This window comes from Oceanispirochaeta sp. M1 (assembly GCF_003346715.1).
In the GTDB taxonomy this organism is placed as follows: Bacteria; Spirochaetota; Spirochaetia; order DSM-2461; family DSM-2461; genus Oceanispirochaeta.
Genome location: NZ_QQPQ01000018.1, coordinates 57,672 through 115,342, shown reverse-complemented (window position 1 = coordinate 115,342; position 57,671 = coordinate 57,672). Strand labels below are relative to the sequence as shown.

Below are 57,671 nucleotides of genomic sequence, written 5' to 3'. Positions count from 1 at the left end.
ATTTTTCCTTCCCGAAGAACATAGACTCTGGTACAGAGTCCAATGATTTCTTCAAGTTCGGAAGAGATGACTATCAGAGAGAATCCCTGTTCAGTCAGCTGATTGATGAACTGGTAAATTTCACTTTTAGCGTTGATGTCTATACCGCGGGTCGGTTCATCCAGAATCAGAATCTCCGGTTCCGTGTCCATCCATTTGGATAGATACACCTTCTGCTGATTTCCTCCGCTCAAATACTGTAGTTCTGTTTTAAGGGAGGCTGTTTTCGTCTTGAATAACTCGACATACTTACTGGCGGTATCCTGTATTTTCTTTTTATCCAGCAGGATATTTGTATACTGTTTGAGGGATATAAGAGTTGTGTTGGCCAGCAAGTCAAAGCTTGTATGTATGCCTCTTCCCTGTCTATCTTCACTGATGTAGCCAAGTTTGTTTTCAATAGCCTTACGGGGGGACGTTATCTCCACTTCCTGACCCTTTATGCTTATGGTTCCACTCTTCTTTGAGCGCAGACCCATTACAGCTTCGGCGAACTCAGTTCTTCCTGCACCTACCAATCCGGCAAGTCCCAGGATTTCACCTTTTTTCAAAGATAAGTTGATGTTAGAGAGCTTATTTTCAACATCGAGTCCCCGGACAGACAGTACTTCTTCATCCATATCCGGAGTACTTTTCGGGGGGAATATTGTTGAAAGTTCTCTTCCCACCATCTTCTGTGCCATCTGATGCTCGTCGATGAGGTCAATTTCACTGACACTGACCAGAACACCATCTCTAAGAACGGCAACCCTGTCACAGATGGTTTTAACCTCTTTCAGTTTATGCGAAACAAATATCATGGTGACCCCATCGTCTCTGAGTCTGTTCATCAGATCAAAAAGGATATTGATTTCATGATGAGTCAAAGTTGTGGTGGGTTCATCAAAGATAAGAATCTTTGCATCATGGACCAGGGCTTTTGAGACCTCCACCATCTGTTTTTCTGCAACGCTGAGGGAGGATATCATTGATTCCACAGAGATCTCTGTTTCCAGACGGCTCAGGAGAGATCTGGATACGGTACGCATCTCTGTTTTATTCAGAAGTCCATTCTTTTTCCGGAGTTCACTGCCAAGAAAAATGTTCTCAAAGACATTCAGGCTGTCCACAAGGTTGAATTCCTGTGGAACCATGGCTATTCCATGGCGTTTGGCAGCCTGGGCATCCTTGATCTGAATTGTTTCACCATTCAGACTCAGGGAGCCGCCCGAAGGGGTGTAGATCCCGTTGATAATCTTGATCAGTGTTGATTTTCCGGCACCGTTCTCACCGATAAGACCGAGTATCTCTCCCCGTCTTAAAGGCAGATTGATACCGTCAAGAACAGTTACTCCGGAGAATTCTTTGGATATGGATTGAATCTCAAGAATTGGTTTGTCCGACATCAGTTCTCCATTGCACCGTCAAAATTGACTGTGGAAGGTGAAAAATTCATCTTCCTGACGTATTCAAGAGATTCAGCAGCACCGAATTCTCTATCCATTCCGTTATCTTCCCATTCCACAGAGAGGGGACCTGTATAGTCCATATCATTCAGTTCACGGATGATTGCATCAAAATCAACCTGTCCGTGACCGATAGATCTGAAGTTCCATCCTCTGCGGCTGTCTCCGAAGGCCAGATGAGAACCTAATATTCCGCTACGGCCATCAAGAGTCACAGAAGCGTCCTTCATATGTACATGGTAAGTTCTATAAGCAAAGTCTCTCAGGAAGAGGTGGGGACTTACTCCCTGCCAAATCAGATGGCTGGGGTCAAAGTTCAATCCCAGGGTGGGGCGGTCTTCAAAGACTTCAAAGAGTTTCTTTGTTGACCAGTAGTCATAGGCTATTTCAGAGGGGTGAACTTCAAGGGCAAACTTGACACCCAGCTTGTCAAACTCATCAAAGATAGGGGTCCAGAGCTCTTTTACTTTCTCATATCCCTCTTCTATCATCTCATCACTGGTCTGGGGGAAAGAGTAGAGGTACTTCCATATGGGAGAGCCCATAAAACCGGTAACAACAGTACAACCCATGGCTGCTGCGGCTCGTCCTGTATGGATCATCTCTTCGACTCCCCATTTGCGGATTTCATCAGGCTTTCCCTGATATTCTGCAGGTGCGAATCCATCAAGTCGGGGGTCGTTATAATCACCCACACATTGTCCTGAGAGGTGGGCTCCCAGAGCAAAGCTCTTTAAACCGTTTTTCTTAAGAGTTTCCAGTTTTTCTTCAACATATGATTTGTCTGAAGAGGCTTTACGGACATCCATATGATCACCCCAGCAGGCAATCTCCAATCCGTCGTATCCAATTTTTTTAATCAGGGGGCAAAGGTCGTTAAAGGGTATGTCTGCCCATTGTCCGGTAAAAATTGTTACAGGTCTTCCCATTTTAAAATCTCCTTATATTTCGAGACTTATCTGCAGTCTCACTCTCTTTTTCTCAGAGCCGAAAGGCCCCGGTTCTATTTTCTTTAATTGATCAGAAATCAATCCAGTTTGAGTTTTTCTCTGAGCTTTCAACACATTTTTCAATGAAATTGACACCATTGGCACCATCAAGGGGAGTGGGGAAATCAAGTTGATCTTCTGTGGGAATTCCACCGCTGTTCTTGACCGAAACAGCATCGATATAGGTTGAATAAATGTTGGCGAAGGCTTCAAGATAGCCCTCTACATGACCTGAGGGGAGCCGGATATATGATGCAGGATGATCATAAAAATCATCACGCCCACGGGATGCCACTTTGACATGTTCACCTTTCTTGGATATTTTCAGATAGTTGGGATCTTCCTGACGCCAGGATATGGAACCTTCAGAACCGTAGATCCTGAAACTAAGGTCATTATCATGACCCCAGGCGATCTGAGAGGACCAGTAAAGACCTTTTGCTCCACCCTTGTAGTTGAGCATTATGACTGCATTGTCATCCAGTTTTCTGCCATCCACCATTTTGTCCAGTCTGGCACTGAGCTGCTCTATCTCCAGTCCTGTAACGTAGGAGATCATGTTTTCAACATGACTTCCTATATCACCTACACAGTTTGAAATTCCTGACTGAGCAGGATCAGTCCGCCAGGCGGCCTGTTTATTAGCAGGGTCGTTTTCAACGGCTTCCGCCAGCCATTCCTGAGGGTATTCAGCGTTTACAAAACGTATATCACCGATTTCTCCCTGTTTTATCATCTCTCTAGCCTGTTTTACGGCGGGGTATCCTGTGTAGGTATAGGTCACCGCAAAGAGAAGGTTTTTGTCTTCTGCCAGTTTTTGAAGCTGAATCGCTTCATCGTAGTTTGTTGTCAGGGGCTTATCACATACAACATTTATGCCGTTTTCCAGAAATGCTCTGGCAATGGTGAAGTGGGAGCTGTTGGGGGTAACGATGGATACAAAATTAATTCCGTCTTCTCTTTCAGATTCCGCTTCGGCCATTTCCATATAGGATTCGTAAAGACGGTCCTTACTGACTCCCAGGGTTTCTCCTGTTTCAAGGGTCAGAGGGAGGGATCGGGAGAAACAGCCTGCTGCCAGGGTTGCTTTTCCATCCAGGCCTATAGCTTTTCTGTGAACTTCACCAATGAAAGATCCGCCTCCTCCGCCGACCATTCCATAAGTGATTTTCCCAGATGCATTGTTACTTTTACTTGCTTCAATCATTTCATGACTCCGTAATGCACGCGTGTGCACTTAATGTGAAAAAAAATCTGATTTCTTCTGGATTTACAATGTAATTCCTCTCATATCTCTGAAATCAGGTCGATAGAGCGTGATTTGATGCACGCGCGTGCATCAAAGATATCACTCCTCTGTTTAGCTGTCAAGATCAAATCGTATCACCTTTTAATAAGAGTGATTTAAGAGAAAAGACAAGATTCGTGATTAACTGGTAGAATGCTGCTATGAACAAATTGTTGACGAAATACATATACTCTCTTCCATCTCAGTGGGGCTGGAGTGATCAGTGGGATTCTCTATTCAGAATTTTTGTTTTAATTCTGATCATCGGGCTCCTTACCTGGCTTGTCCGGATTATTGCAAATCTTATTATTAAAAAACCTCTGACTAGAATTGTTGAGAAATCCCGATTTCATTGGGATGATATAGCACTTAAAACGGGTGTATTCAGAAATACAGTCAATCTGATTCCGGCTCTCTTTCTCTGGAATATGATGTTTATCGCTCTACCTGATGCCAGTGAGAGTCGTCTGGTTGTTCAAAAAGCAGTCAGCCTCTGGATACTGGTTGTGTTTGCACGAATACTGATCTCTGTTATTGATGCTCTTCATGCAATGTATAACAGGCGGTCCAGTGCTGCACAGCATCCTATTAAGGGTGTTCTTCAGGCAGTAAAGATAGTCATTCTGGTTGCCATAGGGCTTATCGGTATTGCTATCATAACCGGAAATCCCATATCGGGTGTTCTAGGCGGACTGGGTGCTCTTTCTGCAGTGATTATGCTCATTTTCAAAGATCCCATCCTGGGTCTTGTATCCGGGTTTCAGCTGGCTGCCAATGATATGGTAAGCATCGGGGACTGGATTGAGGTTCCGGCTTACGGAGCAGATGGAGATGTTATCGATATCGGCCTCCAAACCGTTACCGTACAGAACTGGGACAAAACCTACTCAACCATCCCTGTATCGGCCCTTCTTTCAGGAACTTTTAAAAACTGGAGAGGGATGACACATGCCGGAGGGCGCAGGATAAAGAGATCCATCCCTTTAAACATGAACAGTATCCGTTATTTAACTAATGATGAAATCAGAGAACTTGAAGATATTCATATCCTGAAACCTTATCTGAAGCAGCGGAAGGATGAAATCCTGAAATGGAATAAATTAAACAATATTGATGAGGAAAATGATGCCAGGGTCAATGGACGCCATATGACGAATATCGGCGTGTTCAGAGCCTATGTGGGCTTCTATCTTAAATCACACCCCTCGGTGCGCCAGGATATGACCCTCCTTGTGCGGCAGCTTGAACCGGGACCGAAGGGGCTCCCCCTGGAGATCTATGTCTTTTCCAATGATCTCAACTGGGGTAATTTCGAGAATATTCAATCAGATATATTTGATCATCTCCTGGCATCCCTTTCTCACTTTGGTTTAAAAGTGTTTCAGGAACCCACGGGGCTTGATTTTGCGGAGCTGCGTTAATATGAAATATATAGGTGCCCATGTCAGTGCGGCAGGGGGTGTAAAGAATGCTCCCTTTAATGCAAAGAAGATCGGAGCTACCGCCTTTGCTCTTTTCACAAAGAATCAGAAGCAGTGGAAGGCGAAAGATCTGAGTGATGAGGATGTAAACTCATTCAAGGCGGCCATGGAAGAGAACGGATATACTTCCAGGCAGGTCCTTCCCCATGATTCCTACCTTATAAACCTCGGGAATAAAGATCAGGAGAAGTGGGATAAGAGTGTTAATGCTTTTATAGATGAGCTGCAGCGCGTGGAGCAGTTGGGACTGACCATGCTGAACTTTCACCCCGGGGCACATCTGAAACAGTACTCCGAAGATGACTGTCTTAAAAGGATTGCCCAAGGGATGAATCTTGCAGCATCCAGGACTGAATCTGCTGTAATGGTTATAGAGAATACTGCAGGTCAGGGATCAGCCATAGGCTGGAAATTCGAAGACCTTGCAAGACTCATTGAACTCTGCGAAGACAAATCAAGGGTGGGAGTCTGCCTGGATACCTGTCATATGTTTGCAGCGGGCTATGATATCAGGACAACAGAATCTTTCGAGGCCGTATTTTCAGAATTTGAGAAAACTGTAGGATTTGAGTGGCTTCGGGGAATGCATATAAATGATGCCAAATCCGAACTGGGAAGCCGGGTAGACCGGCATCATAGCCTGGGTCAGGGAAATATCGGCTGGGGAGCCTTTGAGCGAATCGCTGCAGATTCCCGCTTTGACGGTATCCCTCTGGTGCTGGAAACCATTGATGATTCTATCTGGGCCGAAGAGATCAGTCGATTGCAGTCATTCCTTTAATGCTTTCAAAAGTAGGGAAAACTCTTCTGCGCAATCACCGCATATTGCAAGGTGCTGCTCAATTAACTGTACCATTTCAGGAGCATCTCTCCGTTTGAGTATAAAATCTGCATACTCTTCCATATGTTCAAAAACACTCTGACAGTCCAGTTCCTCGGCACAGCTGTTTTTTATCATAGTGAGGAGTACATCTGTATGTCCTGCATGGGTATGCATTTTTTTTCCAGGTTTCATTTTCATTCTGACTTCCTCATCTCTTAGACCTGCTCTCCCTGTCATATCTTACTATCATATCTTACTAACAATCAGCTAATTTCCCATCTCGGCGATATCAATGCTGTTTATACCCCTTGATTCTATGGCTGTTTTTAATTTCATCCTGGCATCATGAAGCAGTTTATAGATTCCATTTCTGGTAGACCCTGTCCGTCTGGCAATTTCATCCAGAGGCATGGCATATTTCATTCTGTAAACCATAGCGGTTCTCTGTTTCTGACTTAGTTCTTCATCAATGAGAGTATTGCATAGTTGGGCCATCTCTTTTCTCAATAATTTTTTTTCAGGCGACATATATATTGGATAACCCTTTGCTGTATTCAGGAAGGATTCATCTTTTTCAAATTTTTCTAAAGACACATTTTGCCAGGATTTATGTCTAATTTCATTTAAAACAGTATTAACCGCAATTTTCATTGCCCAGCTGGTAAAAAGAGCCTCTCCGGAATATGTGTCTATATTTCCCACTATTCTGATCATTGCCTCCTGACAGAGATCTTCCAGATTCTCTTTGTTAAGCTTCTTATGATTTTTGAAGCTATATCCTAATCCATTTAATAGATATTCCCTCAGTTCTTCCAGAGTCCTGTTATATTCAGCATGTTCCTTATTGAGGTAAAGAATCCAATCATTGTTGCTTCTGTTTAAAGATGTCTTCACAGTAGATAAGTTTATTATCTTTTTCGGAGGATTACAAAAAAGATTCCTATTAAATAATATAAAATAAGTAATATAACACCTTGTCATCTTGTCTATAGAATCAGAACAGGAAGTCCTGTCCTTTACTAATTTGTTAAGGAGATTCTATATGAATAAAGTATTTTTACTGATTTTATTTGTCCTATCCTCTTTTACTTCTGTCTTTGCAGAGGGTGCTGCAGAAGAACCAACGAACTATATGGCTTATGAAGGCAGTCATAAAGATGTATGGAAACTGGAAGCCACTGATCCTCTGCTTATTGGTGGATATGGTGATAACTTTGTCTATGATGGAAAAAATGTAGTTCCTTTAGAAGGAAAGGCCACGGTTGAAGTAAATGCCAAAAAAAATACCGGAAAAATGATTGTAGAATTCAAAGGTACAATCAATCCTGAAGCTGGTGTGAGTCATACCGGGGATATCAGGATCGAATATACAGAATTTGATGAAGGATCAGAATTCTGGGAAGGTGGAATTGCAGACTTTGTATATATTCATGGTGACACAGGGCAGGAAGCTCCTGTTATGCCCAAGGTTAAATCTGATCTGGCATCCTGGGGCCCGGCTGATGTGTATGTAAATGATGAACTTGTGTATGAAGCTCTGGTTGGGCATATGATGTATACAGAAGCATCAAGAAACAAGAAAGATTATGCAATATATAATGCTGATAAGAGTGCTTATTATTCTCCCATGAAGCCTGCAGATGGCTCTATCGCTCATCCTGACGAGATGGAACTCCATTTTGTTGCCCATACTGTAGAACCGGATACAGGAAACTTTCCTCCCCATACTGTCTGGATTCATTTGAACTTCATAACAGTAAAAGATATGTGATATTGAGCTTTCAATTTGACTTCGGAACCGGGCCGCATTAGGTTTTCAACAGATGCTGCCCGGTTTTTTAATGAGGAGATTATATATGGCTTACGAGATTCTATGGAGAGTTCATGCCATACTGATGAGTACTTCTTTTATTAGTATGTTATGTGCTGTAGTAATATCAATTGTCTGGAAAAAGAGAAAATGGAGATATAAAGTTCACAGAAGATTGGGTCTGTATGCCGGGATTTCCGGTGTTACAGCTCTTATTACTGCTGTGGTAATGGTTCAGATTAACAGTGGATACCATTTAACATCCCGTCATGCGTTGGGAGGTGCTTTTACTGCCACTCTGCTTATAGCTACTCCTCTGATCGCGCTTGGAATTAAAACATCAAAAAAGAAAAAACTCCTGAAAAGGGTTCATAAAGTTTCTGGTTATCTGACCCTCCTTTTTATGACCGTTAGTATATTCTTCGGTCTGCTCTTTGTGGGCCTGATCAATATCCCAGAAAAGAAAAAGAGCTCTGATATTGCAGAACCAAAGATGTCTTCACTTACTGAACAGACCGTAAATACTGTCACTGTCTCGGGAATAACATTTACATGGGAGATCATAGGAGACTATATGGAAGCTACTCTTGAAGCTGAAACTGAGGGCTGGATCGCCATAGGTCTCAATCCCGAACAGATGATGCAGGGAGCCGATTTTATCATTGGATATGTGAAGGATGATGAAGTATTTATCCAGGATGATTACGGTTCCTGGCTTACATCTCATGTCTCTGATGATTCCATGGGAGGGAGTGACGATATTGAAATCCTCGGCGGAGAAGAAAAGAAGAAGAGAACGACGATCCGCTTCAGAAAAGCTCTGACATCGGCCGATGAGTTTGATCACAATATTGTCAGGGGAGAAACAATCAGCGTACTCTTTGCTCTGGGTACTAAGGACGATTTCACATCCATGCATAAGGGTAGGGGGAAAATAGATATCACCTTTTAGTGTCCGGAAATTGAAATAGGTTCACATTCTCTTTTTTATAACATAAATAAAGCAGGAAGTAATCAAAAGACGCAGAATCATAAAGAAATGGATTAACTATTCTACTCATCTCTTTGGTGGGGTTTGCTGTAGCCCCTCAAACATTTCTTCTCCTGCCTTAACCAGCGTATCCCTGCAAGCACATTGTTTATCATCTTCAGTCAATGTTCTTAGTTCTGTCACTGTACCTCTCATCAGACTCTCAATATCTACATTATTATTGCGGCATTCACTAGGACTGTGCCCCGTAGCTTTCTTAAATATTCGTGAAAAATAATTGGGATCCCGGAAACCGGTTTGCAGGGCAATCTCTCTGATTTTTAATTCAGGATTCAGTAGAAGTTCAGCTGCCCTTTGGAGCCGGTAGACGGTCAAAAAATCACAGAATCCCTGACCCATTTTATTTTTGAAGCATTCTGAAAAGTAATTTGGATTCATTGCCGCCTCTGAAGCTGCCTCATCCAGTGAAATATCTCTGAAATAATTTTTATATATTAAATTGAGAGCTCGCTGTATCCGCTTATCCTGTATGGTAGGGAGTTCGCATGAAGAAGAAAAAATATTCTCCAAGCGCTGTACTTTATTCTGCATTTCGCTAATCTGCTTCTTTTCCGTTTGTATTTCTTTCAGAATTCCGGCAGCCTGAAAAAGAGCTTTACGAACAGATGATTTTTCGATGGGTTTTATAAGGTAATCCAATACTCCGTTTTTCATGGCTCTCCGGGCAAATTCAAATTCTTCATATCCACTAATTATGATTACCTGAGTGTCTGGACTCATTTTTTTTACAGCTTCCAGCAGTTCAAGCCCCCCGAATCCGGGCATTTTGATATCTGTAATCAGTATGTCCGGATTGACTCTTTGACAGAGCTCCAGTCCATCAATGCCGTCCCTTGCTTCTCCCAAAAGAACGAATCCTTCATCTTCTGTGGGGAGGTATGAGCAGACCAGGCTGCGTATCCAATATTCATCATCTACAACTACAACTGTAAATGTCACTCAGTCCTCCTCCATTTCAATCCGATAGGGAAATGTTAATGTGACTTCCGTTCCTCCACCAATACGCGGTTTGATCAAAACCCCCGACGAATATCCGAAATGAAGCTTCAGCCTGGCATCTACATTATACAGACCCATTCCACCGACCTTTTCCACATTCCTTTCAGCAATTCCATTCCTGAATTTTGCATTAATCTCCTCAGCACGTAATGGATCGATATCCGGTCCATTGTTTTCCACTGTCAGAAGAATAAGGTCTTCTACTCTTTTTCCTCTGATGACCAGCAGACCATCCCGTCGACATTCTTCCAGTCCGTATTTAAAAGCATTTTCAACCAGGGGCTGTAAAATAAGTTTCACTGTCCAGCATTCTGAAATCCCTTCCTCAATTTGATACTCCACACGGAAACGATCTCCAAAGCGGAATTCCTGAATTTTAAGATAGTGCTCAATATTTTCCAGTTCCCGGGCGACAGTTACAACCTCTTTCGTCCCGATGCTGAAGCGGAAGACCTTTGCCAGAGATGCCGTGATATCCACAACTTCCTGATTTCCCTGGGCCTGGGATATTCCACGGATGACATCCAGTGTATTGTACAGAAAGTGTGGGTTAATCTGCGCCTGAAGAGCATTCATCTGCGCCCGATTCTTCTCTTCTTCCTTCCGGGCGATATTGGCAACGAGTACCTGTAGATGATCACTCATCCGGTTTATACCTTTTACCAGAGACCTTAGATCATTGTTGGCCACCTCGGGCAGTCTTCGGCTGAAATCTCCGCTTCCCATCTGCTCCATGGCATCAATAACCCTACTGAGAGGTCCTGTAATTCTCCGGGAGACAACAATAGAGAAGAAGACAGAAAGAACAAGGACAGAAAAAACCAAAACCATAAAAATCCAGAGTGTAATGCCCCTTCCTGAAAACAGTTCCTTCGGCCAGAGACGTGCAACCAGAGTCCAGTCAAAATTTTCAAGGGTGAAGGAAAACTCCTGCATCCCCCTGCGGGCCGGCGGGATTATGCCGCCTTTTCCCATAGAGGAACCAAGGACTTGACCATCTCCATCCAGAAGCATGATATAGCCGTTGCTTCCCAGAGGGTATTCCTCCAGAGTTTCGGCAATAAGACGCTCCTCTAGATCAATCTGAATAAGAGTCCCTTCCTCAGGGTTTCCCATACGAGTGACCTTGCGGACAACACTGATGGTCGTAGATACCGGGTCATCTTCTGAAGCCGCAGCATATCCCGCAAGATGAAGGGGGATTATCCGATACCCGTAAGGCTGATTAAAAAGCTCTTCAACCCAGGAGGAAGAAAGCAGTTCTTCTCTGTTAAAATCAAGCAGACTGGAGTAGACCCGCTGATGATTATCAATCAGATAGATTGATTCAATAAATGGATAGACCTGACGGAGAGTATCCAGATAAGAATTGGTGTCCTTTATCTCCCGAATCCGTTCAGACAGAGGGATTTCATTATACTGGAAAAACAGGGGGGATGAGATGGTATGAACAATCAACTGTTTCTGAGCCGTGGCGATATCTTCCGCCAGGTAATCAAGTTTTTGTCCGGCCTGCCGGACCAGTTCCCGGTTATAGCTGACAATCTCTTTATCTAGGAATTTCTTCAGCTGCCAGCCACCGTAAATACCGAGGATTCCGGTGGGCAAAAGTGCAGTACACAGCAATGCGGCAAGTATTTCCTTGCCTATGGTCAGGTTCATAAGTTTCCGGCGCAGCCGGGAGAGGCTCTTTATCATAACAGATCCTGAACTGAGTGCCTTATTCTGTTATTCATCATCACAACCTTTCCCGTTCCGCCGGTAAGCAGACGATTCAGAATGACTCTCAAGATACTCCCCCCCATGGGGGGAGTCAAGAGAGGTTAACTGATGAAACACATCCGCGCTATAGCAGCGCCGATTACCGTATCTGTGGAGTTGAGTGAAAGCTGTTCATGCCACAGTTGTCTATAGTTGAAAAACTCAGCAGCCTTCCGGACAGATTCTTCTGACGCCTGTTTAACAAAATCCCTGGACGATTCTGCATCAAAATGATCCGAATACCCTTTCAGCAGAGCAGAGACAGCATGCTCGGGAAGATCCTTTGAATCATCCAAAAATGCTCCCGGATAAGGATTCAACAGATCATAACTGAAGTTTTCCTGAGGACATTGTTTCCGGTGTTCAGTCAGTTTGGTCTTCATATAAAGAAACCGTCTGATATCCGCCTTCAGTTTTCTGACATTGTCTCCCGCCTGACTGCCCGTCGAATCGGGTGGCAGATGTACAATTCCAATATCTTGGTGAAAATAAAACCGGATGCCTTTCATCAGAGCATTGATCACATAATCATAATCTTCACCTCGGGGAATAAAGGGATCATGACATACCCGAGCGATCGTATCTCTCCGGAAAACCATATTCCCGCCGAAGGCTACAGATCCCGGGGCAGGAGAGCTCTCTCCGGACATGGCTATTTTCAGAGCCTCATTCATGTAATAATTCTTTTTCAGGAAGATATTCTCTTCCTGAAAAAGAGCTTCGGCACCCTTCAGACGAAATTCGCCCTCCCTGTCGTAGTAAGGACCGGCCATACCGCCGATATCATCGTTCTCATTCATTGCGTTTAGCGCTTTTTTCAGATACTCACGGTCTTCAACAATCTCATCATCATCAATACCGATTACAAATTCAGCTCCACTGCAATAGGGAACAAACAGCTGCACATTCCGGATGTTGCCATAGCTATCCATCTTAAGCAGAGGTGTTTTCAATAGACTGTTGATCTGCTCCACCTCTGTGGGAGTCACAAGATACAGCTTTTTTTCAGACCGGAAGGGTTCGAGTATCTGCTCAACCCTTTTTCGAACCTTCTGAAGGTATTCTATATGTGTTACAGCCAGAACGATAAGAAGATTGAAATCTCCCGACAAGCGACAGAGGCTGCCCATTGTCCGGCTCAGGGTTTCTTCTCCATCCGGAGATGTGGGATGATCAAAATCAATACAGGGTGGGTTGTCAGGAGATCCATAATCTCCCCAGTATGTGGGTATGGTTATCCATAGTTTTTCATAATTTATCATTGATGTCTCTTATCCTTTGACCGCACCAGCGGTCATTCCTTCAATAACCTGCTTCTGCAGTATCACATATGCAACCATCAGAGGAACTATGGCTAAAGCCAGTCCGGCGGTCAGCATTCCATAATCAGTCGTGTAGGGGCCGCGGAGAGCCATGATTCCCTGTGTCAGGGTCTTATATTCAGCCTTAGCGATCAAAACCGAGGCGAAGAGGTACTCGTTCCAGTATTGGAGGAACGACAGTATTCCCACGGTGGCAAGTGCCGGTTTAGCCATAGGCAGTATGATTCTGAAAAAGGTAGTTCCCGATCCGCAGCCGTCAATAACAGCCGCCTCCTCCATCTCCACCGGAATAGTCTTAAAGAACCCGGTCAGGACAAAGATTCCAAAGGAGATCCCGCTAACAGCATAGATCAGTATCAGTCCTGCCCGCGTGTTGATCAGTCCCAGATTACGGATAATGATGAAAGAGGGAATAACAATGGCCTGGAGGGGGACCATTATTCCCAGAGTGAAATATGTAAACAGTAGCCTGTTTTTCCATTTTCGAGCCAAAACATAGGCGGCCATAGAAGCAAACAGCAGAGTCAGCGCCAGAGCAATAACTGAGACAATAACACTATTCCTGAAGCAGGTTCCGATAGAGGCCTTTATCCAGGCATTATAATAGTTATTAAAACGAAGACTCGTCGGTAAGGAGAAGGCGGAGGTAAATATTTCATCCGTCGTTTTCAGAGAACTTATAATCACCCAGAAAAAGGGATAGATCATTGTGATGGCCAGCAGGGTGAGAAAGACATGAGTCAGCCGTGTTTTTCCATTGATTTGCATTACAGAATCCTCAATATTCGGCGGTTTCCCGGGGAAACGCCCTTTTTAAAATCGCCGTCAAACCGAGGGCGTAAATCAAAATTGTCATGGTAACAGCACTCCCGTAACCAAAGCGGTGATGGGAGAATGCGGTTTTAAACATATACAGAGACAGATAACTGGACCGCACACCGGGGCCGCCGTCTGTTAATGCCAGAGGCAAGGCAAATGACTTCAGACATCCGGTCACACTGAGGATGAAGCAGATCTGTATTACATGTGTCAGAAGAGGAATGATGATCCGGAAGAAAACTGTTTTCTTCGACGCACCGTCAATAAGAGCACTCTCGTATAAGGAAGAAGGTATTCCCTGTAGGCCGGCATAGAAAATAACGATATAGTAGCCGATATACCTCCATACATCCGGAGCAATCACCGATCCCAGAACCAGATCAGAATCAGAAAGCCAGTTCCTTCGTCCCTCCGGTCCCATCAGTAATTCCAAAAGAGAATTCAAAGGTCCAAGCTCACCGTTATACAGCAGAGCGAATAGAGTTCCGATGGCAATCGGACTGATAACCACTGGAAAGAAATATATTGTCCGGTAAATTTCTGATTTTTTGCCCATACCATGCAGAATGAAACTGACAAGAAAAGCAATGGGCAGCTGAAAAATTAAAGAAGCGGCGATCAGAACAGCCGTATTTTTGAAGGTAATCCAGTAATCGGGATCACTTAACAGTTCCCTGTAATTCTGAAGTCCCACAAAAGTTTTAGCGCCAATGGCATTCCAGGAAAAGAATCCGTATCCTGCGGAAAGAAAAATAGGTAGGATCATCAAAACCGAATACAGAAGGAATGCCGGAGCCAGAAATGCCAGGCAGAAGGGTGTGTCATGGTGTTTCAAGAGAATTGCTCCTTAACTATTCCCAGAGAGGAATGCCGCTCCGGGAATAAATAATTATATTAAAATCCCTACTGCAGTCGATTCAGACCTTTCTGAATTTTTTCTACAAACTCATCAGGAGTAACAGCACCTGCATATAGTTCATCACAAGCACTCTTATATCCATCGAAGGTTACCAGAGTAGGAAAAAAGAATTCGTGAATGCCATAGATATCCTGTTCGGAAGTAAAGTTCTGCACCATGTCAAAAAGAGTATCCTGCCCTTCAGGGAGTTCCAGTATCTTTGCGGGGAATCCTTTTCCGTTGAGAGCCACATCGGTATAGACCTTATCTGAGAGAAGGTAATCTGTCAGAGTGACAACTGCTGCCTGTTTTGCAGGATCATTGAAGGATTTCTTATTGATCAGATTGCTGATTGAGATCCCTCCTACAGTGAATCCGGCAGAGGAATTCTCGGCACCGGGGATGGACGGTACGGGAATCAGAACGGATTCCTCAACAATCTCTGTATTGAAATCACTGATTTTCCAGGGGAAAGAAAAAATCATGGCCGCTTTCCGGCTGTTGTACAAGGCAGTCTGAGGTCCCCATCCGCCGTTTGTTATGGTATCAGAGGGCATAATCTTCCACTCAATCAGGTCAGCGATCGCATCCGCCGCCCTGTGATTGGCATTGGTATCGAAATTAAGAGTACCGGCAAGAGCCTGTGCATCTGCATAACCATCTGCAGCCTGAAAGGCCAGTGAGCTGAAGAACAGGTGACCCGGATCTCCTTTGATACTGCCCATACTTAAAGGAATTATACCGTTTTCTCTAAAAACACCTGCAATCTGCTCCAGATCAGACCATGTTTCAGGTAGATCCAGGCCATAGCTGTCAAAGAGTGCCTTATTCGCCAGAAAGAATCCTTTGAAACTGGAAACAGGAAATCCATAGTTCTGTCCATCCACTTCAGTGGCCGACCAGGCACCGGCGCTAAAACTATCACGGGAAACCTTGTTGGTAACGGCCAGGTAGTCATTTACATTGAGGATGATGTCATTTTCCGCCATATCTCTCAGATTTGTCTCATAGCTCCAGTACTGATAGATATCAGGAGTTTCTCCGGCTGCTATTTCTACCTGGATTTTCTGTTTGTGGTCGAGTCCGGGGGTACATTCTAATTCGAGAATAAATTCATCCTCTACCGCGTCGGCATAGATTTTCATCTGCTCATCAAAATCACCTGTCCATTGATAGGCGTAGCGAATGACGGGTTTTACGGCTCCTGATGAATCTTTCTGACCACTGCAGTACACCGATAGAGTAACAGCCAGGATCAATACTGTAATGAAAAAATTTCGTTTCATAGTTCCTTCCTTTGTTTGATAACGATTTGTTATTCAGGCCAATATATCCTTGCCCAGATGAGCTGTAAAGAAGAGTATATTCAGATTTACTGGAGGATATTCAGTACAGGACTGAAAAAGATTCTTTTCATGTTTTTCTTACGAAGTAAGATCATTACAATCAGGGAGAAACGTCAAGAGTGAAGTTAATTCTCTTCCCTAATATACGACTTCACTTGCCTTTGTTCGATCCGAATAATTACCATTTTTGCTACTGCGGCTAATGTTTATTTCCACCCTTTTGAGTGATTCCTATATACTTCTGAAGTAGTATCTATACTGATAAATCATCTCGGAGGAATAAGATCATATGAAAGAGTTTTACACGGTCGGAGAGGTTTCCAAGCTTTTTAATGTTTCGACGGAGACCCTGCGGTACTACGATAGAATCCAATTGATCAAACCCTGGAAAAAAGGGGGGAACGGCTATCGCTACTATTCCAAAGCCCAGTTTGAAATGATCTCTACAATAATATTTCTACGTACGGCAGGCACATCCATCGAAAAGCTCCAGAGTATTCTGAACCAGGATAGTCCCCATATGATTCAGATGGAGCTTGAGCATCACCGAATAGAGATTCGTCAAAAGATAGAGCATCTGAAATCTCTTGAAACAAGAGTGGATTCTCTTTTTGAGAATATCAGGGATGTCAGTACGGACGGTCTTATGGAAATAAAGAAAATGCCTACGTTCTGGATTATTTCCAAGGAATTTGAAAAAGACCGAGATGAGCTTGAGATCAATGAGATTGTCAGAATCAATAAGGCAACCAGCGATGAGTGGATCTCTTTTGCAAATATTTTTTCAACAATAGAAATGAATGATCTTCTGACCCGCAACTATCACAGATATAAGAGCTACGGCTTCATCTCAGAATATCCCTGTGAGACAAAATCAGCAGATCTTTCCATCGTGGAAAGCCGGCTCTACGCCTGTGCCAATGCCAGGATTCTTCGTATCGATCTGGAAGATATCGATAGGGTTTATGACAATTTGATTAAGTTTATAGACCAGGAGGGTTTTACCATAGACGGAGAGGCCATCGAGAGGAATGTTCTCGATCTGTTTCATGGCAATAACAGAGAGTTTATTCATTATTTTAAAATTTACATACCAGTAAAGAGAGTTTAATCACGATACATGGCAAGGAATACCGCAGTAGACCAGAGATCTGTACTCTAAACTATTGCTAATGATCTCCAAGAGGCATCTAAAGTTATTGTCAGCCCCTGAACCGAGGGGAATTATGCATTTCATTTGAGAAATAAAACCACAAAAAAAAATAGAACCTGGGATTTTTCTTGACCTTTGTGTAACACAAAGGTTCATAATCATCTCAGGGTCGAAAAATCTCAGAAGGAAAACCGCATGATAAACCAAGTTAATCCCCATAAAGAACATATCACGTTGAGAAAGAAAATCATGATCTGTCTCGCTGCTGGAGCCGATGCCATACTCGGCACCGTCGTACACGCCGCCTACATGAAGTACTATACAGACTTTATCGGCCTCGATGCCAAGTTATACGGTCTGATGTATCTTATTTTTGGTATCTGGAACGCTGTGAACGATCCGCTTCTCGGTATTTATTCAGACAAAAAAAAGTATATAGAAGGTAAGGGTAAAGCCGTTTACCTTATGAAAAGAACGGCGCCGCTCATGGTTTTCAGTATGATAGCCATGCTGTATGCCAGTCCATCATGGAATCAGTGGGTTATATTCGGATATCTCCTGGTTGTCATGTTTCTCTACGATACAGCGAGCACCCTCTTCGGAATAAATTATAAAATTTATCTCCTCTATATCGCCACGTCTCCTGAAGAGAGAACCCAGTTCAGTATTATTCAGAAATACGTCAATATGCTGCCTGCCTTTGTGGCCGGACTGATTCCCGTTTGGTTTCTGACGGGAGATTACTCCATGGCTGTCATTAAGATGGTCTTTATCATTTCAGGATTGATCGGTGCGGCACTTTTCAGTTTCACACTCATCTATTTGAAAGATTATCCCGAATTCTACAAGCACCAGGAATTCGCCGATGACTTTGATTTCAAAAAGAATATGAAATTGATCTTCACTTCCAGAAGCTTTCTCACATTTGTCATGTTCGCTTTTCTTATAACAGGTGTGCAGCGATCTTATTACACCCTCTATATCTATTACATGGACAATGTTATGAACGTTTCCGAAACGCTGGCTCTCCTGCCTGATGTTTTTGGAGCAGTTGTTCAACTAGCCATTTATCCCCTTGTCGCCAGGATTGTGAGGAAAGTGGGTTGTCGCGATACGATCAAGCATTTTACCTGGTTCTCCCTTCTGGGATTTGCAGGACTGGTCTTCGTTCCTTCATACTGGATGGTGGTCCTCTGTTACGGTTTTATCATGATTGGATTTGCCGCTTACTGGGCGGTCCTGGATCCTATGTTCGGAACCTTAATCGATGAAAATGAGATTCAGTCGGGCGAGCGGAAAGCGGGATTCTTCATGGGGCTTATGGCCGTCGTGACCATTCCGGCTCAATCATTTATTGTCTTTCTCTTCACAATGTTAATCTCCTACTTCAATTACGACGGCTCTACGAAAATCCAGAGTGCCGAGTCAATGATGGGTATTCGCCTCGGTGTGGGAATGCTGCCGGTTATATTTCTGGCCCTCAGCCTGATACCAATTTATCTCTATCCCATAACCAGGAAGAGAGAATTGGAAATCAAAGAACAAATTGAACAGATACACAGATAGATACAGGACTGAAAATAAAGATGAAGAACATAAGAATCAAAAACAGAAAATTCACAGATAGTTCGGGGAATGAGATTATTCTCCACGGAATCAATCTGGCCCATAAAAACTCGGAAGAACCTCTTCCATGGACCGAAGAAGATTTTGATAATATCCGGAATATGGGACACAACTGCATTCGCTTTGTCATCCTCTGGGAGAATGTGGCACCGGCTCCGGAACTCTATTCTGATGAGTATCTGGATAAGGTGGAAGAGTATGTCCGGATGGCCCAATCCAGAGGAATACAGATCATTCTGGATATGCATCAGGATCTCTATAGTTATAAAGTGACAAACCAGTTTGTTCAGGGGGCCGATCCCGAATGGTTTGCCCTGACAGATGGAATAAAATTTGAAACTGAGGGAGAGGTCTGGTCTGATGCCTATTTAACAAGCGATGTGGTGAAGCGGATGAACGATAACTTCTGGAACAATAAGCCCGTTGCCGGCATGGGACTTCAGGACCACTACGCCCAATGCTGGAAAAAAATTGCAGAGAGATTTTCCGACCATCCCAATGTTATCGGCTATAACATCATGAATGAACCCAATTCCGGTTCTCTGGGTGAAAAGATGATGCTCCCGGTTCTGATAAGAGCGGGTGTTGCCCTCTTCCTGTTTACAGGTAAATTGACAGGTTCAGCCGATGAGATCATAGCTCTCTGGCTCAATAAGAAAAGCCGGATAAAAATTATGAAACTATTCGATCGAGTTCCCATTTTTAAATGGGTTATCGCTGGTGCAGGGAGACAACTTTTTAAGGCTGAAAAAAAATACCTTCAGCCATTCTACCGGGTTGTAAGCGAAGCCATCAGGGTCGTAGACAGTGAAACAATGATTATGACAGAACCTTTCAGCAGTGAGTTTATGGGTAACAGAACTTCTCTGAAGCGAACAGATCCCAATGAAGCCTATGTTCCCCATATCTATGATATTACTGTCGATACGGGGCCGGGGTATTCGACGAGTAATGGCCGGGTCGCCTCAATATTTAAGGTTCATAACAAGGATGCTGTGAAAAATAATATGCCCATAATCATTGGAGAATGGGGTGCCTATACAGAAGAAGGTATTCCGGGAACCGAAGCAGGGATGGTGGATCTTTTTGAAAAATATCTGATGAGCGATACATACTGGGACTACTCTGCCGAAAGAGCCGCAGGCCATTTATGGTTTTTTCCGGCAATATGCCGCCCCATCGTATTAAAAGCGGCCGGGACTCTACTGTTTATGAAGACTGATGAAAAGAGTGGTTTATTCCGCTGCTCCTGGATTGAAAATTCAGATGTGAATCCTGATGATTATTCTCTTCTTTTCATCCCCGGTGAAGTTGATGCAGAGAGCATAGACGGAGAATGGACCATTGAGGCAGTAAAACACGGATACTATTTAAAAGTGCCCTCTATGGGGACAAATGAGACAAGATCCCTTGAGATCCAATTCAAAAGATAGGTAATAAATAATATGTATTTTGAAGTTGAAAGGGTTGAGCGTCAACTCAAAGAGCTTTCGGGGCTTATCTATAGAGAGCCGGTAAAAATTAAATCCTGTTCGATGAAAAAAGGTGATTTCCAATCCTTTGAAGAAGCCCATGGGGACGATGAACTCTGGACTGATTTTATCTGCGGCGAGAGTCATTGGGGAGACCCCGACAGCCGCTACTGGTTTCGGATTGAAATTGCTATCCCCGAGAACTTTCATGAGGAGGAAGTGGTTTTTCATCTCAATACGGGAGTGGAGGAGACCCTTGAATGGGACTTGAGCAGGAATCCCCAATGCCTTATCCGCATAAATGGAGACATTGCTCAGGGATTTGATATCAACCACTACAGAACCGTGTTGACTGATAAAGCCGCTGGGGGAGAAGTCTACTCTGTTGATGTTCAGGCCTATAGCGGATTTGGGAAACATCATGTTGAATTCATCCCCTCCATTTCTCTTTTCGAAAGAAAGACTGAACAGCTCTACTTCGATATTCAGGTCCCTCTGGAAGTGGCGAAACGACTCGATGAGAATGACAAGAGAAGGATAGATCTGCTTCGTGATCTGAACGATGCAGTCAGCCTGATCGATTTCCGAAAAGCTTATTCCCACGATTACTACAGCTCAGTTGATGAGTCAATTGAGTTTCTCGAGGATATTCTCTACGGTGACGAGGGGCGGAAGGAGGCTTATACCGCTACCTGCGTGGGTCATACACATATCGATGTGGCCTGGCTCTGGGATTTGAAGCAGACCAGGGAAAAAGTATGCAGGAGTTTTTCCACGGTTTTCAATCTGATGGAGGAGTACCCCGAATATATCTTTATGTCCAGTCAGCCTCAGCTCTATAAGTTTATGAAAGAGTCTCAGCCCCTGTTGTATGAAAAGATTAAAAAAAAGGTCAAAGAGGGGAAGTTCGAAGCGGAAGGAGCCATGTGGGTTGAAGCCGACTGCAATCTATCTTCGGGAGAATCCCTGATCCGTCAAATCCTGTCGGGGACAAGATTTTTCAGAGATGAATTCGGAGTGGAAAATAAGATTCTCTGGCTCCCCGATGTTTTCGGCTATAGCGCCGCTTTGCCACAAATACTGTGTCAATTCAATATTGAATATTTCATGACAACGAAGATCAGCTGGAATGAATACAATAAAATGCCCTACGATACCTTCAAATGGGAGGGCATCGATGGTTCGGAGGTTCTGACTCATTTTGTCACGGCAACGGATTACGAGAAAGAGAATAAGATCAATACTTTTACGACCTATAACGGCATGATTGATGCCAACCATATTATGGGCGCCTGGCAGAGATATCAGCAGAAAGATATTAATGACGATATCCTCATCTGCTACGGATATGGAGACGGCGGAGGTGGGGCCACCAGAGATATGCTGGAAACGGCAAAAAGGATGGGCCGCGGCATTCCCGGATGTCCCACTGTAAAACTGGATAGCGCGGGAAACTATTTCAGGAAACTTAAAAACACAGTAGAACAAAAAAAACGGCTTCCACGCTGGGTGGGGAACTCTATCTCGAGTACCATCGGGGAACTTATACGTCCATGGCAAAAAACAAGAAGTACAACCGCCAGTCTGAATTCCTCTTTCAGGATGCCGAGTTTCTGTCTGTTTTTGCAAAAGAGGCCGGGGCATTGCAGGATTACCCGGAGGAGAAACTCCACATTGGATGGGAGCTGATCCTCTTGAATCAATTCCACGATATTCTGCCGGGGACATCGATTAAAAAAGTATACGAAGATTCTCACCGACAGTACGAAGAGGTTCTCCGCAGCGGTTATGAAATGGTATCAGCAGCTGCATCAGGAATAGCTTCTATGATCACAAGCGATTGTAATTCTCTGGTTGTCTTCAATCAGCTCAGCTTTACCCGCAGTGATATGCTTGTCTTCGAATCGGAGAAAAATATTTCCGCCCTGGACGCCGGGGATGGGGAACTTACTCCGGTCCAGAAGACAGGCGATAATTCTTATACCGCCTTCGTCGGCGGTATTCCGTCAAAAGGATATAAGACCTTCTCCTTTGTCGAATCCGGGTCTCCAGCAGATAAAAGGGTATTTACCTACAGTAATGGAAAACTGGAGACACCTTTTTATTCTGTTCTCTTTGATGATCAGGGCCATATAACATCACTATTTGATAAAGAGGAGGAGCGTGAACTGACCCGTAAAGGATGTCGGTTGAATCAACTCCAGGCCTTTGAAGATAAACCGCATAACTACGACGCCTGGGATATCAATATTTATTATCAGGACAAAATGTGGACAGTCAATGATCTGATAAGCAGGGAAGTAATCGAGAACGGTCCTCTGAGATTCTGTCTTAAAATCACGCGTGAGTTTATGGATTCATCTATCGAACAGAAAATTGTGTTTTATAAAGAGAAGCGGCGGATAGATTTTGACAATAAAATTGACTGGAAAGAGAATCACATTCTGCTTAAGGCTGCCTTTCCCCTGGATATACACGCTTCCAAAGCTACTTATGAGATTCAGTACGGCAACGTGGAGAGGTCGACTCACTCCAACACCAGTTGGGATGTTGCCCAGTTTGAGGTCTGCAGTCATAAATGGGCCGATTTGTCCGAAGGGAACTACGGTGTCAGTCTGCTCAATGACTGTAAGTACGGATATGATATCAAAGATGGCACCATGCGTCTCAGCCTGATAAAATCGGCCATTGAACCCAACCCGGATGCGGATAAGGAAATTCATGAATTTACCTATTCCCTCTATCCCCACAGGGGGCAATGGCAGGACGCCCGGACTGTACAGGAAGCCTACTCTCTCAACTGTCCGCTTTATTCTGAAGAGATAGCAGTACAGAGAGGAACTCTTGGACGGGAGGAGTGCTTTGCTTCTGTGGACAGGGACAATATCCTTATTGAAGTGATCAAAAAGGCGGAAGACCGGGATGAGATCATAATACGGCTATACGAATGTTATAACCGGAGAACGAACACAGATATAACATTCGCTCAATCTATTGAGTCTCTATGCGAATGCGATCTCCATGAGAATAAAGGGGAAGAACTGTGGTTCGACGGAAAAATTGCCCGTTTATCATTTAAGCCCTATGAAATAAAGACTCTGAACCTCAAACTTTCAGGAGGGGTATAATTGGATGATTTTCTATTTCATGACAAGACTCTGAGCCTTAAGGAACGGATAGATAATCTGGTTTCCCTCCTCACTGTGGAAGAGAAGATCTCCCAGCTGCTTCACCGGTCTCCCGCCATCGAGGGCCTTGGGATTGAGGAGTATAACTGGTGGAATGAAGCACTTCACGGTGTGGCCCGGGCGGGGACTGCAACAGTCTTCCCCCAATCCATCGGGCTGGCAGCTACTTTTAATGAAAGCCTCGTGCATAGGATTGCCTCAGTCATTTCAGATGAAGGGCGCGCGAAATATCACGAATCACAGAAACAGGGCGACCGAAAAATATACAAGGGACTTACTTTCTGGGCACCTAATGTCAATATTTTTCGCGACCCGCGCTGGGGGAGGGGCCATGAGACCTACGGTGAAGATCCCTATTTGTCATCTCGAATGGCTGTGGCTTATGTCAAAGGAATTCAGGGCAATGATAATAACATGCTCAAAGCCGTGGCAACAGCTAAACATTTTGCCGTACACAGCGGCCCGGAAGCAAAACGCCACAAATTCAATGCCCGGGTATCCCGGAAAGACCTCTATGAAACCTATCTTCCCGCCTTCAAAGCCTCCCTTGTCGAGGCAAAAGCCGAAGGGATTATGGCCGCCTATAATGCGGTAAATGGAGAGCCTGCCTGTGCGAGTCACACACTGTTACAGAAAATCCTCCGGGATGAATGGCATTTTGATGGCCATGTGGTATCCGACTGCTGTGCTCTGGGGGATCTCCATGAACATTATGGGATTACTGAGGGTCCTACCGAATCGGCAGCTGAGGCTCTGAACAAAGGCTGCGAGCTTAATTGCGGGAATACTTTTGATTCTCTATGCTCTGCATATGAACAGAAGCTGATCTCTGAAGAAACGATAGACCGTGCTCTGCGCCATGTACTGAAAGCACGGTTTAAATTAGGTATGTTCGATGGTGAGCAGAATCATCCCTACAGCCGGATACCATTCGAAAGAGTGGCCTGTATCGAACACAGAGACCTGGCTGTCAATGCTGCAGAAGAGTCCATCGTCCTATTGAAAAACAGAGCGAACACTCTTCCTCTCTATAGAGAGAAAATACAGAGCATAGCAGTCATCGGTCCCAACGCAGCTGACGCGAAAGTGCTTCTGGGAAATTACAGCGGAACACCGGCCCGAACTGTCACGGTTCTCCAGGGTATCGAAGAGGCCGTTGATCCCGGCACCAGGATCTATTATTCCGAAGGCTGCCCTATGATCGGCCCGGAGGAAGACTGTCTCTATGCCGATGCTTACGGGTGTTTTTCCGAAGCTAAAGGCATGGCAGAAAGAGCCGATGTGGTTGTTCTGGCTCTGGGACTCTCGCCTCTTATCGAAGGAGAGCAGGGAGATGCCTCCAATTCCGATGCGTCGGGGGACCGGCTTCATCTGGATCTACCGGGAAAGCAGCAGGAACTACTGGAATTGATCTGTTCCCTGGGCAAACCGGTGGTTCTCGTTCTGGTCAATGGAGGCTCTCTGGCACTCCATTGGGCACAGGACCATGTCGACGCCATTGTGGAGGCCTGGTATCCCGGTGCTGAGGGGGGAAGGGCAGTGGCCAATATTCTTTTTGGCAGGACAAGTCCCTCGGGTCGTCTCCCCGTCAGTTTTGTGAGGTCTATAGATGATCTACCTCCTTTTGAAGACTATTCTATGAAAAACAGAACATATCGTTACATGGAAAAGGAAGGGCTGTACCCCTTCGGATATGGTTTGAGCTACAGTACTTTCACTTACGACAATCTGATTTTCTCCCACGATGAGATTCTCTGTGACGAAACAATGGATGTAATGGTTGAAGTAAGGGTTGATGTAAAAAATACAGGACTTGTAACTGCTAAAGAGGTTGTTCAGTTATATGTGAAAAGAGAAGGGGAATCGGGAATCATTCCTCACCATTCTCTTAGAAAAATTAAAAAACTTAAACTGGAGCCGAAAGAGAAAAAGACTGTTTCTTTTACTCTTAATTCAGATGACTTTGCCTCTTTTGATGAACAGGGACGGGAATCAGTCCTTTTAGGTCTATATGTGATTTCTACCGGTGGCTCTCAACCTGACAGACGAAGTCTGGAATTAACAGGGCAGGATGTTCTCTCTCGATCTCTCTTAATCTATTGAAATTAGCGGAAATAATTACAGCAAATAAGAAAGGAAAAAAATTATGACTAAAAAGAAATTGATACTGATTATTGCAGTAACAGTCCTGACTCTTGTCGGATTGCTTTTTGCATTAATGCAATGGGCGACCATCAATAATCTTAATGTGATACAGGGAATACAATCGAGTGAAATCTGGTTTGAAGGCGATTCTTATGACAGAGAGTCAATTTCCTCTCTGGTAAAAGCGGATGATGAGGATTTTACAATTTTATTATTATCAGACATTCAGCTCGAATCGCATCCCATCAAGGATAAGAAGTCTTTGAAGCTCATTGATGAACTTGTCGGGGAGATTAAACCCGACTTTATCATGACAGCAGGGGATAATACATCGTGGATCTTTTCAGTTGGAATGACAAAAAAACTGATAAAACAGTTGGAGAGTTATGATATTCCCTGGGGAGTCACCCTGGGAAATCATGATTCGGAAGGTCTAGCCGACCGGAGCTGGCATGGGAATCAGTATGAGAATGGGGAAAACTCATTCTTTAAATCAGGGCCATCCAATATTCATGGGATTGGAAATTACTCCGTTAATATTGAAAATGAAAAAGGTGAAATCATCTATACACTTGTCATGATGGATTCCAATATAAGACGGAATTATGAAAAATCGGAAGATTATGATTTTATCTATTACGATCAGATTAAATGGTATGAATGGCTGATAGAGGGAGTCCAATCCGAAATCGGCAGTACAGTACCTTCCCTGTTATTTTTTCATATTCCACTTCCTGAATTTGAAAATGTTTTTAATGCGGTGAAAGATGATACCATTGATACAGGAACAATTTTCGGGGAAAACAGAGAGCGGATCTTTTCTCCCCCTGTTAATACAGGTCTTTTTGAACGGGCTCTTGCTCTGAAGAGTACGACTCATATATTCTGTGGTCATGATCATGTTAACAGTCTCTCAGCAGTCTGGAGGGGCATACGTTTGACTTACGGATTGAAAAGCGGTCCCAACAGTTATTCTGATGATGATATGCGCGGTGCGACGTTGATCACAATTGAAGATGATACAAACAAAGTTGTGGTTCAGCACATCTATAAATAATGAAGAACGCAGGATAGGATAAATTTATGAAAGAGAAAAGAGAGTTGGGAATCATTCCAATGGTATCGGAAATTATTCAGAATGAAAATATTTTTAAATTAACGGAGAATAGCAGTATTGCTGTTTCATGTGAACAAATAGGGGAGAAGGGAGAACTTCTCAGATCTTATCTCAGACCTGCTACAGGTTTTGATCTGCCCTTGTCAGTTGATGGTGAGGGAGATATTGTACTTCTTCTTCAGGGAGAAGCTGTTAAAAATGAAAATGGTTTTGCCGATGAATCCTATTCTATTGAGATAACAAGTCAGAAATGCATCCTTATTTCGGCAACAGAAGAGGGATTGGTCAGGGCCATTATGACATTTCGGCAGCTTCTACCGAAAGAGATCTTTTCTGATGTGACTGTTGAGTCATTTGAATGGGAAATAAGAGGATGTTCCATCAGCGATTCTCCCCGTTTTGGATGGAGAGGAATGCACCTTGATGTAGCCAGGCATTTTATGACGAAAGAGGAAGTATGCAGTTTCATCGATAAAATTGCCCTGTATAAATTCAACCGCTTTCATTTTCATCTTACAGAAGACCAGGGATGGAGAATAGAGATAAAGAAATATCCCCTGTTGACAGAGATAGGTTCAGAGAGAGAATCAACGCTGATTGGACATTTAGAAGATAAACCTAAACAATATGATGAAAAACCTCATAGCGGGGTCTACAGTCAGGAAGATATAAGGGAAATTGTCGCGTTTGCCTCTGTCAGAGAGATCATAATCGTTCCCGAAATTGATATGCCCGGACATATGCAGGCTGCCATATCGGCTTATCCCCAACTCGGCTGTACCGATATGACTCTCAAACCCCTATGTCATTGGGGGGTCAGCCAGCACATTCTCAATGTAGAAGAATCTACCATCACTTTTATGACCGATGTTTTAGATGAAGTCATGGAACTTTTTCCGGGAGATTACATACATATCGGTGGTGATGAAGCCCCTAAATATGAGTGGGAGGAGCAGCGTAGAATCCAGGATCGAATGATTGAGCTGGGGATAAACAGTGAAGACGAACTGCAGAGCTGGTTCATATCCAGAATGGCTGCCCATATTCAGGGAAAAGGGAGAAAAGTAATCGGTTGGGATGAAATCCTTGAGGGTGGACTCGCCGAAGGTGCCGCTGTCATGAGCTGGCGGGGAGAAGAGGGGGGACTGGAAGCCGCAGCCTTGGACCATCCTGTCGTTATGGCGCCCCAAAGTCATGTGTATTTTGACCATTATCAGGGGGAAAAGGAAAAAGAACCTCTGGCAATCGGAGGATTTCTTCCTCTGGATAAGGTCTATTCTTATGAGCCGATTCCACAGCAGATGCCCGAAGACCAGCATCACCTGGTACTGGGTTCTCAGGGGCAGCTCTGGACTGAATACATGAAAGACTATGCTCATGTCGAATATATGGCATTTCCCAGGGCCTGTGCTCTTGCAGAGATTCTATGGATAGACTCTGACGCTAGAGATTTCCAGTCCTTTGAAAGAAGAATTGAGACACATCAGGAGATCATGAGATATAAACATAGGAGATGATATGATACTCAAAGAGATCGAAGAGAGACGGGCCTTAAGGGCTCTTTCAGAAAAAAAAATACCCGAAGAACTTTTGTTAAGAGTCCTGGAAGCAGCCACACTCGCTCCAAGCTGTGCTAACAGTCAGCCCTGGCGCTTTCTGGTCCTGAATAATCCGGAAACTCTTAAAATAGTAAAAGAACATCTGGCCGGAGGTAATTACTGGGGAAAGAAGAGCCCCGCAGTCATTGCCGTCATCACCCGGGAGGATCTGGATGCCCAGCTGCCCGGAAATAGAAACTATGCATTTTTTGACACTGGTATGGCCTGTATGAATCTGCAGCTTCAGGCTCATAAGGAGGGTTTGATCTCCCATCCCATTGCCGGTTTCAGAGCGATAGAACTGCGGGAAGCTCTGGCAATCTCCGATGATTATACCCTTTTGACCCTTATTATTCTTGCCTATCCCGGTGGAGAGGAAGAGCTGAGTGAAAAACACCTTATACAGGAAAAGTCTCCCCGTTTGAGGAAGCCCTTCTCCGAAGTCGTATTCTTCAACAACTGGGAAAATTGATAGGGCTTTCATTATTTCGAGGCCTTCTTTTTAGAGTTTATTAGGAAGTTGACTGTTTACTTATCCGACGGGATAAAATGCTGATAATGAAATTCCATGCTATTATTGAAAAAAGATAATTAACAGCATGGAGTTCATTATGACTGCTCAGTATGATTCTATCATAATCGGTTCCGGAGTCGGTGGGCTCTCCTGTGGGGCTGCCCTGTCAAAAGCAGGCCAGAGAGTCCTTGTACTGGAGAAAAATAAGAGTCCCGGCGGTGGCATGCGCAGCTTTTCAGATCCCGAGGCAGGTCCCTGGACCTGGACACCCGGAGTTCAGTGGGTGTGCGGCTATTCAAAACAGACCAGTGATTATATCCTGCTCCATGAACTGACAGAGGGCTCCGTCACTTTTTCTGCTTTTGATCCGGAGTGTCAGTTAAAAACATTTTCCGATCTGGATTATCAGTTCATGTTTGTGAATGATCGAAACATCCTTCTGGATAAGCTGAAGAGGGAGTTCCCTGAAGAAGAACAGCAGATTGTAAAATACTTCAAATTATTGACTGCCATAGACCGGAAGTCCGATCTATTTTCAATGCCCAAGCTTTTCGGCCCCTCTATTGCAAAAATAATGCTCTGGTCTTCAAAGACTTTCAAAATACTTCCTCATATGGATAAATCTTTTACTGAAGTGCTTGAGAATGTATTACAGATTAAAGATCCCCGATTGAAGGCCGTTCTTTCCTCTTTTTCCCATTATTTTGGAGTTCCCCTCGATGCAGTTCCCTTCCCATTCTATGCCTACGGGCAGAATATTCAGTTTAACGGAATGTTCTATCCTGATGGCGGCAGCCAGAAGATAGTAGAGGCTCTTATTCATACAATTGAAAAACATGGTGGAGAAGTGAAATGCGATCAGGAAGTCGGGAACATCCTTTTTGAACAGAACAGGGCCATGGGCGTGGAAATTGAAAAGGGAGATCCCCTTTATGCTGATAACATTATCAGTGCTATAGGTATTTCAGAAACAATGAGCCGGTTGATGACCGGGGAAGTCAGGCCGCCGAAGATCGAAAAAAGTCTGAAACACCATGAATCTGTTCCCTCATTTCTGCAGTTGCTTATAGGCTTCAAAGGAGATCTTTCAGCCTTCGGAATTAAAAAAAGGGCGTATAAAACACTTTTTGGAGATCCTTCCGTGATGGCTCATGATCCGACGGAGAAAGGGTGGGAATGTGATGACATCACTCTTTCCTTTCCCTCTGTGCTGAACAGCAGACACTCCGATGCATACCATCACACCGCCGAGATCCATCATGAAACCCGCTATGAGTATTTCGAAAAATATATTGGAAAAACCGATGGCGAAGAGTATAAGAAATTAAAGAAACAGATCACTTTTAAATATCTGGAATATTTAAGGACTCAATTTCCAGGATTGGATCAGTTTGTTGTCTATACAAAGCTGATGACTCCTCTTGATGTTGAGAACTTCACTCACCACGAAAAGGGATCAATATTCGGCCTTGATATCGACAAGGCCGCCGATCCTGAACTGCTACCCCGGTCGGGAATAAAAAATCTGTACTTCACCGGGCAGGATCTCTTTGCTCAGGGTATTACTCCCATAAATGGTGTGCTTACTGCCAGCGTCATTACTCACCAAAATCTCATTAAGAAAATGAAGAGGGATTATTTATCAGGATAATCCCTCCACTAAGGATCAACCTATTTCTTATTGATTGTTATGTCTCCTGAGCTTGTATCAATGCTTACGCGTCCCCTGCCGTCGGCCACGCTGCCCTGAACATTATCTTTGTCAAAATTTCCTTCCATGGTGACGGGAAAGTCAATCTCCATATCTCCGGATGAAGTTTCCGCATCAAGTATGAATCCGGCATCCGAATCAAAAAACAGTGTGATATCTCCGGATGTACTATTGGCCCTTACTTCATTATCTACACTCTCAAAGGAGGCGGTGAGACTCCCTGATGAACTGGAGAAATTGAGGTTTCCTGAGTACTTTTCAAGCTTTGCCCTGCCGCTTGTCAGGTCAATTTTCAGGTCGGCCGATGATATTTTCTCCAGAGAGATATCTCCTGAGGATGCCTTGATTCTTGATTGAACCAAGGTCCCTGAATGGACTGTGACATCTCCCGAAGTACTGGACATATCAAGAGTATCGACCTCAATATTGAATATTTCGTGATCTCCGGAACTGCTGTCTGTGCTCAATTGCATCCCTCTGAAACCATCCAGAGATATTTTTCCTGACGAAGCATCAAGGAAAAGATTCTCTGAGGGGCTGCCCGAAACTGTAATATTACCTGAACTGGTCCCCAGTTTAAGATCCTTCAACTTATTTTCGGGAATGGACAGCTTCAATATGAGAGTAGAATTCCCTGTGTTTAATCCACTCCGGAAGGCAGATTTAATTTGAAGTTCGTCTCTGCTCTCACTGATCAGCAGATAGGGTTCATCAATCATTTCTCCACCCACAAAAGAGCCGGTATAGGATAGGGAGATTTTATCATTTTTATTGGTTTCAACCAAAATATCGGAAAAATACATATCTGCCTCAACAGTACTCAGGCCATCGATGGCAAAGGTCTTACTCATATTCACATCAAAGGTCTTGCCGCTTATCACCCCAAAGGCAAGCTGCTCTCCACGGAAATAACCCGGTATATTAAACACCGGGACGACTATACCCAACAGCCCTAACGAGACAGCTGCCGTAATTAATAAAATCTTTACCAGTTTTTTAAGTTTTATATCTTTAGCATTCATCTAACGACTCCTCTTGATAATTTTCAGATTGGATTGCAGGTATTTTACAGTGCCTCTATAGAACAGCTTTGAAATTTTAGTCATGCCGATCACAGCGAGTGAACCCAGTGAAAATAGTGCAATTCCCGCCAGGAATAAAGCCAGATTGATCCCGAATCCGACGGGATAGGTCATAAAGGGGATAAATATTAATATGAGGGGTCTGAAAATGACAGCCAATGAGCATATCAGGCCTGATAACATGAGAGAGACTGATGTGCCCCACAGACCGATCATGACACCCGCCAATCCCAGATAGGGTCCCAGAACAAAAACTATATTGAAAAATCCCAGGCTGAATGAAGCCACAACGGCCTTGAACACATTCCCCGCAGCACTTTCCTGCTCAGCCTTATCCATAAGGAGTTCAACACGGCTGTTTTTTCCAATCTGTGCAGGATCTCCCAAAGATATACAAATCTCCTCTTCATCTTTGCCCGATTCTTTTCCCAGTAGGAAATGTTCATTGTAATCGGACAGAATCTCAATCTGATCCTCTTCACTCAAACCCTTCAGATTCTGCTTTAATATTTTAATAAATTGTTTTTCAGTCATTTTGAGTCTCCTTATCAAGTATGATTTGCACCTGTCGGGTGAATTCACTCCATTCTTCAATCACGGTCTCTGTTCTGCTCCGGCCTTCTTCGGTGATTCTGTAGTATTTTCGGGGGGGGCCGCCGGCTGACTCCTTCAGATATGTTTCAAAGAGTCCTTCTTTAGAGAGTCGTCTTAACAATGGATAGATTGATCCTTCGGAAATACTGATATTTTCTGTTATGCTCTGTACGAGTTCATATCCGTAATAATCTCTTGATTTGATGAGAGACAGCACACATATTTCCAGAACGCCCTTCTTAAACTGTATATTCATAGGTCCTCCGTCTACTTAATGAACAGTAGCACTTAATGGACACTACTGTTTAATGAATAGTACTAGTTCAAGTATAATACTGTTTAAAGAATAGTCAAGGACAGTTATCTCTCAAATTCAGGGATTCATCAAGTTTTTTCTTTTCAGCAGGGAGTAATCTGTTTATCATCAGTAAATAGTGAATCCATAATCCGAGGTGACAGCATGCAGAAACGACTTGAAGAACTGAAACAGGAATTGAGAGCCGCATCAGGAAATGAACCCGCCGATCTTTATATCGATAATATTAAAATACTGAATGTCTATACCGAAGAGATTACTGAAGGGTCTCTGGTCATCAAGAATGGCAGAGTTGTGGCTGTTTCTCCCGGCTGGGATGTTGAGGCAAAAATCAGGTATGACGGCCGGGGAATGACAGCTGTTCCCGGATTTATGGACAGTCATATCCATATTGAAACCACATTGCTGACCCCTGAGGCACTTGCCTCGGTTATCGTCCCCTGGGGAACAACCTCTCTCTTTGTGGATGCCATGGAAATTGCCAATGTGGCGGGAATCGATGGTCTTAACGATCTTTTGAAGGGGAGCGCGAATCTTCCCTTTCGCCTCTTTATGGAAGTTCCCTCCCGGGTACCCACGGCACCCGGACTGGAAACAACCGGAGGCATCCTCGGAGTAGAGGAAGTCTCACAGCTCTTAAAAGAATCAAATGCCGTCAGCCTGGGAGAGCTTGACCCTCCCAAGGTTCTGAATCTGATGGATGATTATCTGAATAAAATCCTGAGTGCCAGGGAAGAGGGGAGGATCTGTAACGGCCATGCCATCGGTCTTGATTGGGACAGTCTGAATGTCTATGCCGCTGCGGGACTCTCGGATGATCACGAATCTGTAGAATTTCAGGAATTAAAGGACCGTCTTTCTCTCGGAATAAGAGCTCTTATCAGAGAAGGGAGTAGTGAAAGGAATCTTGATACTCTGATTGCAGGGGTTCTGAAGCACAATTTACCCACAGAGGATCTCCTCTTCTGTACTGATGATAAACATGTAAATGATATTGTCCGTGAAGGGCATATCAGCTATAACGTACAGCGCTCAATTGAACTTGGGATGGACCCGGTAAAGGCAATAAAAATTGCTACAATAAATACGGCAAGGCATTTTCGTCTAGATCATGAACTTGGTTCTCTTGCTCCCGGCCGCTTTGCAGATATTCTTCTTTTGAAAGATCTGAATAACATGAAGCCCGAGGCAGTATTTAAGGGCGGAGTTCTTGTCGCAGAAAAGGGCAGGATTCTAAAAGAGTACAAAAAGGAATATCCCGACTATCTGAATCATACAGTCAAACTGAAGAAAGAGCTGAGAAGTGATGATTTTAAAATTAAGGCAGAGGGAAGCAAGGCTCTTGTGCGTGTTATTTGTATGATAGAAAACCAGATTATCAATACTGAGAGCAGTGAATGGCTTACAGTTGATGATAATTCAGTAGAGGCTGATGTCTCAAAGGATATATTAAGGCTCTCTGTGGTAGAGCGTTATGGAAAAAACGGACAGCTGGGAAATGGCTTCGTTAGAGGATTTCAACTGAAGGAGGGAGCCATGGCTTCTTCTGTTTCTCATGATCACCATAATATAGTAGTTGTCGGCAGCAACACTGAGGATATGATGATTGCTGTGAAGGAAGTTGTCAGAACTCAGGGGGGCTTTGCCCTGGCAAATAAGGGGCAGGTTATTGATTCAATTGCTCTTCCTCTTGGAGGATTGATGAGCCCGGATTCAGCAGAGCAGGTAATGGTTGAAATGAACCGTCTTAATCAGGCGGTCAGAGATATGGGCTGTCCCATGTCGGCACCCTTTATGTCATTGTCATTTATATCTCTTCCAACTGTTCCCGCATTGGGCTTAACCGATATGGGGTTGATTGATGTGCTGAAACACAAAATTGTCCCTGTGGTTCTGGAAGAAAAATAAAATATGGGCAAAGATCAATTATCGCAGAATTATTTCATCTTCAAGCCATTCTGAGAACTGATCACTCAGTGTCAGACCAAGTCCAGGGCCTTCGGGAACATACATCCTTCCATCCCTGATCTTCAGTCTTTCATTGAAAAGAGGTTCCAGCCATTCAAAATGTTCAACCCAGGACTCTCTGGGATAGCAGGCAGACAGATGTATATGAATTTCCATTATAAAATGGGGGGCTACCCGCATTCCTGCTGTATCTGCCATATCGGCTACTTTCAGATAAGGAGTTATTCCTCCAATTCTGGCTGCATCAGGCTGGAGGACATCAACTGCATTTTTATCTATATACTGCTTTAGAAGAGCAGAACTGGTAAGCATTTCTCCCGATGCGATAGGACTGTCTATGGCAGCAGCTAAGGCCGCATGCCCATCTATATCATAGGCATCAAGAGGTTCCTCTATCCATTCAGGGTTCAGTTCATCAACCTGTCTGCAGAAATTAAGTGCATCTATCCTGTCCCATTGCTGGTTAGCGTCTACCATAATGGAAACATCTTCTCCCAGGCGTTCCCGGAGAGTCTTAAGGCGCATAATATCTTTTTTCATATCAGGCTGACCCACTTTCATCTTTACACCACCGAGACCACAGGATAAGGAATGCTGTGATTTTTCTACAATTTCTTCAATTGAGGCCTGAAGGTATCCTCCAGAAGTATTATAACAGCTCACTGAATCGAAATGGGACCCAATCAATTTTGAAAGAGGAAGATTGGCCCTTTTGGCCTTCAAGTCCCAAAGTGCGGTATCTATAGCAGATATTGCCTGAACAGCAATCCCGCTGTTACCGACAGATGCACCGAGCCATATGAGAGACTTCCAAATTTTGCTGATGTCGCTGGGATCTTTACCTATAAGGGTTGCCGCAATTTCACTGGCATGTACATATTGTGCTCTTCCTCCCACTCTCAGAGCATAGGAGAATCCGATCCCCTCTAAACCTTGTTCTGTCATAATATGAGTGAAAAGGATATCTACTTTTTCGAGGGGGAGTTGAAGTCCTGTCAGTACTTTTGCATCACTTACTGCTATTTTTAAAGGCAGCAAAAGGCGTGAGAATCTTATAGAGCGAATTTTATCATTTACATTTGTCATAATTAAATCTTCTTATGTTATGGGGGCAGGATTAAAGAGAACCAGATCATTCTGAATATTCAATTTTTCAACGGCAGCCAGTTTCTTTCCACTGGCGACATCGATAATCAATTGAAGTAGTTCATAGCCGACTTCTTCTATAGAGGCTTCCCCATGGGCTATACGGCCTGCATCCAGATCTATCAGATCAAACCATCTTTCTGAAAGATCCTTTCTGGATGATATCTTGATAACAGGAGCAATAGGCAGACTATAAGGAGTCCCTCTTCCTGTTGTGAACAGCTGTAGGCTGATTCCGGATGCCAACTGACAGGTTCCACAGACAAAATCACTGGCAGGGGTTGCTGCAAAGACTAAGCCTTTTGTCTTCAACCTTTCACCGGGACCTATTACGTCTGAAATAAGATTCGATCCCGATTTGATTACAGATCCCATCGCCTTCTCTACTATGTTAACGAGTCCGCCTTTTTTATTTCCCGGAGTAGTGTTGGCACTGCGGTCGGCTCCACCCATATCGAGATAATGATCATACCAGTCCATCTCTTTTATAAGTTTGTTAAATACATCTTCATCAGTACAGCGAGAGGCAAGAACAGGAGTTGCATCTCTTACTTCTGTAACTTCCGAAAACACGGCCGTTCCTCCGGCTCGAACAATCAAATCAGCTGCAAATCCAACAACAGGGTTTGCTGTGAGGCCTGAAAATGCATCACTCCCACCGCATTGCATACCTATTACAAGGTCTGAAAGAGGACATGTCTCTCTCTTTCGTGTATTAAGTTTCTTTAGATGTTTACGGCCCAGTTCCATGGCTGCATCAACCATGGCCTGATATCCTTTCAGAGATTCATCCTGAAGTATCATGGACGAAACTGTGTTTGAGTATGTACTGTTCCGGTCTTTGTGAAATGATTCAAGATCTTTTATTTCAAGCTTTTCACATCCCAGGCCAACCATAAGAACTTCTCCTCCCAGATTGGGATTCAGAGATAGATTTTTAACTGTTCTGATAGGAATTACGGCGTCAGGTGCATTGATGGCGACTCCGCATCCATAGCTGTGATTCAGTGCTACAATATCATCTACATTGGGATAGTTCGGCAGCTCTTCTTCTTTGAGTAGACGAACCACATGGTTCACTACACCGGCGACACATTGGACGCTGGTGGTAATACCTAATACATTTCTGGTCCCTACGGAACCATCAGGATTTCTGAATCCTTCGAATGTATATCCCTTCAGGGGGACCACATCCTTTATTTCCTGTTTATTATATACAAGTTTATCAAGAGCTGGTGAACTGGGTATCTCTAATAAAGCTTCTTTAACCCAGCTGCCTGCAGGAATCAATTCTCTGGCGGTGGCTATTGTTACACCATACCTGATAATCTTTTCTCCTGCAGGAATATCACATAGAGAAATCTTGTGGCCCTGGGGGACAAACTCATTAAGAGTAATCCCTTCTGATTCAAGAACTTCTCCGGCATCCATACCGCTAGGGGAAACAACAACGGCAACATTGTCACTTTTGTTTATTTTTATTGCCTGTATCATTTTATTTTTTATCTGTTGCATTTTTAAGAATCTTTTTTTGTCTGCGATCAAGAACGATTGACCATACGATGGATGCAATTATCAGTAACCATAGAACCAGAGCTATATTGCTCTTCGTAAAAAAGATTGTAAATGTACCGAATGATTCAAGACTCTTAACAAAATAGATTTCAAGTTGACGTCCGAGGATGAAACCAATCAATAACGGAGGAATCTGCAATTTAAACTTTGTACCTATCCATGCCAGTATTCCGAAGATCAGCAGTGTCCAGACATCAAACATAACTCCATAATTTATAGCGTAAGCTCCAACCGCACACATCACAATAATGATGGGATAGAGAATATGTTTCGGGACGAAAACAACCTTGGCAAAATATTTGATTGCAAAAAACATCATCATGAACATGGCTATATTACTTATGACCAAAGATAAAAGCATGCTGTTCCAGGCATCAGGGTTCCCATTTATAAAGAGTGGACCAAGCTGTACTCCCTGAAGAGTAAATGCTCCTATCAGAACTGCTGTAGTACTGTCTCCCGGGATTCCAAGAGATACAAGGGGAATTAGTGCACCACCGGTCAGTCCATTATTAGCTGTCTCCGAGGCAATCAGTCCTTCCGGTTCTCCTGTCCCCAGTTTTTCAGGGTGTTTAGAAAAGTTCTTTGCCTGTGTATAGGAAAGAACAGATGCTGCGCTTCCTCCAACACCGGGAAGCAATCCTACAAATGTACCGATGAAAGATGACCGGATAACATTCACAATCTGATTTTTAAAAATAGATAGTTTGAACTTGGCCCCTTTTTGGAAATCGAGTTTCTGATGGGCTTCTGTTTTTATACCCTTTTCAGCTTCTGCAAAGATTGCCGTGAGAGCAAACATTCCTATCAATACGGGAAGAAGGGAAAAGCCGTTTCTCAGTATTGGTTTAAGTGCTTCCGGGATCAGTCTTGTATGATCATTTCCTCCGGAAGTTGATCCATAGGTTCCGATCAGGCTGAGGAATATTCCGATTGATCCGCTCAATAAACCGACTAACATACTTCCTTGAGATATGGAGGCAATAACTGTCAAGGCAAATACAATGATTAGGAATTTTTCAACATAAGAGAATCTGATTGCCAGATCTGCCAGCATGGGAGCAAATATTGCCAGTATCAGTGCAGATATTAATCCCCCGAAGAGAGAAGAGACTATTCCTATTTTTAATGCTTGTTCACCTTGCCCCTTTTTCGTCATAGGGTATCCATCAAAGGTTGTGGTAATAGAGGAAGGTGTACCGGGTATATTCAGAAGGATCGCCGGAATAAGACCACCGGAAATACCTCCTACATAGAGTCCTATTAACAGGGCTAGAGCCTGATGCAGATTCAGTGCATATGTTAATGGTAGAAATACTGCCAGTGCCATGGTTGCGGTCATGCCGGGGATGGCCCCGAAGATTATTCCACCAACTACTCCCAAAGTAGAAAGCAGAAAGGTCATAGGGGTTAATAATGTAAATATTTCCATATTGAAATCCTATTAATCAACGTTATGGTAATGTTATATAAAATAACTTGGCGAATAGTATCCAAGCGAACAGCGGTGTAATCACCGAGCTGAGCAGAATGGATGTTCTGTGAATTTTAAAATTCTCTTTTCCAACTAAAAGGAATGACATAATAAACATGAAGGGTATGGATGTAATTAAAAAACCCAGACCCTGATTAGGAAAAAATCGTCCGATAATATCCATAAAATAGAAGTAACATGCAACTGATACTATGGATCCGTAAAGTTTGAGTTTGTCGTAATTTTCTTCAAAAAACCTGAATCCTTTGATGGACTCTTTTAAATTTCCTGCACGTATTCTTTTTACCAGTTCTTTTACTCCGATAATAACCAGGAGTAGAATTATCACTCCAATAATTATCCTCGGAAAGAAAAGGTGGGATTTTTCAAAATCAATACTAATGGATAAAAAATCACTGTTTTCAAGCACAATGAACTCCTCAGTCATAAGGGAATCACCTGAAGATTTTCTCCAGGTGATTCCAATTTAATAATTTTTATTTCAGAGAACTGATAATCCCTTCATAATTCATCATTTTAGCTTTGAAATAAGCTGTGGATTCAGCTGATGTTTTATAGTTGGGAATAAAGAATGCTTTCTTCTGATTCTTCTGTATTTCTCCGGCATCAAATATTTTTGTCAGAGCAGCATCATAGTATTCTACAAGAGAAGAATCCATCTCTTTATTATAGAGTACGAAAAACTCTTTATCAAAAGTGAAACTGTTGGCAAGTGATACATTAGGTTCAACGAACCTCAGAAGATCGTCTCTGCTGGTATCTCCATAACCTTCAGGATTGGCCTGCTGAATTGTTACATTACGCGCAGTCATCCATAGAAACTTCATAGCTTTGATGTCATCTGAAGGCAGGTTGGTATACTGCTCATTCGCCTGGATAGAACCATTAATAATATCTGCCTGACCATCAAAGAGAAGCTGGTTTTTATCGGACTGAGATCCGGTGTTTACGGCTACCATATTCTCTTCCATTCCAGGGTATTCGATGGCAACAGCATTTTTCATCGCTGTATATCCAATTTCGGAAACACCACCGGGTTGGATGGCAACACGGACTTTTGTTCCAGTTCCGGCTGCATCTATTGCATCCTGAAGTGTATTATAGGGGGAGTTGGCTGGTGCAAGATAAGCATTGCCGGGATTAATTGCTACAGAAGGACCTACAATATAGTTTTCAAAAGGATTGGAGTATCCTTCTTTACCATAAAGGTATCCAAGGTAGGCCTGATCATGAAAGATCATGATTGTATGTCCTGAAGAATCTCTGTTCAGGGCATCATATGCAGCATTTACACCAGTGGCATCAACTTTAACATTCATATCCAGTTCTTCAGCTAGATACTCAGCCACTATGGCAGAGTTCGCATAGGTGTCTCCACCTGTGGAAGAAGAACCGATAACAATTCTCAGATTCCCTTTCAACAGCTTTCCATCTTCTCCCTGACCTTCAGCAAAAATAAAACCAGTCATAGACAGCAGACAAATAAGAATAATTAGTCCCTTTTTCATAGTAATCTCCTATTGTTTATTTTCAACAGAGCTGAAATCAGCCCCGCTTTATACAGATAATCTTAACGAACCATACAGGGCTTTTTGTTGTTAAATTCCCAGTCGGGAATCAGATACTGCATTCCAACAGAATCATCTCTTGCCCCGAGATTCTCTTTTTTATACAGCTCATGAGCTTTCATGATCTGATCCATATCAATTTCCACTCCCAATCCCGGTTTCTTCGGAACGGCAATCTGTCCATCTTTAATTTTTAAAGGGCTTTTAGTCAGACGTTCTATTCCTTCCTGCCAGATCCAGTGTGTATCAATTGCTGTTACTTTACCCGGAACCGCCGCTGCAACATGCGTAAACATGGCAAGGGAAATATCAAAGTGATTATTGGAGTGAGACCCCCAGGTAAGTCCGAAGGCATCACACATCTGTCCGACCCGGACAGATCCGGACATTGTCCAGAAGTGAGGGTCCGCCAGAGGGATATCTACACTATTCAGTGCCATGGAATGCTGCATCTGACGCCAGTCTGTGGCAATCATGTTGGTTGCAGTAGGCAGGCCGGTGGCTTTTCTGAATTCCGACATGATTTCCCGACCGGACAGTCCGTTTTCAGCCCCGCAGGGATCTTCACAATAACTTAGAATCCCGTGCATATCACTGCAAAGATTAACTGCCTCATCCAGGCTCCAGGCTCCATTCGGGTCCAATGTGATTCTGGCTTCGGGAAATCTGTTTTTGAGAGCCTTTATGGCTTCTATCTCTTCTTTCCCATCCAGTACTCCGCCTTTCAACTTGAAGTCTTTGAATCCATAGAGTTCACTTGATGCTTCCGCCAATTTAACTACGGTTTCCGGGGTAAGAGCTTCCTCATGACGAATCCTGTACCAGTCATTATCAGTCTCTTTTTCTCTGGCATAAGGTAAATCTGTTTTGTCAGGATCTCCTACATAAAATAAGTATCCTAGAACTTCTACAGACTCTCTCTGCATGCCGTCTCCCAGTAGTGAAGCTACAGGGACATTCAGATATTTACCAAGTAGGTCAAGGAAACAGGATTCAATTGCAGTCACAACATGAATCGTTGTACGTAGATCAAAAGTCTGAAGTCCCCGCCCACCGGTATCTCGGTCCATAAAGGATGTATGAACTTTATTCAGAACATCCTTATAGCTGCCCAGTGATGATCCGATAACCATGGATTTGGCATCTTCCAGAGTCTTGCGGATTTTTTCTCCTCCCGGTACTTCACCGATTCCGGTTTCTCCACCATCCGTAGTGAGGATCACAATATTACGGGTGAAGTAGGGGCTATGAGCTCCGCTTAGATTTAGAAGCATGCAGTCTCTTCCGGCTACCGGAAAGACTTTCATATCTGTAATTACAGGTGTAGTACTCATTCAATTTTCCCTAAGCTTACGCTTCCCTTGTCACTTGAACATTTGCCAATTTTTCGTAGAATTTAACCATGCTTGAATGGTCTTCCACGCCGCATCCATCCTGCTTGATAGCCTGCATGATTTCCATTGCCTGGGCTGCCAGAGGGAGAGGGACTCCTACTGATCTTGATGTATCCAGAGCATTTGCAAGGTCTTTGATATGTAAATCAATCCGGAATCCGGGATCGAAAGTTCGGTCCATCATCATGGGGGCTTTTGCATCCATTACAGTACTTCCTGCTAATCCACCGCGGATTGCCTGAAATACAAGATCGGGGCTGACACCGGCTTTCTTAGCCAGAACCAGAGCTTCTGATACAGCTGCGATATTTAGTGCTACGACAATCTGATTACAGAGTTTTGTTGTGTTTCCGGCACCGATTTTACCAACATATACGACAGATCCGGCCATTGGTTCAATGATCTCTTTGTTCGCATCAAAAACTTCTTTTTTACCACCGACCATTACTGCAACTGTCCCATCAACGGCTTTTGGTTCTCCACCTGAAACGGGGGCATCCAGCATTTCCATTCCCTTCTTGCCAAGAGCTTCAGCCACTTCCTGGCTGGCAAGGGGTGCAATGGAACTCATATCAATCAGGACTTTACCTTTTGCAGCAGAGTCTATCAGTCCATTTTCTCCCAGTACTACTGTTTTAACATGGGGTGAATTGGGAAGCATTGTAATGATCACATCCGTTCTGGAACCAACTTCTGCAGGTGTAGATGCAGACTCTGCTCCGGCGCTGATAAGTTCATCAACTGCTGCTTTGTTCATATCAAGCACAACCAGCTCGTGGCCTGCTTTCAGCAGATTTTTGGCCATGGGTTTTCCCATGATTCCAAGTCCTATAAATCCTAATTTCATAGTTTTACCTTCCTATAGAATATAATTTTCTCTGTTTTGACATTTTTTTAGTTCAGAAGTTCAATCTGTTTAAGAATCCCTTCTGCTTTCTTGATTGTCTCATCATCAACATATGAAACTGGTCTGATCGGGTTGCCGGCATTTACACCGAGAATATTCAACATTACTTTCATCATTACAGGAAATGTTCCAAGCCCATAAGCATCTCTTAGCGGCATTAGGGCTTTCTGGGCATTTAAGGCTCCCAGATGATCTCCCTTTGAATAACAGTCATATATCTCCACAACCAGGCGGGGAGCTACATTGGCAGTTCCAGCAACACTGCCGGCACCACCATGGCAGAGAGTCGCATAAATGTAGTAATCAATTCCGCCAAATACTGCAAAATCATTTCTTTCCGCTGTAGCTTCGATATATTTCATGGTCATACTGAAATCCATGGATGTGTTTTTTACACCACAGATATTTTCAATATCAATAAGTCTTTCCAGCAGCTTGGGGCTGATGATGTTATTTGTCTTTCCCGGATTGTTGTAAAGAATAATGGGAAGTTCACAACTTTTAGCGATAGCTGCAAAATGGTCAAATAATTCCTGATCGGTGGGTTGTATAAACATTGGTGTCAGAACCGTCAGAGCATCTGCGCCTGCGGATTCCGCCATCTTGGCTAATTTAATACACTCACGTGTCGTAATTGCTGAGGCACCGGCATATACAGGAATCTTACGGTTTACTTCTTCAACAGTGACTTGAACAGCTTTTTTCTGATTCTCAAAATCAAGACCGTAAAACTCTCCGTTGCTGCCATTTACAAAGATTCCGTGAACACCGCCATCCATCACATACTGAATAACCTGCTTCAATCCTTCAGTATCTACGTTTTCGTGACTATCCACAGGGGTTACGATGGGAGGAACTATACCGTTAAATGTTAAATTGTATTTCAATTTAATCGTTCTCCTGTTCTATATTTTATTAACTGAATAGAAACATAAGATTCCAGGGGATATCCCGGCCCTTTAAGATTCTATCAGCAAGCTATAATCATTTAATCATTTATCCGGGCATGTCGAAATGTTTGGAAGGTATTAAAAAAATGAAGATTTTTGTGCAGTCTGCACAAAGCTCCGGCATTTAAAGTGTTTGGCATATAAGTAGAGCCGATTGCTGCTAAAAATGGATCAACTTAAAAAATAGCATCATATAAACAGGCAGAATAAATAGATAAGAACCATAGGATACCAGAAGAGCCAATGCCGTTGCCTCTTCATTTTTCCCGGCTTTTTTAGTCATCACCGAAAAATTTGCCGCAACAGGGATTGTTGTCTCAATAAATAATACAAGTAAAACAGAAGGAGCTAAAGCTTGGACAGCCGGTAGATATTTTAGTAGAAGAAGAAATGCTGCTGGTAAAATACCGTAACGGATCAGCATAGGGGTGAAAGCAAATCTTATATCTGCCCCAGACAATGATCTCTTTAATTCTAATTCGCCAACCATTGCTCCCAGAACAATCAGTATCAATGGTGAAGTTATTGAGCCCAGAGTCTTCAACCCTCCATGGATGTAGTGGAAAGGGAGGGTATAATCAGCTATCAACGGTCCGGATCCCGACAGACTGAGCAGAACTCCGCATAAAATTCCAATTACTGGAGGAGTTATAAACTGTTTAATACGAATTCTACCTGTCGCTCCTGTTACCAGATAATTCCCTATACTCCACAATAAAGGACTGTATATTAAAATGAATGATCCGATATAAAGGGAGGGTTGAGGGATATTGAAGAACTCTCCAAATCCACTCATATTTGCATTGAATATGTCGAATAGTGCTAAAGGAATATAACCTGCATTGCTGAAAGTACAGAGAGCCATATAAACCTTTCTAGATTTTTTAGGAATTCTGAATATGCGTGCAAGCAGTAAGCTTAACAGGAATGAAATCCCGATAATGAGTAATGCGTATAAAGGAAATAGTGCACCTGAGGCAAGATCAGCTCTATCAATGGATGACATGCGGGTTAAAAACATTGCCGGCAATGTAATATTTATAAGGAGTTTACTTATGGATGCAAATACATTTTTATCCCATTTCGCAAATTTTCTCAGGATAAATCCAATTCCGGCAAGAATGAGAATTTGAAGTAGAGAATAGAGTACTGGTAGAAAAAAATGAGACATTATGCACTTCCCTTAATGGACAAAGATGAGAAATAGAAACTATTTCTATATATCTTTACCCTGTTGAGAAGTGATTACAATGTTCAATAAACATAAAATTATCTGGTTTTATTGTATGGGAATAACAGAATAGCGGCTACTTTCTATAAAAATGTACATCATTAAAGAATCCTGATGATTCAATATCAATACTTATCAAGATAATGTGACAGTTCATTCAAGAGTTCCCTATCTGATCCAATTACTAGGGGATCAATATTCAGAGTACTTTTTAGCTTATTGAGTCTGAATGTTATTGTATTGCGATGTACATGAAGATCCTTGCTGGTATTAACCAGATTATAATTATTTGCATCCAGAGCCTTAATAGTTTCTATCATCACAATCTTTTCATCTCCTTGAAAAAGGGAATGGAAAGCTGAAAAAATATCATTGTACAGTTTCATTGTTACTGAATTCCGTATGTAATCCTGGATGTGGTCAAGAAAAAATACTACTTTGTTATTCAGGGAGAGACGGGGATAAAGGGCAATCTGCTGTGCATGAATATAGGATGTCCTGTACATATCAATTCTGGTCTGCAGACTCCCTACATAGTACTTGAGATCATTTTCACCCAGTTCAACAGGAATCTTCTCTTCCAGATCCCAGATATAACTGAAAACCTGCTCTTTATAATCCCTGATACCTTCGTTTACATTATTATCCAGATTTCTCATAATGATAATATCATCGTTTCTGCCCTTGATAAAAATGCTTTTATGGTGAGTCTCATTTCCTGAAGCCAAGGCCCTTATCACCATGTCTCTATCAATTCTGAGGGAACAGCGCATGATAATCATGGTGATCAATTTGGAGCACTCTATTCCATATCTATCATAAAGACGGGTTGCTTCTTCAAAATTGTAATCCTCTTCAAAAAGGACATAATGTAAAAATTTCTCAGCGCTCCCCATAGCCCTCTGATTTTTTGACATCTGGATTTCATAGGCAAGCATTGTTTCCATTGATGTTTTGACAAAACCGGCAAAGCTTTTAACATTTTCCGGATCTCCTGATACACAAATAACACCGATATGCTTTTCTTTGAAATCTATAAACATATTTATACCGGGTTTTGTTCCGATAAAACGGTCTTTATTTGTCACAACTCCAGAATCCATTTTTCCAGATAATAGACCATGTGCCACTTCATGAAAGTCCCCAACCCGGGAGTTATCTTTACTGGCAATAATAATCCCTTCATGATTCATAATATTTACGTTGTAGGGGAGATTTTTTAGTGTCTTTTGAATAAATTGTTGAGCGAATTCAGGAGTGAGGATGGCCATTAATACCCCTTAGGTCAATTTTCTAGAAAGTATCACGTAGCCTTATGAGTGTCAAACATTGAGAGGGCTGAAAGTTTGATCTAAACATTGTTCTGTATTTATTGACATATAGAATGAATGTCTTGTTGCATTTTATATTATGATAGCTGTTAATTGAATAGTTAAAGAATACTAAGGATAATTAGATATGAAAAAGATAAGAATTGCTCTCATGCTTTTACTTGTATTATCAGCCGTACTTGTTTCATCCTGTTCCAAAGAGGAAGATAAATCACTGGTTGTAGCCATGGAACTTCAGTTCCCACCCTTTGAAATGGCAGATGCTGATGGCACTCCCACTGGAATCAGTGTTGAGATGGCCTACGCTCTCGGTGAGTACCTGGATCGTCCGGTAAAAATTGAAAACACATCCTGGACCGGTCTGATCCCCTCAATACAGTCTGGAAAGGCCGATCTTATTATCTCTTCCATGAGTGTTACAGAGGAAAGAGCAAAAGTTGTGGATTTTTCCATTCCCTATGCTGCCTCCGGACTGACTCTGCTTATCAATAAGGATTCAAAAGTATCCGGATATAGTGACCTTGCTAAGGAGGGTATTGTTATAGCCGTAAAATCAGGAAATATCGGAGCCCTCTGGGCTCAGGAAAACGTTCCTCAGGAAAATATCAGGATCTTTGATGAAGTTGCAGCCTGTGCTCTGGAAGTTTCCCAGGGTAAGGTGGATGCCTTTATCTATGATGCTCTGACAACCTTTGAACTGCAGAAAAAATTTCCAGAAACAACAGTTGTTAATCTGGAAAATATTCCTGGAACAAGCGGTGGCTGGGGAGTCGCCATGAAAAAAGGCAGCAGTCTGAAGCCCGAAATTGATGCTTTTATCCTTGAATACCGCAATAAAGGCGGTTTTGAGAATCTAGAGAAAAAATACCTGACTGAGATGAAGCAGGTATTTGATGATGCTGGTGTGTCTTCCTTTTTTGACCTGATGAAATAGAGGTATTATAATGAACTTTCTTACTGAACGGGAGGGTGAGGATAACCGCTTTGCTCATTTCTTCAGCTGGCTCCTGATCGCCCTTCTCCTGGCAGGAGTTTTCTGGTTCGGCTTCAGCCGGCTGGGTTACCGTTTTGCCTGGGATACCATATATGACTACCGGATAAACTTCTTAAGAGGATATGGGATGACAGTTCTCATCTCTCTCTTTGCCCTTGTACTCAGTCTGGTACTTGGAATCCTCTTCGGTCTTGGACAGGGTAGCCGTCTGCTTCCCTTCCGTTATCTCTCCCTCTTTTATATTGAACTGGTGAGAGGAACCCCCCTGCTGGTGCAAATTCTGATCTTCTTTTATGTCATTGCCAATGCTGCGGGGATTCATAACCGCTTTGTTGTGGGAGTTTTGATTATGGCTCTTTTCTCGGGGGCATATATTGCAGAAATTATCCGCGGCGGTGTTCAGAGTATCGGAGAGAGTCAGAGGGAAACAGCCAGGTCTTTGGGATTTTCATCCTATCAGACATACCGCTTTGTGATTTTCCCTCAGGTAATTACCCGGATTCTGCCCTCTCTGGCAGGACAGCTGGCATCTCTGATAAAAGACTCGTCTCTCTTATCTGTTATTGCATTAAAAGAGTTCACAATGGCAGCCAGGGAGATGAATGCCAATACATTCTCAACCATGGAAGCCTATATTCCGTTGGCCATAGGTTACCTGCTTCTTACTCTGCCGATCTCCCGTCTGACCCGTATTCTGGAAAGGAAATTCAGCTATGAAACTTGAGCTTGATAATCTATATAAACACTATGGAGATCTGAAGGTTCTGGACGGAGTCTCCCTCTCTCTGGAAGATATTCACTCTCTGGTATTTATCGGTCCTTCAGGAGGAGGGAAGACAACTCTACTCCGCCTGATTGCAGGACTTGAGAAACCTGACGGTGGAAACATCCTCGTCAATGATCGTCCTATTGAGTTCGGCAGTGAAGACAGCCTGCGGGAGTACAGGAAGAAGATCGGTATGGTTTTTCAGGCCTATAATCTGTTTCCACATCTAACCGCCCTTGAGAATATTACACTTCCTCTGGTCAAGGTTCATGGCTATGAGGAGAGAACGGCTCAGGAAGAAGCTCTTATTCTTCTTGAACGTTTTCAGCTGGCAGATCAGGCTTTCAAGAAACCTGCTCAGCTTTCGGGCGGGCAGAAACAGCGGATTGCTATCTGCAGGGCTGTAGCCATCAGACCGGAATTCCTTCTGCTGGATGAACCGACTTCTGCACTTGATCCCGAGTATACATCCGAGGTCCTGGACCTGATCGGAGAACTCCGGGCTGAGGGTATGCGTCTTATTCTTGTTACCCATGAAATGGGATTTGCAAGGCAGGCGGCAGATTATCTTCTTTTTGTGGGTGACGGCGGATTGATCGGGCAGGGGACACCTGCCGAACTCTTTGATCAGAATGCTGATGAGAGGGTGAGCCGCTTTTTTAATAAAGTACTGAAATATAACTGATCTGGAAAGGTGAACTTATGGCAGGTACAAAAGAATGTGATGATAATCGGTGAAACTGGAGGCTGAACCTCTCTTCTCAGTCTTTAAAGATTTCATGGGGCGGAAGCCAGCTGTCTATGTTCTTTACTATTCTGGGTACCATGGCAAAGCCTTTTATGCTCAGCCCCTCAATGGCTCCCAGTTCTTTTTTAAGAAAGTGATCCATAGATTCAAAGTCCTGAAAGCGGCCCTCTATAGAGAGTTCATTAGATGACTGACCCACTGCCAGGTAACATATTGGATCCATTTCAGTCAGTTCTTTCAGGATTTCGTCTTCATATCCGTCTTCACAGGCCAGGAATATATCCACCGAAATTCCGTACCCGAAAACCTTCGGTTCTACGATTCCTTTAAGCCGGACCGCTCCCAGTTCCAGAAGTCTGTTCAGTCTCTTGCGGATATTTCTCTGATTGGCACCTGATCTCTTCTCCATATCTGCAGCAGACATACGGGCATCTTCATTAAGAAGAGTTATTATTTCATAATCCAGCTGATCAAAAGGCAGTGGAATTGAACTGTTATTCATTTACTTTTTTCTCCATAAGCGAAACTGATACTGTGAACACAAGGTTCACTAGGGGCGCGATCATGGTATATAGATACCATTTTTCCGGATACATGACTGTTTCCATAGACCAGCCCTCCAGAAAACCACATAAAATGACCCGTACCAATATACCGGAAATGACTCCTGCAAAAAACCCTTTTTCAGTAGTTCTTTTCCAATATATTGCCAGTGTAAGGGGAACGAATAATCCCGCCAGCAGACTGTCAAATCCGAAGTTCATCAAAAGATAGGCATGGGGATAGGATATTCCTATAATTGTAGTAACAACAGCAAAAATAACAACTACAAGCCGGCTGTATAAAAGTTCTTTCTTAGGATCTACTGTTTTTTTCTGGAAAAAAGGAAGAATATTCCGGGTAAAGAGAGTCGATAGAGCAAGGAGTGCTCCGTCGGCACTGGACATAACCGCAGCCAGGATTGCCGATACAAAAATGACTGCCAGGGGGAGGGGAAAGAGTTGTTGAATCATCACAGGCATAATCAGTTCACTGTCACCTCCCAGCATTTCAAGAGTAAGGGTTCCTTTCGCTACCAGAGCTGCTCCTATTAATCCTAAAAGTACTACCAGAGAACCGAAGAACCAGTATATAAACCCTGCTGTGATACTGGCCCATTTTACATCCCTGTCAGTGGCTCCTGCCTGAGCAACCTGGTTGATATCCGGGCTGGCTATAGATCCCAGACCGATTGTCATCCAACCGGCAATCCACGGGAGCCATCGTCCCATGGTGCTGAAGTCCGGATTAAATGAGGGAATAAAGGAGATCATCTCTCCGGGAAGATTTGCTTTTATTTCTGAAAATCCTCCCACTGCATTAAGGCCGACAGGAACGGCAATTATTATCCCTGCCAGAACAATAATCATCTGTACCATATCAGTCAGGGCAACAGACCAGAGGCCCCCTGCAATTGTGTAGAGGACTACAAGGATTACTCCAAGCCAGATTGAAAGGTTATATGACCAGCCCAGAATAGAATTAAAGACCTTCCCGAATACAACGATCTGAGCGGCTACAAAAAAGACCCAGCCGAAAATCATAACAAGAGTTGATAAAAGCCCTGCTTTTTTTCCGAATCTTGCTTCGAAGAAATCCGCCAGGGTAACTCCTTTTAGTTTTCTTAGAGTGTTAAAATAGAAAAGTCCTGCCAGAATAAGACAAAGACCCGCACCGTATGGATCAGGAATAACACCCCAGGCTGCATCGGTACTCCAGAATCCGTATTCGAAAGCCACACCTGTTGTTCCGATGACTGTTCCGCCTCCGAACCATAATCCGGCAAAGGTGAAAGAGAGGAGCCAGTAGGGGAGGGATCGTCCGGCTACAGCAAAATCCTCTCCGGTTTTTACCTTTTTTGACGCGTAGATACTGACAGCCACAAGAAGCAATATATAGAATCCTATTCCAAAGAGATACCAGTTCATCAATTGGTCCTTTTTTTATTCAATATATTAGCATATTAACATAAAAAGGCGATTTGTCCAGCTTTTATGCACTTTAAAGTTCCGAAACGGAATAATTAGTGTATTAATAAACATTTTGCTTGACGTAATAGTCGTTCCGGGCGTACACTTCGTTCGAATCAATAAAGTTTTATTTAATTCGGGAGGATTGATATTTATGAAATTACCTAGCTCAAGTGCTACTGATCTTAATAAAAAAGACCTTACCCATATGATCTCCATGCAGGATTTTTCCAAGAAAGAAATGGATGACATGATGGAACTCATGGATATGCTGAAACAGGCCAGACATGACAATGCTGTTCCTCAGCTTTTTAAAGGCAAATCAGTTGCTATGATTTTTGAAGCAGGTTCAACAAGAACAAGAGTTTCATTTGAAACAGCGGCTACTATTCTGGGAGGACATGCACTGTTTCTCTCCCCTAAAGATATTCACCTCGGTGGAAAAGAGTCCATTGACGATACAGCCAGAGTTCTGTCAAGAATGTGCGATATGGTCATGGCCAGAACCAATGAACCCGAAACAATCGATGCACTGGCAAAAATGTCCACTGTACCCGTAATCAACGGTCTTGATACAAGATATCATCCCACACAGATGCTGGCGGACTTCTACACAATCAAAGAACATATGCCCACAGGAAAAACACTCTCAGACCTGACACTGGCCTTTATGGGTGATGCAACTGACGTATGCCGTTCTCTACTCCTTACATGTACAAAATACGGGATGAAATTCAAACAGATCGGTCCGGTAAAATATCAGATGGAGCAGGAATGGCTCGATCAGGCAGATAAAAACTGTGCTATCAGCGGCGGTTCTTATGAAATCACATCAGATACATCCAAAGTCTCCGAATGCGATATCATCTATGGTGACAGCTTTTACTGGACAACACAGTACGATGAAAAAGATGAAAGACTGGCCGCATTTATGCCCGATTATGTCATCACCGAAGAATTGATGTCTAAAGCAAAACCAGGTGCAATGCTCCTTCACTGTCTTCCTGCCAATGACAAGGAAGAAGTTACAAGGGAAGCTCTTGAAGGCGAATATTCAGTTGCCTTTGATGAAGCTGAGAACAGACTGACCGCACAGATGGCTATTCTGGTTTACTTCACACGTAAATATGTAAAAGAACCCGATGCGGCAACTGTGAAAAAGCACGAAGATAAAATCAATAGTTTTCTTAAAACTCTATAAGGATAAATGAGATGTCAAAGAGAATAGATTCAACACCGAAAAAAGATGGTTATAGAATGCCCGCAGAGTTTGAGCCCCATGATAAAACATGGATGCTCTGGCCCGAAAGAACTGATAACTGGAGAAACGGGGCAAAACCTGCACAGAAAGCATTTGTTGAAGTGGCAAAGGCTATTTCCCAGTTTGAACCTGTAGTTGTAGGTGTAAGTGCAGGGCAGTACCAGAACGCTCTGGAAATGCTGCCTGAAGCCGTTAAAGTTGTCGAGATGAGCAATGATGATTCATGGATCAGAGACTGCGGTCCCACATTTGTTGTTAATGACAGTGGTGATCTGCGGGGAGTTGACTGGGAATTCAATGCCTGGGGTGGACTGGTTGACGGTCTCTATTTCCCCTGGGACAAAGATGATCAGGTAGCCCGTAAGGTCTGTGAAATGGAGGGTGTTGATTCCTACCGTACAGAAGGTTTCGTACTGGAAGGCGGTTCTATCCATGTGGATGGTGAAGGTACATGTTTTGTTACCGAGGCCTGTCTGCTCAGTGAAGGCAGAAATCCTCACATGACCAAAGAAGAAATTACACAGAACTTAAAAGACTACCTGAATGTTGAAAAGGTTATCTGGCTGGAAGAGGGTATTTATCTCGATGAAACCAATGAACATGTTGATAACATCATTCATGTAGTGGCACCTGCAACAATATGCCTGGCATGGACTGATGATGAGAATGACCCTCAGTATGCTATGAGCAAAAAAGCATTTGACCTTCTGTCAAATGAAACCGATGCCAAAGGACGTAAGTTCACTATTCATAAGCTTTATACCCCCTCTCCTTTTATAATTGTTACTAAAGAGGAATCTGAAGGTGTTGATTCAGTAGATGGAACTCTTCCCAGAGAAGAGGGAGACCGTCAGGCTGCTTCATATGCAAATTTCCTGATTGTCAACGGCGGAGTAATCCTGCCTGTATTTGGCAGAGCAGAAGATGAGAAAGCCAAAGCGGTCATTCAGAAGGCTCTGCCCGATCACAAAATAGTAACTGTTCCCGGACGAGAGATTGTTCTGGGTGGTGGAAATGTTCACTGTATCACTCAGCAGCAGCCTAAAAGGCTTGCTAAGTAATTTCATCTGAATCAGGCGGCAAGCTGCCTGATTCAGGTATTTTTATAAGGAGAAATATTTTGGAAGAGAATAAGAAGATGAATTTATTTCAAGTCATTGCATACCTGATCAGCGGTATCATCGTGCTTGATACATTTGCCGCTCCTGCAGAGATGGGACTTTCGGCCATTGGACTCTGGCTGATAGTCACAATATTTTTTATGATTCCCAATGGATTTATCAATGCGGAACTGGGTGCTGCCTACCCTGACGGTTTTGTATCCTGGGTAAAAGAATCCATGGGTAAACTGCATGCCACCATTGCCGGATGGTTCTACTGGGTCAATGTAGCCATGTGGCTGCCTGCTGTTTTTATAGTATTTACAATCTGGATAGCCTACGCTTTTAACCTCTTTGATACAGGTTACTGGAATAATACTGTCATGTTTGTTGTTGCCTTTGTTGCAAACTGGGCTTTGATCTTTACCGTGAGAAGAGGAATCGACCTGGGTGTCTTTCTGAGTACCCTTGGTACAATCATTAAAGTCGGTGTTCTCCTTATCTTCGGTACTCTGGGTATCGTTTATGTGGCTCAGAACGGAATTGAAGGAACCGGTCTCTCTGTAGGCTCATTCTTCCCAACTCTTGCTAATATTACAAGTATCGGCTTTGTTACTGCCATTGTATTCAACCTGCTGGGACTGGAACTGATTGCCGCCATTACCGATAAGGTAAGAGGAGGAGCCAAGGCTCTTCCCAAGGCCATTATTGTCGGTTCTATCATCATTGGTGCCCTCTATATTTTCGGTACCTATGGAGTACTTGCTGCTGCAACAGAAGCTGATCTCGCGGATGTCGGATTTATTACAGATGCTCTCCCCAACGGATTGTATATTCTTGTTGAAAATGTCGGTCTCCCTGTCTGGGTTTATACAGTACTGATGATTGGAGTTCTTTTTACTCTAATGTCCAATATGATTGCCTGGATTATCGGTGCTTCTGAAATCCTTGAAGATGTAACTTTCGCACAGGACTTCAAAGTGTTTAACGAACGTCATCCCAAATATGGAACTCTTTCCAAGTCATACATTCTGCTTGGAATCATCTCTTCCGTATTCCTGGTAATCGGATTCTTTATTCTGGATGCCATTAACGGAGAGGCTTTCTGGACGGTACTGGCCCTCAGTATGGTTATATTTATTTTCCCCTATATCTATCTTTCTCCAGCCATTATCAAGCTGAGAAAACGGGATGGTGTAGAAGGCAGAAGCTTTGTGATTCCCGGAGGTAATGTGGGTATGTGGATAGCCTCCATCTTAAACTTTGTATTTATTGCCCTCGCTATTGTCATGCTCTTTGTCGATCAGTCTCCTCTGTACTACTCAATAGTTATTCCGGGAACGATCATTACGGCGATTATTCCCTTTATTCTGCATAAGTTCAGTAAAGATAAATCGGCTACTGCATAGTCAGTAAATTTTTAGAACAAAAAATCGCTGCCTGGATCAGAATTGATTCAGGCAGTAAACAAGAAAGCAGGAGACTTATGAGTTTAGTAATAATCCTCTACCTGGCAGTCCTGGCAGTATTTACTTTGGGATATTTGTATAAGGGAGGTTGTCTCCTGAAGAATAAGAATGATGGTCTGAGTAATAAAAGAACTCGCTTCATTCTGAAAGCACAGGAAGATGACGAAGTTGACTATGTAAAATTCAGAAAACACAATGGCAGACTGTCAATTGTTATTGGTTTTTTATATCTCGCATTAATAGCAATTACATTTCTGTTTGCACCCAATGTTTTTGGAACACTGACAACCCGTGAGATACAGTTGATCAGAACTTGTATTATTGCCGTTTTAGTTCTCCATTTCTCAAGAGATATGTGGCTGGCAACTATTAGAGATAAGTTTGTAATAAGAAAAACAAATACAGAAATCACCAGATACGACATTAAGACTGCTGTTGCATTTGTGGTTTTATCAGTAACCCTCATCTACAGCATTTATATTCAAATCAGCTATGCATGGTAAGGCCCCTTGGTCTTTATTAAATAAGGAAACTCAAAATGGACAATAAAAAAATTGTTCTCGCACTTGGCGGGAATGCAATTATTAAAAAAGGTGACACTGGAGATTTCTACTCCCAGTGGGACAATACATATAAGAGCATGGAACCAGTGGTGGATATGATTGCCGAGGGATATGATTTTGTTATTACCCACGGAAACGGTCCTCAGGTCGGTGCCCTCATGCTTATGGTAGATAAGAGCCGGGATTCTGTACCCGAAACTCCCCTGGGTGTTGCAGATGCAATGACTGCGGGTTCCATGGGATACATGCTTGAGCAGAATATCCAGAATCTGATGATCAGAAAAGGGATCTGGAAAAATGTAGTAACGGTTCCCGTTCAGATGGTTGTTGATAAAAAAGATCCTTCACTTGCTAATCCTACAAAGCCTATCGGACCTTTCTATACAGAAGAAATTGCGAAGAAACTGGCTGAAGAAAATAACTGGATAGTCAAAGAAGATGCCGGCCGTGGATGGAGAAGATATGTTGCATCTCCCTATCCCCTGGATGTTATTGAAAAAGATGCGGTCCGTCTGCTTCACAATCAGGGTTATGTCGTTGTTACCTGCGGCGGCGGCGGAATCCCTGTGTATTATGAAGAGGATGGTACAATCGAGGGTGTAGACTGTGTAATTGATAAAGACCTTGCCAGTATGAAGCTCGCCCTGACTGTGGGAAGTAAAATTCTTGTTATCATTACAGGTGTACCTGCAGTAGCCATAAAGTGGGGAACTCCTGAAGAGAAGGTTCTCAGTGAGATGACTCTTGCAGAAGCCCGTTATTATATGAGTCAGGGGGAATTCCCCGCAGGTTCCATGGGGCCCAAGATCCAGGCTGCCATTGAATTTGTTCAGGCCGATTCTGAAAATAGGGTCATCATTACTGATGTGGAAAGTCTGAAAGATTCTCTTGCCGGTAAGGCCGGTACTGTAATCAAGGCATACTGAAAAAGATTATACAAGGAATAGATAATTGAGGCAGTTCCATTGGGGAGCTGCCTTTTTTTGTAATAAAACATTTATTTTTGTAATAAAACAGTGAATTAAGAGCTCATATTTAGACAGTTCTGTTAATATTTTTTAATAAATTAGTAAGTTTCTGTTGTCCTATTGACTCGTGTTAGTCGTTGGACTAAAATGCCGGTTGATAATAGCATCAATGAGAGGTGTACTCATGGAAATGAATCTTCATGCAGGACTGGATATTGGATCAACCACAGTAAAACTGATAATCATAAATAGAAATAGAGAAATTCTATACAGCCGCTATCTGCGTCATATGGCAAGTGTAAAGGAATGTGTAGCCGAACTTCTGGAAGAAGCATTCAGGCGGTTTCCCGAAAGCCATCTGACTATCTCTGCTGCAGGTTCTGCAGGAATATCAATCGCCCAATGGCTTGAGATACCCTTTGTTCAGGAAGTTATTGCCGGAACCAGGGCCATAGAGACTTTTATTCCAGAAACAGATGTAGCCATTGAACTTGGCGGTGAAGATGCCAAGGTCTCCTATTTCTCAGGAGTTGTAGATCAGAGAATGAACGGTATCTGTGCCGGAGGAACCGGAGCCTTTATCGATCAGATGGCTGTTCTTCTACAGACAGATGCTGCCGGCCTGAATGAGATGGCCCGTTCGGCAACAACCATTTATCCTATCGCCGCCCGCTGCGGTGTTTTTGCTAAAACAGATATTCAGCCCCTCCTTAACGAAGGGGGAGCCAAAGAAGATATTGCAGCCTCTATTTTTCAGGCCGTAGTTAATCAGACCATCGGAGGTCTTGCTCAGGGGAAACCGATCAGAGGGAATATTGCTTTTCTGGGTGGTCCTCTCTCCTTTCTGTCGGAATTGAGAAAGAGATTTATCATTACTCTGGATTTGAGGGATGAGAATATTATTTTCCCTGAAAACTCACAGTTCTTTGTGGCACTGGGAGCCGCTCTTGAATCGGTATCGAGCAAAGAAATCGACTTCAGAACGATTCACGAAAAGATACCCGGTCTTCTTGGAGCCAATGTGGTGGAAGTTAAAAGACTTCCTTCTCTTTTCAATGATGAGGAAGACCTTAAGTCCTTTAGAGAGCGCCATGCTAAGGCAAGAGTAAAAAGAAGGGATCTGGCTGATTTTTCAGGGTCGTGTTACCTGGGAATAGACGCGGGCTCCACAACTACTAAAGCAGCTCTTATAGACGGTGAGGGGGCTCTTCTCTACTCATCCTATGGAAGCAATGAAGGAAGTCCCCTTAAATCAACGGTTAAGATCCTTAAAGAACTCTATTCCATCCTTCCCTCTGAAGCTGTGATTGCAAAGACGACGGTTACAGGATACGGGGAGAAGCTCCTTCAGGCGGCACTGAAACTTGATATCGGTGAGATAGAAACTGTAGCCCATTTCAAGGCTGCCGATTTTTTCCTCCCCGGGGTAGATTTCATTCTTGATATCGGCGGCCAGGATATGAAATGTCTCAAGATCAAGGATGGGGTTATTGATGAAATCCTCCTTAATGAGGCCTGTTCTTCAGGTTGTGGATCTTTTATCGAGACCTTTGCTATTTCAATGGGATTTCCGGTAAAAGATTTTGCAGTAGAGGCTCTTCTGGCGGGACAGCCTGTAGATCTGGGTTCCCGGTGTACTGT

At 43.3% G+C, this 57,671-nt stretch carries 48 protein-coding genes and 2 pseudogenes (2 of these 50 cut by a window edge); 24 read left to right on the top strand and 26 right to left on the bottom strand.

Features of this window, described 5'->3' with window-relative positions:
- The 3 genes from DV872_RS14350 to DV872_RS14340 all read right to left on the bottom strand — a co-directional run.
- Positions 1-1,424, bottom strand: the 5' portion of a protein-coding gene (locus DV872_RS14350; RefSeq protein WP_114630640.1) for a sugar ABC transporter ATP-binding protein. Its footprint begins 85 nt before the window's first position; only the first 1,424 of its 1,509 coding nucleotides appear in the window; it begins with the start codon at positions 1,422-1,424; the stop codon falls past the left edge of the window.
- Positions 1,424-2,413, bottom strand: coding sequence for a sugar phosphate isomerase/epimerase (locus DV872_RS14345; RefSeq protein WP_114630639.1), 990 nt, complete (start codon positions 2,411-2,413; stop codon positions 1,424-1,426). Before DV872_RS14345 ends, DV872_RS14350 begins: the two co-directional genes overlap by 1 nt.
- Positions 2,414-2,504: 91 nt before the next feature.
- Positions 2,505-3,680: a Gfo/Idh/MocA family protein gene (locus DV872_RS14340; RefSeq protein ID WP_114630638.1), complete on the bottom strand. Its 1,176-nt coding sequence runs from the start codon at positions 3,678-3,680 to the stop codon at positions 2,505-2,507.
- Positions 3,681-3,922: 242 nt separating this feature from the next.
- Here DV872_RS14340 and DV872_RS14335 point away from each other — a divergent pair, with 242 nt between their 5' ends.
- Together DV872_RS14335 and nfo are read left to right on the top strand one after the other, a co-directional pair.
- The gene (locus DV872_RS14335) at positions 3,923-5,182 is read left to right on the top strand and encodes a mechanosensitive ion channel family protein (protein ID WP_114630637.1); all 1,260 of its coding nucleotides are present in this window, start codon (positions 3,923-3,925) and stop codon (positions 5,180-5,182) included.
- 1 nt (position 5,183) lies between these two features.
- Entirely contained in the window at positions 5,184-6,023 is an 840-nt protein-coding gene (nfo, locus tag DV872_RS14330; RefSeq protein ID WP_114630636.1) for a deoxyribonuclease IV, read from the top strand.
- On the opposite strand, the gene DV872_RS14325 is transcribed toward nfo, so the two are convergent.
- Together DV872_RS14325 and DV872_RS14320 are read right to left on the bottom strand one after the other, a co-directional pair.
- Entirely contained in the window at positions 6,012-6,263 is a 252-nt protein-coding gene (locus tag DV872_RS14325) for a hypothetical protein (RefSeq protein ID WP_147283176.1), read from the bottom strand. The genes nfo and DV872_RS14325 overlap by 12 nt on opposite strands.
- Positions 6,264-6,332: 69 nt before the next feature.
- The gene (locus DV872_RS14320; protein WP_158546982.1) at positions 6,333-6,959 is read right to left on the bottom strand and encodes an RNA polymerase sigma factor; all 627 of its coding nucleotides are present in this window, start codon (positions 6,957-6,959) and stop codon (positions 6,333-6,335) included.
- 148 nt (positions 6,960-7,107) lie between these two features.
- Between DV872_RS14320 and DV872_RS14315 the strand changes: the two genes are divergently transcribed.
- Both DV872_RS14315 and DV872_RS14310 read left to right on the top strand, forming a co-directional pair.
- Positions 7,108-7,836, top strand: coding sequence for a hypothetical protein (locus DV872_RS14315; protein ID WP_114630633.1), 729 nt, complete (start codon positions 7,108-7,110; stop codon positions 7,834-7,836).
- An 85-nt stretch (positions 7,837-7,921) separates the two neighbouring features.
- The gene (locus DV872_RS14310; protein WP_158546981.1) at positions 7,922-8,827 is read left to right on the top strand and encodes a DOMON domain-containing protein; all 906 of its coding nucleotides are present in this window, start codon (positions 7,922-7,924) and stop codon (positions 8,825-8,827) included.
- Between the two features lie 105 nt (positions 8,828-8,932).
- Here DV872_RS14310 and DV872_RS14305 read toward each other — a convergent pair whose 3' ends face one another.
- From DV872_RS14305 to DV872_RS14280, 6 genes are all read right to left on the bottom strand, one after another.
- Positions 8,933-9,865: a response regulator gene (locus DV872_RS14305; protein ID WP_114630631.1), complete on the bottom strand. Its 933-nt coding sequence runs from the start codon at positions 9,863-9,865 to the stop codon at positions 8,933-8,935.
- Positions 9,866-11,623, bottom strand: coding sequence for a sensor histidine kinase (locus tag DV872_RS14300; RefSeq protein WP_114630630.1), 1,758 nt, complete (start codon positions 11,621-11,623; stop codon positions 9,866-9,868). It abuts the gene before it with no gap.
- A 125-nt stretch (positions 11,624-11,748) separates the two neighbouring features.
- The gene (locus DV872_RS14295) at positions 11,749-12,948 is read right to left on the bottom strand and encodes a hypothetical protein (protein ID WP_114630629.1); all 1,200 of its coding nucleotides are present in this window, start codon (positions 12,946-12,948) and stop codon (positions 11,749-11,751) included.
- A gap of 9 nt (positions 12,949-12,957) precedes the next feature.
- Positions 12,958-13,776 (bottom strand): carbohydrate ABC transporter permease, encoded by an 819-nt coding sequence (locus tag DV872_RS14290; protein ID WP_114630628.1) that lies wholly within the window; start codon positions 13,774-13,776, stop codon positions 12,958-12,960.
- Positions 13,777-13,786: 10 nt separating this feature from the next.
- Positions 13,787-14,662 carry a carbohydrate ABC transporter permease gene (locus DV872_RS14285; RefSeq protein WP_114630627.1) on the bottom strand — a complete coding sequence of 292 codons (876 nt, stop codon included), beginning with the start codon at positions 14,660-14,662 and terminating at the stop codon, positions 13,787-13,789.
- 68 nt (positions 14,663-14,730) lie between these two features.
- Positions 14,731-16,011: an ABC transporter substrate-binding protein gene (locus DV872_RS14280; protein WP_114630626.1), complete on the bottom strand. Its 1,281-nt coding sequence runs from the start codon at positions 16,009-16,011 to the stop codon at positions 14,731-14,733.
- 349 nt (positions 16,012-16,360) lie between these two features.
- On the opposite strand from DV872_RS14280, the gene DV872_RS14275 reads away from it, so the two are divergent.
- The 10 genes and pseudogenes from DV872_RS14275 to DV872_RS14235 all read left to right on the top strand — a co-directional run bounded on the left by DV872_RS14275 (position 16,361) and on the right by DV872_RS14235 (position 30,535).
- Entirely contained in the window at positions 16,361-17,182 is an 822-nt protein-coding gene (locus tag DV872_RS14275) for a MerR family transcriptional regulator (protein WP_114630625.1), read from the top strand.
- Positions 17,183-17,419: 237 nt separating this feature from the next.
- A complete protein-coding gene (locus tag DV872_RS14270; protein WP_114630624.1) occupies positions 17,420-18,790 on the top strand; it encodes an MFS transporter in 1,371 nt (456 codons plus the stop codon).
- A 20-nt stretch (positions 18,791-18,810) separates the two neighbouring features.
- Positions 18,811-20,283, top strand: a complete 1,473-nt coding sequence (locus DV872_RS14265) for a glycoside hydrolase family 5 protein (protein ID WP_114630623.1) — start codon at positions 18,811-18,813, stop codon at positions 20,281-20,283.
- Positions 20,284-20,295: 12 nt separating this feature from the next.
- Positions 20,296-21,819, top strand: a pseudogene (locus DV872_RS26990) (hypothetical protein); the annotation flags it as partial.
- 56 nt (positions 21,820-21,875) lie between these two features.
- Complete coding sequence (locus tag DV872_RS26845; protein WP_199563480.1) at positions 21,876-23,450, top strand: glycoside hydrolase family 38 C-terminal domain-containing protein; 1,575 nt, start codon at positions 21,876-21,878, stop codon at positions 23,448-23,450.
- On the top strand, positions 23,451-25,613 hold the full coding sequence (locus DV872_RS14255; RefSeq protein ID WP_114630622.1) for a glycoside hydrolase family 3 C-terminal domain-containing protein: 2,163 nt from the start codon (positions 23,451-23,453) through the stop codon (positions 25,611-25,613).
- A 43-nt stretch (positions 25,614-25,656) separates the two neighbouring features.
- Complete coding sequence (locus tag DV872_RS14250; RefSeq protein ID WP_114630621.1) at positions 25,657-26,712, top strand: metallophosphoesterase; 1,056 nt, start codon at positions 25,657-25,659, stop codon at positions 26,710-26,712.
- Between the two features lie 26 nt (positions 26,713-26,738).
- Positions 26,739-28,289, top strand: a complete 1,551-nt coding sequence (locus DV872_RS14245; RefSeq protein ID WP_114630620.1) for a beta-N-acetylhexosaminidase — start codon at positions 26,739-26,741, stop codon at positions 28,287-28,289.
- Between the two features lies 1 nt (position 28,290).
- Positions 28,291-28,842 (top strand): nitroreductase family protein, encoded by a 552-nt coding sequence (locus DV872_RS14240; RefSeq protein ID WP_216664393.1) that lies wholly within the window; start codon positions 28,291-28,293, stop codon positions 28,840-28,842.
- 139 nt (positions 28,843-28,981) lie between these two features.
- Positions 28,982-30,535: an NAD(P)/FAD-dependent oxidoreductase gene (locus tag DV872_RS14235; protein WP_158546980.1), complete on the top strand. Its 1,554-nt coding sequence runs from the start codon at positions 28,982-28,984 to the stop codon at positions 30,533-30,535.
- A 20-nt stretch (positions 30,536-30,555) separates the two neighbouring features.
- Here the strand turns inward: DV872_RS14235 and DV872_RS14230 are convergent, their stop codons facing one another.
- Genes DV872_RS14230 through DV872_RS14220 form a run of 3 tightly spaced genes read right to left on the bottom strand, consistent with a single transcriptional unit; the run spans position 30,556 to position 32,527 of the window.
- Positions 30,556-31,617 carry a DUF4097 family beta strand repeat-containing protein gene (locus tag DV872_RS14230; RefSeq protein WP_114630617.1) on the bottom strand — a complete coding sequence of 354 codons (1,062 nt, stop codon included), beginning with the start codon at positions 31,615-31,617 and terminating at the stop codon, positions 30,556-30,558.
- Entirely contained in the window at positions 31,618-32,211 is a 594-nt protein-coding gene (locus DV872_RS14225) for an HAAS domain-containing protein (RefSeq protein WP_114630616.1), read from the bottom strand.
- Positions 32,204-32,527 carry a PadR family transcriptional regulator gene (locus DV872_RS14220; protein WP_114630615.1) on the bottom strand — a complete coding sequence of 108 codons (324 nt, stop codon included), beginning with the start codon at positions 32,525-32,527 and terminating at the stop codon, positions 32,204-32,206. Before DV872_RS14220 ends, DV872_RS14225 begins: the two co-directional genes overlap by 8 nt.
- A gap of 204 nt (positions 32,528-32,731) precedes the next feature.
- On the opposite strand from DV872_RS14220, the gene ade reads away from it, so the two are divergent.
- Positions 32,732-34,495, top strand: a complete 1,764-nt coding sequence (gene ade / locus DV872_RS14215; RefSeq protein WP_114630614.1) for an adenine deaminase — start codon at positions 32,732-32,734, stop codon at positions 34,493-34,495.
- An 18-nt stretch (positions 34,496-34,513) separates the two neighbouring features.
- On the opposite strand, the gene DV872_RS14210 is transcribed toward ade, so the two are convergent.
- The 10 genes from DV872_RS14210 to DV872_RS14165 form a co-directional block, all read right to left on the bottom strand.
- On the bottom strand, positions 34,514-35,641 hold the full coding sequence (locus tag DV872_RS14210; RefSeq protein ID WP_114630613.1) for a mandelate racemase/muconate lactonizing enzyme family protein: 1,128 nt from the start codon (positions 35,639-35,641) through the stop codon (positions 34,514-34,516).
- A gap of 12 nt (positions 35,642-35,653) precedes the next feature.
- Positions 35,654-37,195 (bottom strand): galactarate dehydratase, encoded by a 1,542-nt coding sequence (gene garD, locus DV872_RS14205; protein WP_199563479.1) that lies wholly within the window; start codon positions 37,193-37,195, stop codon positions 35,654-35,656.
- Between the two features lies 1 nt (position 37,196).
- Positions 37,197-38,708 carry a tripartite tricarboxylate transporter permease gene (locus tag DV872_RS14200; RefSeq protein ID WP_114630611.1) on the bottom strand — a complete coding sequence of 504 codons (1,512 nt, stop codon included), beginning with the start codon at positions 38,706-38,708 and terminating at the stop codon, positions 37,197-37,199.
- 22 nt (positions 38,709-38,730) lie between these two features.
- A complete protein-coding gene (locus tag DV872_RS14195) occupies positions 38,731-39,180 on the bottom strand; it encodes a tripartite tricarboxylate transporter TctB family protein (RefSeq protein WP_158546979.1) in 450 nt (149 codons plus the stop codon).
- Positions 39,181-39,247: 67 nt separating this feature from the next.
- On the bottom strand, positions 39,248-40,279 hold the full coding sequence (locus DV872_RS14190; protein WP_114630609.1) for an ABC transporter substrate-binding protein: 1,032 nt from the start codon (positions 40,277-40,279) through the stop codon (positions 39,248-39,250).
- Positions 40,280-40,341: 62 nt separating this feature from the next.
- Positions 40,342-41,673, bottom strand: a complete 1,332-nt coding sequence (locus DV872_RS14185; protein WP_114630608.1) for an enolase C-terminal domain-like protein — start codon at positions 41,671-41,673, stop codon at positions 40,342-40,344.
- Positions 41,674-41,689: 16 nt separating this feature from the next.
- Positions 41,690-42,580 (bottom strand): 2-hydroxy-3-oxopropionate reductase, encoded by an 891-nt coding sequence (gene garR / locus DV872_RS14180; RefSeq protein ID WP_114630607.1) that lies wholly within the window; start codon positions 42,578-42,580, stop codon positions 41,690-41,692.
- A gap of 47 nt (positions 42,581-42,627) precedes the next feature.
- Entirely contained in the window at positions 42,628-43,527 is a 900-nt protein-coding gene (locus tag DV872_RS14175; RefSeq protein WP_114630606.1) for a dihydrodipicolinate synthase family protein, read from the bottom strand.
- A 223-nt stretch (positions 43,528-43,750) separates the two neighbouring features.
- Positions 43,751-44,761 carry an AEC family transporter gene (locus tag DV872_RS27280; protein WP_114630605.1) on the bottom strand — a complete coding sequence of 337 codons (1,011 nt, stop codon included), beginning with the start codon at positions 44,759-44,761 and terminating at the stop codon, positions 43,751-43,753.
- Positions 44,762-44,946: 185 nt separating this feature from the next.
- Positions 44,947-46,092: a sugar diacid recognition domain-containing protein gene (locus DV872_RS14165; RefSeq protein WP_114630604.1), complete on the bottom strand. Its 1,146-nt coding sequence runs from the start codon at positions 46,090-46,092 to the stop codon at positions 44,947-44,949.
- Positions 46,093-46,279: 187 nt separating this feature from the next.
- On the opposite strand from DV872_RS14165, the gene DV872_RS14160 reads away from it, so the two are divergent.
- The 3 genes from DV872_RS14160 to DV872_RS14150 are packed head-to-tail and all read left to right on the top strand — an operon-like array spanning position 46,280 to position 48,597.
- Complete coding sequence (locus DV872_RS14160) at positions 46,280-47,086, top strand: transporter substrate-binding domain-containing protein (RefSeq protein ID WP_114630603.1); 807 nt, start codon at positions 46,280-46,282, stop codon at positions 47,084-47,086.
- Positions 47,087-47,096: 10 nt separating this feature from the next.
- Positions 47,097-47,870 (top strand): amino acid ABC transporter permease, encoded by a 774-nt coding sequence (locus DV872_RS14155; RefSeq protein ID WP_114630602.1) that lies wholly within the window; start codon positions 47,097-47,099, stop codon positions 47,868-47,870.
- Positions 47,860-48,597 carry an amino acid ABC transporter ATP-binding protein gene (locus tag DV872_RS14150; RefSeq protein ID WP_114630601.1) on the top strand — a complete coding sequence of 246 codons (738 nt, stop codon included), beginning with the start codon at positions 47,860-47,862 and terminating at the stop codon, positions 48,595-48,597. Before DV872_RS14155 ends, DV872_RS14150 begins: the two co-directional genes overlap by 11 nt.
- Positions 48,598-48,673: 76 nt before the next feature.
- On the opposite strand, the gene DV872_RS14145 is transcribed toward DV872_RS14150, so the two are convergent.
- Together DV872_RS14145 and DV872_RS14140 are read right to left on the bottom strand one after the other, a co-directional pair.
- On the bottom strand, positions 48,674-49,162 hold the full coding sequence (locus DV872_RS14145) for an Lrp/AsnC family transcriptional regulator (protein ID WP_114630600.1): 489 nt from the start codon (positions 49,160-49,162) through the stop codon (positions 48,674-48,676).
- Positions 49,155-50,627 carry a sodium:solute symporter family protein gene (locus DV872_RS14140; RefSeq protein WP_114630599.1) on the bottom strand — a complete coding sequence of 491 codons (1,473 nt, stop codon included), beginning with the start codon at positions 50,625-50,627 and terminating at the stop codon, positions 49,155-49,157. Before DV872_RS14140 ends, DV872_RS14145 begins: the two co-directional genes overlap by 8 nt.
- Before the next feature lie 196 nt (positions 50,628-50,823).
- On the opposite strand from DV872_RS14140, the gene argF reads away from it, so the two are divergent.
- The 6 genes and pseudogenes from argF to DV872_RS14110 all read left to right on the top strand — a co-directional run.
- Entirely contained in the window at positions 50,824-51,870 is a 1,047-nt protein-coding gene (argF, locus tag DV872_RS14135; RefSeq protein WP_114630598.1) for an ornithine carbamoyltransferase, read from the top strand.
- An 11-nt stretch (positions 51,871-51,881) separates the two neighbouring features.
- Positions 51,882-52,991, top strand: coding sequence for an agmatine deiminase (gene aguA / locus DV872_RS14130; protein ID WP_114630597.1), 1,110 nt, complete (start codon positions 51,882-51,884; stop codon positions 52,989-52,991).
- A 59-nt stretch (positions 52,992-53,050) separates the two neighbouring features.
- Positions 53,051-54,439 (top strand): APC family permease, encoded by a 1,389-nt coding sequence (locus tag DV872_RS14125; RefSeq protein WP_114630596.1) that lies wholly within the window; start codon positions 53,051-53,053, stop codon positions 54,437-54,439.
- Positions 54,440-54,516: 77 nt separating this feature from the next.
- Positions 54,517-55,002 (top strand): hypothetical protein, encoded by a 486-nt coding sequence (locus DV872_RS14120; RefSeq protein ID WP_114630595.1) that lies wholly within the window; start codon positions 54,517-54,519, stop codon positions 55,000-55,002.
- A 35-nt stretch (positions 55,003-55,037) separates the two neighbouring features.
- Positions 55,038-55,988 carry a carbamate kinase gene (arcC, locus tag DV872_RS14115; protein WP_114630594.1) on the top strand — a complete coding sequence of 317 codons (951 nt, stop codon included), beginning with the start codon at positions 55,038-55,040 and terminating at the stop codon, positions 55,986-55,988.
- Between the two features lie 211 nt (positions 55,989-56,199).
- Positions 56,200-57,671 (top strand): annotated as a pseudogene (locus DV872_RS14110) (acyl-CoA dehydratase activase-related protein) (it continues 2,835 nt past the right edge of the window).

What these genes read in the sequence shown, in the direction of transcription:
- DV872_RS14345 (WP_114630639.1), bottom strand. Translation starts at nt 2,413, where the DNA reads ATGGGAAGACCTGTAACAATTTTTACCGGACAATGGGCAGACATACCC.
- DV872_RS14340 (WP_114630638.1), bottom strand. Translation starts at nt 3,680, where the DNA reads ATGATTGAAGCAAGTAAAAGTAACAATGCATCTGGGAAAATCACTTAT.
- DV872_RS14335 (WP_114630637.1), top strand. Translation starts at nt 3,923, where the DNA reads ATGAACAAATTGTTGACGAAATACATATACTCTCTTCCATCTCAGTGG.
- nfo (WP_114630636.1), top strand. Translation starts at nt 5,184, where the DNA reads ATGAAATATATAGGTGCCCATGTCAGTGCGGCAGGGGGTGTAAAGAAT.
- DV872_RS14325 (WP_147283176.1), bottom strand. Translation starts at nt 6,263, where the DNA reads ATGAAAATGAAACCTGGAAAAAAAATGCATACCCATGCAGGACATACA.
- DV872_RS14315 (WP_114630633.1), top strand. Translation starts at nt 7,108, where the DNA reads ATGAATAAAGTATTTTTACTGATTTTATTTGTCCTATCCTCTTTTACT.
- DV872_RS14310 (WP_158546981.1), top strand. Translation starts at nt 7,922, where the DNA reads ATGGCTTACGAGATTCTATGGAGAGTTCATGCCATACTGATGAGTACT.
- DV872_RS14300 (WP_114630630.1), bottom strand. Translation starts at nt 11,623, where the DNA reads ATGATAAAGAGCCTCTCCCGGCTGCGCCGGAAACTTATGAACCTGACC.
- DV872_RS14295 (WP_114630629.1), bottom strand. Translation starts at nt 12,948, where the DNA reads ATGATAAATTATGAAAAACTATGGATAACCATACCCACATACTGGGGA.
- DV872_RS14290 (WP_114630628.1), bottom strand. Translation starts at nt 13,776, where the DNA reads ATGCAAATCAATGGAAAAACACGGCTGACTCATGTCTTTCTCACCCTG.
- DV872_RS14280 (WP_114630626.1), bottom strand. Translation starts at nt 16,011, where the DNA reads ATGAAACGAAATTTTTTCATTACAGTATTGATCCTGGCTGTTACTCTA.
- DV872_RS14275 (WP_114630625.1), top strand. Translation starts at nt 16,361, where the DNA reads ATGAAAGAGTTTTACACGGTCGGAGAGGTTTCCAAGCTTTTTAATGTT.
- DV872_RS14270 (WP_114630624.1), top strand. Translation starts at nt 17,420, where the DNA reads ATGATAAACCAAGTTAATCCCCATAAAGAACATATCACGTTGAGAAAG.
- DV872_RS14265 (WP_114630623.1), top strand. Translation starts at nt 18,811, where the DNA reads ATGAAGAACATAAGAATCAAAAACAGAAAATTCACAGATAGTTCGGGG.
- DV872_RS26845 (WP_199563480.1), top strand. Translation starts at nt 21,876, where the DNA reads ATGGCAAAAAACAAGAAGTACAACCGCCAGTCTGAATTCCTCTTTCAG.
- DV872_RS14250 (WP_114630621.1), top strand. Translation starts at nt 25,657, where the DNA reads ATGACTAAAAAGAAATTGATACTGATTATTGCAGTAACAGTCCTGACT.
- DV872_RS14245 (WP_114630620.1), top strand. Translation starts at nt 26,739, where the DNA reads ATGAAAGAGAAAAGAGAGTTGGGAATCATTCCAATGGTATCGGAAATT.
- DV872_RS14240 (WP_216664393.1), top strand. Translation starts at nt 28,291, where the DNA reads ATGATACTCAAAGAGATCGAAGAGAGACGGGCCTTAAGGGCTCTTTCA.
- DV872_RS14235 (WP_158546980.1), top strand. Translation starts at nt 28,982, where the DNA reads ATGACTGCTCAGTATGATTCTATCATAATCGGTTCCGGAGTCGGTGGG.
- DV872_RS14230 (WP_114630617.1), bottom strand. Translation starts at nt 31,617, where the DNA reads ATGAATGCTAAAGATATAAAACTTAAAAAACTGGTAAAGATTTTATTA.
- DV872_RS14225 (WP_114630616.1), bottom strand. Translation starts at nt 32,211, where the DNA reads ATGACTGAAAAACAATTTATTAAAATATTAAAGCAGAATCTGAAGGGT.
- DV872_RS14220 (WP_114630615.1), bottom strand. Translation starts at nt 32,527, where the DNA reads ATGAATATACAGTTTAAGAAGGGCGTTCTGGAAATATGTGTGCTGTCT.
- ade (WP_114630614.1), top strand. Translation starts at nt 32,732, where the DNA reads ATGCAGAAACGACTTGAAGAACTGAAACAGGAATTGAGAGCCGCATCA.
- DV872_RS14210 (WP_114630613.1), bottom strand. Translation starts at nt 35,641, where the DNA reads ATGACAAATGTAAATGATAAAATTCGCTCTATAAGATTCTCACGCCTT.
- garD (WP_199563479.1), bottom strand. Translation starts at nt 37,195, where the DNA reads ATGATACAGGCAATAAAAATAAACAAAAGTGACAATGTTGCCGTTGTT.
- DV872_RS14200 (WP_114630611.1), bottom strand. Translation starts at nt 38,708, where the DNA reads ATGGAAATATTTACATTATTAACCCCTATGACCTTTCTGCTTTCTACT.
- DV872_RS14190 (WP_114630609.1), bottom strand. Translation starts at nt 40,279, where the DNA reads ATGAAAAAGGGACTAATTATTCTTATTTGTCTGCTGTCTATGACTGGT.
- DV872_RS14185 (WP_114630608.1), bottom strand. Translation starts at nt 41,673, where the DNA reads ATGAGTACTACACCTGTAATTACAGATATGAAAGTCTTTCCGGTAGCC.
- garR (WP_114630607.1), bottom strand. Translation starts at nt 42,580, where the DNA reads ATGAAATTAGGATTTATAGGACTTGGAATCATGGGAAAACCCATGGCC.
- DV872_RS27280 (WP_114630605.1), bottom strand. Translation starts at nt 44,761, where the DNA reads ATGTCTCATTTTTTTCTACCAGTACTCTATTCTCTACTTCAAATTCTC.
- DV872_RS14165 (WP_114630604.1), bottom strand. Translation starts at nt 46,092, where the DNA reads ATGGCCATCCTCACTCCTGAATTCGCTCAACAATTTATTCAAAAGACA.
- DV872_RS14160 (WP_114630603.1), top strand. Translation starts at nt 46,280, where the DNA reads ATGAAAAAGATAAGAATTGCTCTCATGCTTTTACTTGTATTATCAGCC.
- DV872_RS14155 (WP_114630602.1), top strand. Translation starts at nt 47,097, where the DNA reads ATGAACTTTCTTACTGAACGGGAGGGTGAGGATAACCGCTTTGCTCAT.
- DV872_RS14150 (WP_114630601.1), top strand. Translation starts at nt 47,860, where the DNA reads ATGAAACTTGAGCTTGATAATCTATATAAACACTATGGAGATCTGAAG.
- DV872_RS14145 (WP_114630600.1), bottom strand. Translation starts at nt 49,162, where the DNA reads ATGAATAACAGTTCAATTCCACTGCCTTTTGATCAGCTGGATTATGAA.
- DV872_RS14140 (WP_114630599.1), bottom strand. Translation starts at nt 50,627, where the DNA reads ATGAACTGGTATCTCTTTGGAATAGGATTCTATATATTGCTTCTTGTG.
- argF (WP_114630598.1), top strand. Translation starts at nt 50,824, where the DNA reads ATGAAATTACCTAGCTCAAGTGCTACTGATCTTAATAAAAAAGACCTT.
- aguA (WP_114630597.1), top strand. Translation starts at nt 51,882, where the DNA reads ATGTCAAAGAGAATAGATTCAACACCGAAAAAAGATGGTTATAGAATG.
- DV872_RS14120 (WP_114630595.1), top strand. Translation starts at nt 54,517, where the DNA reads ATGAGTTTAGTAATAATCCTCTACCTGGCAGTCCTGGCAGTATTTACT.
- arcC (WP_114630594.1), top strand. Translation starts at nt 55,038, where the DNA reads ATGGACAATAAAAAAATTGTTCTCGCACTTGGCGGGAATGCAATTATT.